General features: G+C 69.6%; 45 protein-coding genes and 1 pseudogene (2 of these 46 cut by a window edge). 24 read left to right on the plus strand and 22 right to left on the minus strand.

All coding sequences use genetic code 11. The annotated features are described in order from the left end of the window. The 4 genes from sigM to ABNF93_RS23735 all read right to left on the minus strand — a co-directional run. Positions 1-244, minus strand: partial view of an RNA polymerase sigma factor SigM gene (sigM, locus tag ABNF93_RS23720; protein ID WP_349330357.1) — the beginning only. Its footprint begins 509 nt before the window's first position; only the first 244 of its 753 coding nucleotides appear in the window; it begins with the start codon at positions 242-244; its stop codon lies off the left edge, out of view. Further along, entirely contained in the window at positions 241-1989 is a 1749-nt protein-coding gene (locus ABNF93_RS23725; RefSeq protein ID WP_349330358.1) for a protein kinase family protein, read from the minus strand. The genes sigM and ABNF93_RS23725 overlap by 4 nt, the downstream gene beginning before the upstream one ends. Before the next feature lie 232 nt (positions 1990-2221). Continuing rightward, positions 2222-3907 carry a murein biosynthesis integral membrane protein MurJ gene (gene murJ, locus ABNF93_RS23730; protein WP_349330359.1) on the minus strand — a complete coding sequence of 562 codons (1686 nt, stop codon included), beginning with the start codon at positions 3905-3907 and terminating at the stop codon, positions 2222-2224. Next, positions 3904-6480: a DUF6049 family protein gene (locus ABNF93_RS23735; protein WP_349330360.1), complete on the minus strand. Its 2577-nt coding sequence runs from the start codon at positions 6478-6480 to the stop codon at positions 3904-3906. The genes murJ and ABNF93_RS23735 overlap by 4 nt, the downstream gene beginning before the upstream one ends. A gap of 106 nt (positions 6481-6586) precedes the next feature. Between ABNF93_RS23735 and ABNF93_RS23740 the strand changes: the two genes are divergently transcribed. Beyond that, positions 6587-8050, plus strand: a complete 1464-nt coding sequence (locus ABNF93_RS23740) for a CCA tRNA nucleotidyltransferase (RefSeq protein WP_349330361.1) — start codon at positions 6587-6589, stop codon at positions 8048-8050. 280 nt (positions 8051-8330) lie between these two features. Here the strand turns inward: ABNF93_RS23740 and ABNF93_RS23745 are convergent, their stop codons facing one another. The 3 genes from ABNF93_RS23745 to ABNF93_RS23755 form a co-directional block, all read right to left on the minus strand. Continuing rightward, positions 8331-9656: an MFS transporter gene (locus ABNF93_RS23745; protein WP_349330362.1), complete on the minus strand. Its 1326-nt coding sequence runs from the start codon at positions 9654-9656 to the stop codon at positions 8331-8333. A gap of 109 nt (positions 9657-9765) precedes the next feature. Further along, the gene (locus tag ABNF93_RS23750) at positions 9766-10854 is read right to left on the minus strand and encodes an inositol-3-phosphate synthase (protein ID WP_349330363.1); all 1089 of its coding nucleotides are present in this window, start codon (positions 10852-10854) and stop codon (positions 9766-9768) included. A gap of 125 nt (positions 10855-10979) precedes the next feature. After that, positions 10980-11540 (minus strand): PadR family transcriptional regulator, encoded by a 561-nt coding sequence (locus ABNF93_RS23755; RefSeq protein WP_349330364.1) that lies wholly within the window; start codon positions 11538-11540, stop codon positions 10980-10982. Between the two features lie 300 nt (positions 11541-11840). On the opposite strand from ABNF93_RS23755, the gene ABNF93_RS23760 reads away from it, so the two are divergent. From ABNF93_RS23760 to ABNF93_RS23775, 4 genes are all read left to right on the plus strand, one after another. Continuing rightward, positions 11841-12257 (plus strand): DUF5318 family protein, encoded by a 417-nt coding sequence (locus tag ABNF93_RS23760; protein ID WP_349330365.1) that lies wholly within the window; start codon positions 11841-11843, stop codon positions 12255-12257. Between the two features lie 67 nt (positions 12258-12324). Then, positions 12325-14880 carry a transglycosylase domain-containing protein gene (locus ABNF93_RS23765; protein WP_349330366.1) on the plus strand — a complete coding sequence of 852 codons (2556 nt, stop codon included), beginning with the start codon at positions 12325-12327 and terminating at the stop codon, positions 14878-14880. A 205-nt stretch (positions 14881-15085) separates the two neighbouring features. Further along, positions 15086-16501, plus strand: coding sequence for a glycosyltransferase family 87 protein (locus ABNF93_RS23770; RefSeq protein ID WP_349330367.1), 1416 nt, complete (start codon positions 15086-15088; stop codon positions 16499-16501). A gap of 365 nt (positions 16502-16866) precedes the next feature. Further along, positions 16867-18978: a mannosyltransferase family protein gene (locus tag ABNF93_RS23775; protein WP_349330368.1), complete on the plus strand. Its 2112-nt coding sequence runs from the start codon at positions 16867-16869 to the stop codon at positions 18976-18978. A 46-nt stretch (positions 18979-19024) separates the two neighbouring features. Here ABNF93_RS23775 and ABNF93_RS23780 read toward each other — a convergent pair whose 3' ends face one another. The 3 genes from ABNF93_RS23780 to ABNF93_RS23790 all read right to left on the minus strand — a co-directional run bounded on the left by ABNF93_RS23780 (position 19025) and on the right by ABNF93_RS23790 (position 22421). Further along, a complete protein-coding gene (locus tag ABNF93_RS23780; RefSeq protein WP_349330369.1) occupies positions 19025-20152 on the minus strand; it encodes an alanine racemase in 1128 nt (375 codons plus the stop codon). 37 nt (positions 20153-20189) lie between these two features. Beyond that, a complete protein-coding gene (locus tag ABNF93_RS23785) occupies positions 20190-21320 on the minus strand; it encodes a lipid II:glycine glycyltransferase FemX (protein ID WP_349330370.1) in 1131 nt (376 codons plus the stop codon). A 294-nt stretch (positions 21321-21614) separates the two neighbouring features. Further along, positions 21615-22421: a deoxyribonuclease IV gene (locus ABNF93_RS23790; protein ID WP_349330371.1), complete on the minus strand. Its 807-nt coding sequence runs from the start codon at positions 22419-22421 to the stop codon at positions 21615-21617. A 273-nt stretch (positions 22422-22694) separates the two neighbouring features. On the opposite strand from ABNF93_RS23790, the gene ABNF93_RS23795 reads away from it, so the two are divergent. The 5 genes from ABNF93_RS23795 (at position 22695) to rplI (ending at position 25639) form a co-directional block, all read left to right on the plus strand. Further along, the gene (locus tag ABNF93_RS23795; protein ID WP_349330372.1) at positions 22695-23693 is read left to right on the plus strand and encodes a hypothetical protein; all 999 of its coding nucleotides are present in this window, start codon (positions 22695-22697) and stop codon (positions 23691-23693) included. Positions 23694-23950: 257 nt separating this feature from the next. Beyond that, positions 23951-24241 (plus strand): 30S ribosomal protein S6, encoded by a 291-nt coding sequence (rpsF, locus tag ABNF93_RS23800; protein WP_349330373.1) that lies wholly within the window; start codon positions 23951-23953, stop codon positions 24239-24241. 12 nt (positions 24242-24253) lie between these two features. Then, positions 24254-24796, plus strand: coding sequence for a single-stranded DNA-binding protein (locus ABNF93_RS23805; RefSeq protein ID WP_349330374.1), 543 nt, complete (start codon positions 24254-24256; stop codon positions 24794-24796). Positions 24797-24938: 142 nt separating this feature from the next. Continuing rightward, positions 24939-25175 (plus strand): 30S ribosomal protein S18, encoded by a 237-nt coding sequence (gene rpsR / locus ABNF93_RS23810; RefSeq protein WP_349330375.1) that lies wholly within the window; start codon positions 24939-24941, stop codon positions 25173-25175. Between the two features lie 14 nt (positions 25176-25189). After that, the gene (gene rplI / locus ABNF93_RS23815) at positions 25190-25639 is read left to right on the plus strand and encodes a 50S ribosomal protein L9 (RefSeq protein WP_349330376.1); all 450 of its coding nucleotides are present in this window, start codon (positions 25190-25192) and stop codon (positions 25637-25639) included. Positions 25640-25666: 27 nt separating this feature from the next. On the opposite strand, the gene ABNF93_RS23820 is transcribed toward rplI, so the two are convergent. Both ABNF93_RS23820 and ABNF93_RS23825 read right to left on the minus strand, forming a co-directional pair. Next, on the minus strand, positions 25667-26266 hold the full coding sequence (locus ABNF93_RS23820) for a sulfotransferase family protein (protein WP_349330377.1): 600 nt from the start codon (positions 26264-26266) through the stop codon (positions 25667-25669). 121 nt (positions 26267-26387) lie between these two features. Continuing rightward, complete coding sequence (locus tag ABNF93_RS23825; RefSeq protein ID WP_349330378.1) at positions 26388-27230, minus strand: ion transporter; 843 nt, start codon at positions 27228-27230, stop codon at positions 26388-26390. A gap of 298 nt (positions 27231-27528) precedes the next feature. Between ABNF93_RS23825 and ABNF93_RS23830 the strand changes: the two genes are divergently transcribed. The 3 genes from ABNF93_RS23830 to ABNF93_RS23840 all read left to right on the plus strand — a co-directional run bounded on the left by ABNF93_RS23830 (position 27529) and on the right by ABNF93_RS23840 (position 32505). Further along, complete coding sequence (locus ABNF93_RS23830) at positions 27529-29013, plus strand: serine hydrolase (RefSeq protein WP_349330379.1); 1485 nt, start codon at positions 27529-27531, stop codon at positions 29011-29013. Between the two features lie 432 nt (positions 29014-29445). Continuing rightward, positions 29446-31029, plus strand: coding sequence for a M1 family metallopeptidase (locus ABNF93_RS23835; protein WP_349330380.1), 1584 nt, complete (start codon positions 29446-29448; stop codon positions 31027-31029). 63 nt (positions 31030-31092) lie between these two features. Further along, positions 31093-32505: a serine hydrolase gene (locus ABNF93_RS23840; protein WP_349330381.1), complete on the plus strand. Its 1413-nt coding sequence runs from the start codon at positions 31093-31095 to the stop codon at positions 32503-32505. 155 nt (positions 32506-32660) lie between these two features. On the opposite strand, the gene ABNF93_RS23845 is transcribed toward ABNF93_RS23840, so the two are convergent. Beyond that, positions 32661-34028, minus strand: coding sequence for an MATE family efflux transporter (locus ABNF93_RS23845; protein ID WP_349330382.1), 1368 nt, complete (start codon positions 34026-34028; stop codon positions 32661-32663). A gap of 568 nt (positions 34029-34596) precedes the next feature. On the opposite strand from ABNF93_RS23845, the gene ABNF93_RS23850 reads away from it, so the two are divergent. Continuing rightward, positions 34597-37194, plus strand: a complete 2598-nt coding sequence (locus ABNF93_RS23850) for a replicative DNA helicase (protein WP_502877622.1) — start codon at positions 34597-34599, stop codon at positions 37192-37194. A gap of 21 nt (positions 37195-37215) precedes the next feature. Here the strand turns inward: ABNF93_RS23850 and ABNF93_RS23855 are convergent, their stop codons facing one another. Continuing rightward, positions 37216-37587: a VOC family protein gene (locus ABNF93_RS23855; RefSeq protein WP_349330384.1), complete on the minus strand. Its 372-nt coding sequence runs from the start codon at positions 37585-37587 to the stop codon at positions 37216-37218. Between the two features lie 150 nt (positions 37588-37737). Continuing rightward, entirely contained in the window at positions 37738-38352 is a 615-nt protein-coding gene (locus tag ABNF93_RS23860) for a DUF6886 family protein (protein ID WP_349330385.1), read from the minus strand. Between the two features lie 73 nt (positions 38353-38425). Here ABNF93_RS23860 and ABNF93_RS23865 point away from each other — a divergent pair, with 73 nt between their 5' ends. Continuing rightward, positions 38426-39310, plus strand: coding sequence for a GNAT family N-acetyltransferase (locus tag ABNF93_RS23865; protein WP_349330386.1), 885 nt, complete (start codon positions 38426-38428; stop codon positions 39308-39310). A gap of 443 nt (positions 39311-39753) precedes the next feature. On the opposite strand, the gene ABNF93_RS23870 is transcribed toward ABNF93_RS23865, so the two are convergent. After that, the gene (locus tag ABNF93_RS23870) at positions 39754-40152 is read right to left on the minus strand and encodes a YccF domain-containing protein (protein WP_349330387.1); all 399 of its coding nucleotides are present in this window, start codon (positions 40150-40152) and stop codon (positions 39754-39756) included. 148 nt (positions 40153-40300) lie between these two features. Here ABNF93_RS23870 and ABNF93_RS23875 point away from each other — a divergent pair, with 148 nt between their 5' ends. From ABNF93_RS23875 to ABNF93_RS23895, 5 genes are all read left to right on the plus strand, one after another. After that, the gene (locus tag ABNF93_RS23875; RefSeq protein WP_349330388.1) at positions 40301-41119 is read left to right on the plus strand and encodes a 6-phosphogluconolactonase; all 819 of its coding nucleotides are present in this window, start codon (positions 40301-40303) and stop codon (positions 41117-41119) included. Positions 41120-41255: 136 nt separating this feature from the next. After that, complete coding sequence (locus tag ABNF93_RS23880) at positions 41256-42557, plus strand: family 4 glycosyl hydrolase (protein ID WP_349330389.1); 1302 nt, start codon at positions 41256-41258, stop codon at positions 42555-42557. 68 nt (positions 42558-42625) lie between these two features. Further along, complete coding sequence (locus ABNF93_RS23885) at positions 42626-43639, plus strand: N-acetylglucosamine kinase (protein ID WP_349330390.1); 1014 nt, start codon at positions 42626-42628, stop codon at positions 43637-43639. 53 nt (positions 43640-43692) lie between these two features. Beyond that, the gene (locus ABNF93_RS23890; RefSeq protein ID WP_349330391.1) at positions 43693-44511 is read left to right on the plus strand and encodes a GntR family transcriptional regulator; all 819 of its coding nucleotides are present in this window, start codon (positions 43693-43695) and stop codon (positions 44509-44511) included. 48 nt (positions 44512-44559) lie between these two features. After that, the gene (locus tag ABNF93_RS23895; protein WP_349330392.1) at positions 44560-45675 is read left to right on the plus strand and encodes a dienelactone hydrolase family protein; all 1116 of its coding nucleotides are present in this window, start codon (positions 44560-44562) and stop codon (positions 45673-45675) included. Positions 45676-45768: 93 nt separating this feature from the next. Here the strand turns inward: ABNF93_RS23895 and add are convergent, their stop codons facing one another. Then, on the minus strand, positions 45769-46746 hold the full coding sequence (gene add, locus ABNF93_RS23900; RefSeq protein ID WP_349330393.1) for an adenosine deaminase: 978 nt from the start codon (positions 46744-46746) through the stop codon (positions 45769-45771). 245 nt (positions 46747-46991) lie between these two features. Here add and ABNF93_RS23905 point away from each other — a divergent pair, with 245 nt between their 5' ends. Continuing rightward, entirely contained in the window at positions 46992-47798 is an 807-nt protein-coding gene (locus ABNF93_RS23905) for a class I SAM-dependent methyltransferase (RefSeq protein ID WP_349330394.1), read from the plus strand. Positions 47799-47820: 22 nt separating this feature from the next. Here the strand turns inward: ABNF93_RS23905 and ABNF93_RS23910 are convergent, their stop codons facing one another. From ABNF93_RS23910 to ABNF93_RS23920, 3 genes are read right to left on the minus strand one after another with little or no spacing between them, the layout of a single operon-like run. Then, positions 47821-49905, minus strand: a complete 2085-nt coding sequence (locus tag ABNF93_RS23910; RefSeq protein ID WP_349330395.1) for a molybdopterin cofactor-binding domain-containing protein — start codon at positions 49903-49905, stop codon at positions 47821-47823. 55 nt (positions 49906-49960) lie between these two features. Next, a complete protein-coding gene (locus ABNF93_RS23915; RefSeq protein ID WP_349330396.1) occupies positions 49961-50953 on the minus strand; it encodes an FAD binding domain-containing protein in 993 nt (330 codons plus the stop codon). Further along, on the minus strand, positions 50950-51471 hold the full coding sequence (locus tag ABNF93_RS23920) for a 2Fe-2S iron-sulfur cluster-binding protein (protein ID WP_349330397.1): 522 nt from the start codon (positions 51469-51471) through the stop codon (positions 50950-50952). The genes ABNF93_RS23915 and ABNF93_RS23920 overlap by 4 nt, the downstream gene beginning before the upstream one ends. Before the next feature lie 85 nt (positions 51472-51556). Here ABNF93_RS23920 and ABNF93_RS23925 point away from each other — a divergent pair, with 85 nt between their 5' ends. From ABNF93_RS23925 to ABNF93_RS23935, 3 genes are all read left to right on the plus strand, one after another. After that, positions 51557-54967 (plus strand): S41 family peptidase, encoded by a 3411-nt coding sequence (locus ABNF93_RS23925; RefSeq protein WP_349330398.1) that lies wholly within the window; start codon positions 51557-51559, stop codon positions 54965-54967. Positions 54968-55113: 146 nt separating this feature from the next. Further along, positions 55114-55320, plus strand: coding sequence for a type II toxin-antitoxin system VapB family antitoxin (locus ABNF93_RS23930; RefSeq protein WP_349330399.1), 207 nt, complete (start codon positions 55114-55116; stop codon positions 55318-55320). Positions 55321-55513: 193 nt separating this feature from the next. Further along, entirely contained in the window at positions 55514-55729 is a 216-nt protein-coding gene (locus ABNF93_RS23935) for a PIN domain-containing protein (protein WP_349330472.1), read from the plus strand. Between the two features lie 105 nt (positions 55730-55834). Here ABNF93_RS23935 and ABNF93_RS23940 read toward each other — a convergent pair. Together ABNF93_RS23940 and ABNF93_RS23945 are read right to left on the minus strand one after the other, a co-directional pair. Next, positions 55835-56548 (minus strand): annotated as a pseudogene (locus ABNF93_RS23940) (carbon-nitrogen hydrolase family protein); the annotation flags it as partial. Continuing rightward, positions 56529-57671 carry the end of an FAD-binding and (Fe-S)-binding domain-containing protein gene (locus tag ABNF93_RS23945; protein WP_349330400.1) on the minus strand. It continues 1878 nt past the right edge of the window, so only the last 1143 of its 3021 coding nucleotides appear in the window; its start codon lies off the right edge, out of view; the stop codon is at positions 56529-56531. The pseudogene ABNF93_RS23940 and the gene ABNF93_RS23945, both read right to left, overlap by 20 nt.

The following is a 57671-nucleotide window of genomic DNA, read 5'->3' on the forward strand; positions in this document are numbered from 1 at the left end:
CGGCAGACTCACCCCGGAACTGACCGGCGTTGCGGAATGCCGACACCAGGGCGTCCTGGAGGGCGTCGGCGGCCTCCTCCGGATCGCCGAGGGTTCGCAGCGCCACCGCCCAGAGCCGATCGCGATGCCGGCGGAACAGGTCGGCGAAAGCATCGGGGTCACCGGCAACGTGGCGGGCGATCAGTTCCTTGTCCGTGGGCACGTCGTTGCCCTCGAGGAGACGGCTCGGGGTGCTCGAGGTCATCGGCGGACGACGATCTCCGCAATGCCGCCGCGATATTCCCCGCCGTCGGGCGGGAGCCGTGTCATCCAGACGAGTACGTACCGCGTGCTGACCTCGTTCTTGGGCTTCAACGTGACCTGGCGGTCGGCACCTTTGGTCGACGCCACGGGGTCCCATCCGTCCACGGTCGCGGGCGGGCCGCTGGCGTCCTTGGGCGCAGCCAGGAGTTGGAGGTCGGTGCCGCCGGGAACGAGGGTGAGGCGTACGGAGGTGAGATCCTGGGCCTTGCCGAGGTCGAACCAGATGCCGACGCCGGGCTTGTACGTGGTGAGAGGGTCGTCGAAGTAGGACATCGTGGTCCACGAGGTTCCCGGGTCGCCGTCATAGGCGTTGGAGATCTCCTCGGGATGCTCCTCGCCGTTGCCGCCAGGCGGCGGGTCGAAGTCCTTCGCGGCAACGACCTGAATCTTGACGTTGGCGGGCGACTTGGCATCGGACGGCGTCGAACCAGGCGTCGACGTCGGGCCTGGGTCGCTGGGACCGAACGCCTGGCTCATCAGCTGCCAGCCGAGCAGCCCCGTGCCGGCGAGCAGGACGATCCCGACGAAGACGCCGGCGAGGCGCCGCCAGCGCGGGTTGACCGGGCGTGGGGCGGGTGCGTAACCGTGATGTTGGCGGATGGGCGCGTAGGCGCCCGAAGGCCGGTACGCGGTGTGGGCGTCGTCGTCTCGACGACCGCCGTATCCAGCGGGACCGCCGTAGCCCGCTGGGCCGCCGCGGTCGGCAGGCAAAGCGCCTGTGCTCTCGCCGCCCTCCATCGCCACGGCACCGTTGGGGACGCCTGGATCGAGGTCGACCGGTCGCCCACCCACCTGGGTCGGCTCGTCGGCGTAGCGGGACCGCCGCGGCTCCATCGCTCCACCGAGTGCATCGGCACCCGACGCCCCGGCAGGAGGTAGCAGTCCTTCGATCGGAGTCACGCCGACGACCTCGGTCAGGGCGGTGGCGATCTCCCGCGCCGTCTGCAACGGCGAGCCACTGCGTGGATGCTCGACGAGGATGCGTTCGGTGATCTCATCCAGTGGACGGGGGACGCCGGCCCGGCACTGCCGTGGCGACAGGAGCGAGCCGTCGGCCGCCCTCGGCGCCGCACTGAGCCCGGACCGTGGACCGGTCGGCCAGCGGGCGGTGAGGCCGGCGTAGAGAAGCCGACCGAGGCCGAGGGAGTCGAGCCGGCCCGGCTCATCCTCTCCGCCGCCGCCGCCACCGTTGGAGGTGAGGGCCGCCTGTGTCGCAAGACCCACGATCTTGAGCGAACCGGAGTCGGTGACGACGATGCTGTCCGGGTCGAGGCGTTCGTGAGTCAGGCCCTGGTCATGGGCCCGCGCCATCGCCTCCGCGACCTCGCGGACCAGCAGCCCGGCCTGGTGGGGCGGCAGTGGGCCGTCCGCCAGGACGGTGCCGAGACTGCGACCGGCCACCCACTCGCGGACGACGTAGGCGACGCCATCGTCACGGAGCGCGTCGAGGACTCGGAGGAACCGGACGTCCGAAGCCGTGGCGGCCTTGCGGGACGCGTCGAGCAGCTGGTCGGCACGGGGGTCGTCGGCAGCCAGCACATGCAGCACTACCGAACGTGAGAGGACTTCGTCGACCGCGCGCCAGGTCTGGGCCACGCCGCCATCACCCGGGGTCTCCGCGAGAAGCTCGGCGACCCGGTAGCGGCCAGCGAGCGTCACGCCCGGGTCGACATCAGTGGGATGCACGGCCCTCCTGCCCGCCGGGGGACGACGCTGCGCCCCAGTTTGGTTGGCTTGCGCCTACATGCTAATGCCAGCGCCGTCCTTGTGCTGGAACGGCAACTTCCACCTCTCCGGCACCTTCGCGGCGGTCGGACCCCGCCTACGAAAGACGTGTCGGAGCAGATTCTGACAGGGCCCCGGCTGGTGACCGCTGCGCCCGCCGGGACCGCTGCGCCCGCCGGGGACGGCCGCCGGCTCAGGCAGAGCCACGGCCGAGGCGACCACGGACCAGCGCGACGAGTTCGGCGATCTCACGGACCCGGAACACCTGTGCCAGCAGAAGATAGCCCCCTGCCAGGACGGTGCCACCGGCCAGCACCGCAGTCGCCGCCCCGATCGCGCCACCGTCCAGGGCGCCTGACACCAGCCGGCCCACACCGTACGCCCCCAGCCCCGAGAGCAGTGCCGCGGCACCCGCCCGGGCGTACGTACTCAGCAGGCGACGGCCGTCAGCCCCGCCGATCCGCCGCCGGAGAACCGCGATACTGGCGAAGAAGCCGAGCCAGTAGCCGACGCCGTACGACACGGCGATGCCGACCGTCTTCCACTGCACTGGAAGGACGGCGTACGCGGTGATCGCACACGCCGCGCTCGCCGCCACCACGAGGATCTGGATGAAGACCGGCGTCCGGGTGTCCTCGTACGCATAGAAGCCACGCAGCATGATGTGCTGGCTGGAGAAGCCGATCAGGCCGAGCGCGAAGCCCATGAGGACGTACCCCATGAACCGTGCACTCGCCTCGTCGACCTGGCCGTGCATGAACAGGGCCACCGTCATGTCAGGACCGAGCGCGAGGAACGCGACCGCCGCCGGGATGATGGCGACGGCCGTGAGCCGCAGCCCGTGGGAGAGGTCCGAACGCACCTGCGCCGGATCGTTCTCGGCGGCCGCCAGGCTCATCCGGGGAAGCAGGGCCGCCACGATCGACACGGTGATCACGGCGTGCGGCAGCATCAGGATGAGGTACGCGTTGAGGTACGGCGTCAGGCCGTAGCCCTGCTCGGCGCCGTAAACGGTCAGCGCTTCGGCACCGACGCCGGTCGTGAGTCGCGTCGCGGTGACGAACCACAGCTGGTTGATGAGGACGTACCCGATCGTCCAGGCGGCGAGCTTGCCCGACCTGCCGACGCCGCCGCCACGGAAGTCGAAGCGAGGACGGAGCCGGAACCCGGCCTTCCTGAGGACGGGAACGAGACACAGCGCCTGCAGCGCGATCCCCAGTGTCGAACCGAGGCCGAGCAACGCGATGTCGCCGCCGTCGATCGACTGCGGCGAGTCGGCGTCGGAGACGACGATGAATGTGCCGAAGACCGCGATCGCGATCAGGTTGTTGAGGATCGGCGACCACATCATCGGGCCGAATCGTCGACGGGCGTTGAGGATCTGGCCGAAAATGATGTAGAGGCCGTAGAAGAAGATCTGCGGCAGGCAGTACCACGCGAAGGTGACGGCGAGGGTGAAGTACGGCCGGTTGGCCTGCTCCAGCAGGTCGTCGCTCGCGTAGACGCTGACAAGTGCGGGCGCGAAGAGCACCGCCACCACGCTCATGCCGGCGAGCACGATCGCGGTGAGAGTGAGCAGCCGCTGACCGAACGCCTGGCCGCCGTCCGGGTCGTTCTTCATCGCGCGGACCAACTGGGGTACGAAGACCGCGTTGAGCGCGCCGCCCGCGACCAGGATGTAGAGCGAGTTGGGCAGGGCGTTCGCGAGGTTGAACGTGTCGGCGAACAGCGCGGTGCCGAGCGCCCAGACCAGGACCAGGCTGCGGACGAAACCGGTCAGCCGGGAGACGATGGTGCCGAGTGCCATGACGGCGCTGGCGCGAAGCAGACTCGACTGGCGGGCCGGCGCGTCCGCCGGGGCCACAGTTTCCTCGCTCACCGCGGCGCTCTCGTCCTGTCGTGGTCGGGGTCGGTGCCGTTGGACTCCGAGCCCGCGCGCACGCCGTGGTGGGCGGCCGGGTCACGGTCGTCGTCGGCACCACGGCTCGCGTCGAGGCCAGTGCCAGTGCCTGTGCCGATGCCGTTGTCGGCGCCAGTGCCGGCGTCGGCGAGGTGCTCCGCTCCGGTGCTGTGCTCCGCTCCGGTGGTGTGGTTCCGGTCCTGGTGTGCCGCGTTCAGCCTGATCTGGCCGTTCGACGCGCCGTCGGGAAGCTCGAGGTCCGGCAATGACGCAACGCCCTGCGGGGCGGGGGGCGGCTGCTCCGTCCCTTCCTCGTCCCCGTTCTCGCCGACCTCGCCTCGACCCTCGCCTGGACCCTCGTCGGCATCGTGTCGGCGGGTGACCACCGCGCGGACCCGGCGGAAGATCCGGGTACTCGCGCCGAGCAGCAGCAGTCCGAGGCCCGCGCAGATGATCACCCAGCCGACCTGGCCGTAACCCCGGATGTTGACCGGGAACGATTCGGTGGCCCCGAACTCCGTTCCTGCCGTCGTGGTCAGACCCACCTGCATCAGGACCGACCGCGCGCCGCCGGAGGTCTCGGCGTCGACGCGGACGGTGACTTTGCGGTTCGGGTCGACGCGTACCGGCTCGATCGGGGCGACCTTGAGCCGGTCAGGGCTGGTGGACCGGACGTCGAGCTGGACCTGGACCGGGCTGTCGCCCTTGTTCTCGATGGTGACCGGGAACCGGCCGGTACGACTGGACAAGGTCACCAGAGGTGGTGGGATCACCGACACGTCGGTGATCGTTTCCCGTAGGTCGGCGTCGATCGCGTCGATCAGCTCGGCGGCCTGCTCTGGCTCCTGCCGCCAGGCCATCGAGGTGCCGCGCAGGAACGCGAGGTCGACGCGCGCGCGGGACTCCTTGGGATCGGCGAGCAGGTCGAGGACGGTGTCGGTGGTCGCGTCGAGCTCCCGGAGCTGGCTGAGGACGGAAGGACTCAGCTCGGCACGTTCGTCGGCACCAGACCTGGCGAGCGGACCGCCGTACGCCGTCGGCGGCTGGGACAGCAAGGCCGCCGCCGATACCGGGCGGAGCCAGGACGTGGAGTCGACGGTCGAGAACAGGTGGGAACCGGCCGCGCCGGGGTTCCACCCGCGGGGGAACACCGCGACGACGCGGCGCTGCGGGTCCTGAGGACTCCCGGGAGCCGCGGGGGCGGCGCCGGTGCCGGGCGGCCCGGCGGGTCCCGAGGAGGCGGCACTCCCCGCGGCCACGGCGTCAGGGTCGACCTCCTGCATGGCAAGGAGCGCGGTCTCGCTGAGGAACCGTTGCTGGACGTTGACCACCGAGGACTTGACCGCCGGACCACCACCGGCTGTGAGGGCCGGGTCGACCACCAGTGCGGTGAGTGCGCCCTCCGGGGTCGCGAGGGACGCCACCGGGCTCGATCCGTCGCGCGGCAGGTCCGGCATCGCGTGCTTCGACAGGAGCACGGTCTTGGCCCCACTCGCGGCGATCATCTCCAGTGTGCCGGCATCGGCGTAACCGTCGCCCGGCCAGGCGAGGGTGCCGCTCGCGCGATAGTCCTTGACCGTCTGCTTGGCCGCGTTGACCGCCTGGCCGGAACGTTCGGTGAACCGGTGACGCTCGAGTGCGGGCAGGTCGGGATCCGCGTACGGCAGCATCAGGGTGTGACCGGCGTCCAGCACTCCACGGGCGCGGTTGAGCCACCGGCGGATGTCGGCGGTCTCACTGGCTTTGACCTCCCTGCCGTTGGAGGTCGTGTAACCGTCGGCCATGCGTTCGGCCTCGGCCAGGAGCGCCGGGTCGACGACGAAGGTCAGGTCATGGGCCGAACCGAGCTCGAGAAGGCGGCTCAACCGGCCGTTCGGTCCGAACTCCTTGAGGTTCGGCAGGCCGTCCGGTGTGGTGGTGCTCCGTGAAGGACTCGTCCGGGGTGGCGTGCTGATCTCCTCACCGGCGACCAGGCCGGGGCGGCCGTTGATCGGCAGCAGGAACGACACCTCCACCGGCGTCATCGTGGTGCCCTTCTCGATGAACGGAAGGAACGACCGGGCCCGCCAGGTCTCCCGCTCGGAGGTGTCCGGTGGGAGCGCCCGGATGTCGACGCCGACGACATAAACGCCGGACTCGTCGAGCTGCAGCTCGTCAGTGGGGACGGCGACCTCGAACTTTCTCGTCGCCCGCGGTGGCAGCGTCGTAGCCACCTCGTCGACGAGCTCCCACGGCTCGTCCAGGCGTACGCCGAGGCGTTCGCCGGGACGTTCGGCCGCCGCCGTCGCGAGCTGATCACGGGTAGTGAGAGGGGTCTCATCGAGCCACAGCATCGCGTTGACGGTCGACAGCGGGACGTCACCGGTGTTGGTGACCCGCCCGGAGACCCGGATCTCCTTGGTGGCGGACGTGGCATAGGGGGTCTGTGAGTCGACGGTTACGCGGAGTCGGGGCTCCCCGTCGGCCGTGGCCGGGGTCGCGGCCGCGAGCACGCTGACGAGGCTGGCCAGCACGGTCAGCAGCGCGCACAGCAACCTCCGACGCGGCAACACCCCTCGATGCTAATGGTCGCCGCTGAGAGGCATCGGCGGTCCCGGGGATGGCGGGAGGGCGGGTGACGGCCGGACGGGCTGGGGCCACGCCGTACGCTTGCCTCCCGTGTCGAGCGACCGGCTGAGCGAGGCCCAGCGCCGAGGCGTACGCGAACTGTTGCGGATCGCACCCGTGATCGACGAGCTGGGCGCGCGGTTCCAGTCCGCGGGCATGCCGCTCGCCCTGGTCGGCGGGTCGGTGCGTGACGCCCTGCTCGGGCGGCTCGGCCACGATCTCGACTTCACCACCCGGGCACGACCCGACGAGATCGAACGCCTGCTGACCGGGTGGGCCGACGCCACATGGGACATCGGCCGCGACTTCGGCACGATCGGCGCGCGCAAGGGCGAGTGGACGATCGAGATCACGACGTTCCGTGCCGAGTCCTACGACCCGGAGAGCCGTAAGCCGACGGTGACCTACGGCGACACGCTCGACGGTGACCTCGGCCGGCGCGACTTCACGGTCAACGCCCTGGCCGTCACGCTGCCCGTCACCCGGCCGGAGCGGGTCTTCGTCGATCCGTACGGCGGTGTGACCGATCTCGTGGCAGGTGTCCTGCGTACTCCCGGTACGCCGGAGGCGTCGTTCACCGACGACCCGTTGCGGATGCTGCGGGCGGCGCGCTTCGCCAGCCAGCTCGGCTTCGCCGTGGCGCCGGAGGTGGTCGAGGCGATTCGGGCGATGGCCGAGAGGATCTCGATCGTGTCGGCCGAACGCGTCCGCGACGAGCTGGTCAAGCTGGTCTGCGGTGCGCATCCGCGGGCGGGCCTGGAGCTGCTGGTGAGCACGGGTCTGGCCGATCAGGTGCTGCCAGAGCTGCCGGCGCTGCGGCTCGAGGTCGACGAACACCACCGACACAAGGACGTCTACGAGCACAGCCTCACCGTCCTGGAACAGGCGATCGCGCAGGAGCAGCGGGTGCGCACGGACGGCGCCGCGGACTTCGTGACCCGCTTCGCCGCGCTGATGCACGACATCGGCAAACCGGCGACGCGGCGGTTCGAGGGCGGCGGTCGGGTGACATTCCACCACCACGAGGTGGTCGGGGCGAAGATGACCGCGAAGCGGATGCGGGCGCTTCGGTTCTCCGGCGAGCAGATCCACGACGTGGCGCGGCTGGTGGAGTTGCACCTGCGTTTCCACGGTTACGGCGGTGGAGAGTGGACCGACTCGGCCGTACGACGCTACGTCCGCGACGCCGGCCCGCTCCTCGACCGGCTGCACGTGCTCACCCGGGCCGACTGCACCACCCGGAACAAGCGCAAGGCGGCCGCACTCCAGCGCACCTACGACCAGTTGGAGGACCGCATCTCCCGGCTGGCCGAGGAGGAGGAGATCAACCGGATCCGGCCGGACCTCGACGGGAACGCGATCATGGAGCTGCTGGGCGTCGGGCCGGGGCCGATCGTGGGGCGGGCGTGGCGGCACCTGCTGGAGGTCCGCCTCGACCAGGGACCGCAGGACCCCGAGGCCGTCCGGGCGGAGCTCCTGCGCTGGTGGAAGGACCAACCCGAGTCCTCCGGCTAGATGGGGTGACCCAGGACTGCCGGCGGACCACCGGCTGAGCTGCGTGCGAATGACAGCTCGGCACAGGACCGGCGCAAGGCGGGACGGCCCGGCGGCCGTCGGACGGCGGTCGGACGGCGAATGACCACGCTGAGCATGCCTGTGGCACCTGGAACAGGCATGGACGCCTCGGAAATGTCCACAGACCTGCTCAGCGTGGTCATTCCCCGCTGGCGCGGCTGGTCCAGGTTGTCCGCCCCGGTCGACTCGCCCGGCTTGCCGCGTCGGTCGGCCCGCCGGGTCAGGGGAGGGAACGCCGGGTCTCCGCGTACGCGTCGTCCCGTGGGCGGGCCCAGACTCCGGTCACACGGGCGTAACCCACGGCGGCCGCCGCGTAGACCGCCGCCGAGCCGATGAGGATCGCGTACGACTTGCCGGTCGGGGGCAGCGTGACGGCCGCGAACGCCGCCGCCGCGACGAAGACCACGTTGAACAGCACGTCGTAGAGCGCGAAGACGCGCCCCCGGTAGACGTCGTCGATCGTCTCCTGTACGAGCGTGTCGACGCAGATCTTGATGCCCTGCGCCGCGACCCCGAGGACGTAGGCCGTCGCCAGCATGCTGACCCGGGTGTAGAACGCGCCCGGCAGGACGATGCTCACCGCCGCCGCACCGAAGAGCGCGACCATCCAAGTCTCCTTCCTTATCCGGCGTACGACGATCGGCGTCAGCAGCGCGGCCGTGCCGTAACCCAGCCCGCTGGCGAGAACGGCGGTGGCGACGCCAGCGAGTCCAGCTGAGGCGTTCGCGGGCGAGAAGTAGTTGCGGTAGAGCAGCAGCATCGCCACCGCGGAGACGCTGTAGACGAACCGCTGGACGCCGATCGCCGCCAACCCGTAGACGGCCGACCTCCTCGACCACACGTGCCGGGTGCCGTCGACGAAGCCCTGCAGGACGTGCCCGACCGCCTCTCGTACCGCCCGCCGCGCCGTGTCGAGGTCCGGCCCGAGCAGCCGTCGAGACATGCGCAGCGCCAGCAGCCCGGCGGCCAGAAAACCGATCGAGGCGGCGCTGAGCACCACCGTCTCAGGGCCCGCTGAGACCATGTCCCCGCTGAGCGTCGCGACGCCTGAGCCGACCCCGATCCCCACGAGGTAGGCAAGGGTGCCGCAGGTCGGGGAGACGGCGTTGGCCATGACGAGACGATCGAGCGGTACGACATGCGGAAGTGCCGCCGACAGGGCCGTCAGCAGGAACCGGTTGACCGACAGGCAGGCAAGGACCAGCAGGTAGAAACCGGGACCGTCACCGTTGCCGGACACAAGCACTGCGATCCCGGCCGCCAGGACCGCCCGGATGAGGTTGGACGCCAAGAGCACCTGCCGCCTCGACCAGCGGTCGAGAAGCACCCCGCAGAACGGCCCCAGTAAGGAGAACGGCAGCAGCAGCGCCGCGAACCCGGCCGCGATGGCGGTCGCCGTCGGTTGCCTTTCCGGAGAAAAGAGAACATACGACGCGAGTGCGACCTGAAATATCCCGTCGGAGAACTGCGAGGCAAGACGGACCGCGAAGAGCCGGCGGAAATCCCGGTACCCCAGAAGCACCCTGAGGTCGGTCACGAACTGCACTTCCCAAGGCTAGTTCGCAAAGCCTCCACCCCGGGGCCAGACGAACCGGCTGCCCGGGGTGGAGGAGAAGAAGCTCAGCGCTTCTGTAGTGGGGGTGAGGGTGGAAGGTTCAGCGCTCGACCTCGCCGCGGATGAACTTCTCCACCAGATTCCGCGCCTCGTCGTCGGAATACTGCACGGGCGGGCTCTTCATGAAGTACGCCGACGCCGAGAGGATCGGGCCGCCGATGCCGCGGTCCTTCGCGATCTTCGCGGCCCGGATCGCGTCGATGATGATGCCGGCGGAGTTGGGCGAGTCCCAGACCTCCAGCTTGTATTCCAGGCTGAGCGGCACATCACCGAACGCACGCCCTTCCAGTCGTACGTACGCCCACTTGCGGTCGTCGAGCCACGGCACGTGATCACTCGGACCCACGTGCACGTTGCGCTTTTCCAACTCGCGCGGGATCTGCGACGTCACCGACTGGGTCTTCGAGATCTTCTTCGACTCGAGCCGATCGCGTTCGAGCATGTTCATGAAGTCCATGTTGCCGCCGAAGTTGAGCTGGTACGTCCGGTCGACGACGACGCCACGGTCCTCGAAAAGCTTCGACAGCACGCGATGCGTGATGGTGGCGCCGACCTGACTCTTGATGTCGTCGCCCACGATCGGCAGCCCCGCGTCGGTGAACTTCTTCGCCCATGCGGGATCCGTCGCGATGAAGACCGGCAGGGCGTTGACGAAAGCGACACCCGCGTCAAGCGCACATTGCGCATAGAACCGGTCGGCCTGCTCAGAGCCCACCGGAAGGTACGAAACGAGCACATCGGTCCCGGTGTCCTTCAACGTCTGCACGACATCGACGGGATCCTGGTCCGATTCGGTGATGGTCTCGCGGTAGTACTTCCCGAGTCCGTCGAATGTCGGCCCGCGCTGAACCGTCACTCCGGTCGGGGGGACGTCACAGATCTTGATCGTGTTGTTCTCGCTCGCACCTATGGCGTCGGCGATGTCCTGGCCGACCTTCTTGGCGTCGACGTCGAAAGCGGCGACGAACTGGACATCCCGGACGTGATACGGGCCGAACTCCACGTGCATGAGGCCCGGCACCTGCTGGCCCGGGTCGGCGTCCCGGTAGTACTGGACGCCTTGGATCAGTGAGGTCGCGCAGTTGCCGACACCTACGAGGGCAACCCGGATCGACTGCGAATCCCTCAAGGTCATCTCCCTTGTCTTAAGCACCGCAGTGTCGATGCACCCCTGAAGGTGAAGCGCACCGTTGTCATTTGTGCACCGCTAGGGCGTGTCTCCCAAGTCATCTCGCGCGCGAACGTCGACGCGGTTCAGTTCGCCGGCTGTCCGCGTTCCCGCTGCTCCGACGCGATCATGCTGCTGAGCCAGCTCACTTCCCGTTCGACGGACTCCAGGTCGTGGCGGTGGAGTTCGACGGCATAGAAGTCGACCCGTTCCTGGGTGCGTTCGAGCTGGGTGCGGACCCGGTCCAGCCGTTCCTCCAGGCGGCGCCGCCGCCCTTCGAGGATCCGCAGGCGCACGCTGATGTCCGTACGGGCGAAGAAGGCGAAGTGGACGCCGAAGTTGTCGTCCTCCCAGGTCGAAGGGCCACCCTCTGCCAGGAGTTCGGCGAACCGGTCCTCACCGCTGTCGGTGAGCTGGTAGACGATCTTCGCGCGGCGCCGTCCAGTTGTGGTCGTGTCCGACGTGTCCTCGGAGATCCAGCCCTGCCGGAGCATCGCCTTGAGGCACGGGTAGAGCGAGCCGTAGGAGAGCGCCCTGCCCCACCCGAACTGGGCGTTGAGCCGCTTCCTGATCTCGTACCCGTGCATCGGGGTTTCGTTCAGCAGCCCGAGCACAGCCATCTCGAGTACGCCGCTTCGTCGTGCCACGCCTTCTCATCCGTTCCGGGGGTTCGTTCCGGGGGCCCGGCGACACCGGAGTCGCGCGGGGTCCGTGCCATGCCGGCGTCGACCGCGGTGCGGCCTCAGACAGGCGACGCCGCCCAGCACCGGACGAGCCTCGTCGCTCGTGGTCGGATACCAGCTCCGATATATCGCATCGATACATCGACGCGATAGGCGTGCACGATAGGTCAGCGAGCCGGTCCGGCGCAACACCCCCATCGGCGTACGAACCGCGCATCGGGCGCGACCTTCAACCCGCTGGCATGAGGCCGTACCCTCGATGCCATGTGGTCCCAACGGTCGGTCGTCGATTACAGCCTGCAGCGCAAAGCCACGCTGCTCGCGCTGTTCGGTGGCCGCGCGACCGTGATGGAGGACGTCTGCGACGCCGACCCGTATCTCCTACGGGCGGCGAAGTTTCACGGGGAACCAACAGACCGGACCTGTCCGGTCTGCCGCAAGGAGAAGCTCACGAACGTCACCTATGTGTTCGGTGACGAGCTCGGGCAGTACTCCGGCCGAATTCGCCAGACCGCCGAACTCGAGGCGATGGCGCGCGAGCACGGGGAGTTTCGCGTGTACGTCGTCGAGGTGTGCCAGGGCTGCGGGTGGAATCACCTCACCACCTCCTACGTCCTCGGCGATGGTGTGCCGCGGCGACCCCCCCGTCGACAGCGCACGGTGGAGGACGAATACTCGTAGACCGGACACTTTGCCGTACCCGTCGGTAGCGCCAGTCGCTGCCGGCCAACCCTAGAGGGACGACACTGTGACGCGGATCCGTTCCCGTGGCGGCCGTGACGACTATCGCGGAGCCACACCTGCCGCCGGTCGGCGTACCGGCGGCAGTTCGTATGACGACGCTCGGCGCGACGGCCGTGCGTACACCGGCGGCGGTGCGAACTCCGGAAACGGTGTGTACACCGGTAACGGTGGCCGGCACACCGACGGCTACGGAAGTCGTCGTGGCCACACCTCCATCGCCGCGCGCGAGGACGGCTACGTCGGACAGCGTGCCGACCGCTTCAGCGGGATGCCCGACGACCGCCCGACCGAGCGGCGATCCCTCGGTCTGGTCGACGTGTTGGACGACGGCTACTCCGGCCGTGCGGGCGACGGTCGCCGCGGAGGACGCGCGAACGGTGGTCGTGCGGGTGGTGGCCGACCTGGTGCACCGCAGGGGCACCGTCGAGGAGGCGCAGGTGGTGGCCGGTCGCACGGCCGGGTGCGGCGTCGCCGGCGTGGTCGCCAGATCCTGATCGGGCTGCTGCTGACGTCCGGTCTCGGCCTGCTCGCGGCGGTCGTGGCGTTCGTCATCATCTACGCGCGCACCGAGCCACCCAACCCCAACGAGTTGGCGACGGCCAATACCACCACGCTGTACTACAAGGACGGCAAGAGCGTGATGGGGTCGTTCCAGTTGGAGGATCAGGACCGGATCTCGGTTCCGCTCGACCAGGTGCCGCAGCACGTCCAGGACGCCATCATCGCCGCCGAGAACCGGACCTTCTGGACCGACAGCGGGATCTCCCCGACCGGCATCGCCCGTGCCGTGTGGAACCAGGCCCGCGGCCAGTCGACGCAGGGCGGGTCGACGATCAGTCAGCAGTACGTCAAGAACTACTACCTCACCCAGGAACAGACCTGGAAGCGGAAGTTCAAAGAGCTCTTCATCACGCTGAAGATCGAACGCACGCAGTCGAAGCAGCAGATCCTGCAGAACTACCTCAACACCAGCTTCTTCGGCCGAGGAGCCTGGGGCATCGAAGTCGCCTCCGACGCCTACTTCGGCAAGCACGTGCAGGACCTCACCCCGCAGGAGGCGGCGGTGCTGGCCGCGATGTTGCGGGCGCCGAACAACTACGATCCGTCGGTCGACCCGACGAACAAGCCTCGGCTCGAGGGCCGCTACCGGTACGTCCTCTCCGGGATGGCGCAGCTCGGCTCCAAGGTCACTTCCCAGCAGGCGAACACGTGGCCGCTACCCAAGATCAACCCGTCCAGCAACAGCAAGACCTATGACGGGCCCAACGGCTTCCTCCTCGTGCAGGTCCGCAAGGAGCTGTCCAAGCTCGGCTACAGCGAACGTGACATCGACTCCGGGGGCCTGAAGGTCACGACCACGTTCGACCCCAAGGCACAACGGGCGATGGAGCAGGCGTTCACGAAGAACTTCCCGAAGAAGAGCGCCAAGGGTGTCCACGCCGGAGCGGCGGCGGTGCGCCCCGGCACGGGCGAGGTCGTGGCGATGTACGGCGGGCCGGACTATCTCAAGCGGCAGTTCAACGACGCGACGCAGGCGAAGCTGCAGCCTGGTTCGACGTTCAAGGCGTTCGCCCTGGCCGCAGCGCTCGAGAACAACATCTCACTCGAGAGCAGGTTCTCCGGAAACTCGCCGTTCGAGCTCGAGAACGGCGACGAGGTCAACAACGAGTTCGACGAGGACTACGGCGAGTACGTCGACCTGACGACGGCGACCCGCGAGTCCATCAACACCGCCTTTGCCGATCTGACCGTCAACGGGCTGAAGCCGGGTGGTGCCGGCAAGGTCGTCGACGCGGCCATCCGGGCGGGCGTTCCCGAAGACACCAAAGGTCTGGACAAGCACGCCAAGGTCGCTCTCGGGTTCGCCTCGGTGTCGCCGACGGACATGGCCAACGCCTATGCCACGTTCGCCGCCGGTGGGCAGCACACGAAATGGCACGTCGTCCAGCAGGTCGCCAAACGCAGCGGCGAGGTCGAATACGAAGCGCCGATCGGACTGGACCGTGCGTTCGACAGTGACGTGGTAAGCGACATCAACTACGCACTGCAGGACGTCATCCAGAACGGTACCGGTGAGAACGAGGCCAAGGCGATCGGCCGGCCGGCCGCCGGCAAGACCGGTACACACGAGGACGAGACCGCCTGGTTCGTCGGCTACACCCCACAGCTGTCGACCGCCGTCGCGTTCTACAAGGACGCCGACGGCGACGGCAAGAAGGAGTCCCTGGACAACGTAGGCGGCCAGGGCACGTTCTTCGGCGGCGGCTATCCGGCGCGGATCTGGACGTCGTTCATGAAGGCGGCGTTGAAGGGTCAGCCCAGGGCCCCGTTCCCGCCGCCGGCCGAGGTCGGCAAGGACGTCAACCCGAAGCCGACCTGGACGCCGACGCCGACCGCGGAGCCAGAGCCGACCGCGACGCTCCCGCCGGGGCCTGGCGAGGATCCGGGCCCGGATCCCAAGCCGACCTTCACCGGGCCAGGTGAGCCCGAGCCGACCCAGTCACCGGAGCCCACACCGACCGAGGACGATGGCTGGCCGCCATGGGGTCGAAACGACTGATCTGCCTGCGTGATCTTCGTACGGTCGCCTACCGAGAGGTAATAGTTCCGGGTCAGACGGGTAAATGAGTCCTCTCCAGGTACCGACAACCGGGGCCCGATAGGGCACGATGGGGCGGAACCGGGACCGACTCGTTCATGCCCCTTCGAGCTGGTGGTCCCGCACCCCAGACAGCCGGTGCGAGGTAAGGACTCACGGAGGCGTGGTGAGCAGGAGCCCGTCGCGGGAAGATCCGCTGGCCCGCTTGGCGACCACGTGGCTCGGGGGTCCGATCGGTCGTCATGCGCGGATCGGTGTCTCCCGGTGGACACCGCTCGCCGTCGCGTTCCTGGTCACGACCGCGCTGTTCGTCATCGGCATCGTCGAGAAGGCCCCGTGCCACGGGCAGGGCTGGCCGCGTGACAACTACGCGTTCAGCCACCTCTGCTACACCGACGTCCCGTACCTCTACCGCGAACGCGGATTCGCCCAGGGCGGGATCGCCTACCTCGACCGCGGGGACTACCCACCGCTTGAGTACCCCGTCCTCACCGGGGCGGTCATGCAGGTCACGGCGTGGGTCACGCAGACGTTCGAGAGCGCTGACGCCGTAGCCGCCAGCGTGTTGTTCAACGACCTGACCGTCGTCGTGCTGTTCGGCTTCGCCCTGCTCACCGCATGGGCGCTGAGCCGGACCACCCCGCATCGTCCGTACGACGCGATGTTCTTCGCCGCCGCGCCGACACTCGCGTTGGCCGGCACCATCAACTGGGACCTGGTGGCGGTGGCGCTGACGACGTGTGCGCTGCTCACCTGGTCGAAGTCCCGGCCGTTCGCGACGGGGGTCCTGCTCGGCCTGGGGGCGGCCGCGAAGTTCTATCCGCTGTTCCTGCTCGGTCCATTACTGGTGCTGGCGCTGCGGTCGGGGAAGCTGCGCCTGTGGGGCGTGACGCTGCTGTCCGCAGTCGCCGCCTGGATGGTGGTCAACCTGCCGCTGCTGCTGTTGGCGCAGGACAGCTGGGCGGCCTTCTGGTCGTTCAACGCCGACCGGGCCGGCGACTTCGGCTCGATCTGGTATGTCCTCGGCCTTGCCGGACACCCCGTGTCGATGGTCAACGCGGCCTCACTCGGGCTCTTCGCACTCGCCTGTGTCGGCATCGCGTGGCTGGGACTGTTCGCTCCCCGGCGACCCCGGCTGGCGCAACTGGTCTTCCTGACCGTCGCGGCGTTCGTCCTGGTCAACAAGGTCTACTCGCCGCAGTACGTCCTCTGGTTACTCCCCCTCGTCGCCCTGGCTCGGCCGCGGTGGCGGGACTGGTCGGTGTGGCAGGCCGGTGAGCTCATCTACTGGGTGGCGATCTGGTTGCACCTGGCAGGGGCGCTGGTTCCGGCCGCCGACGGGACTCCGGACCGGTTCTACTGGCTCGCGGTCGGTGTCCGGATCGCGGCGACGGTCTACCTGTGCGTGATGGTGATACGCGACATCCTCGCCCCCGCGACCGACGTCGTACGTGAGGGCGGGCTCATCGACGACCCGGCCGGCGGTCCGTTCGATCACGCGGCTGACGCGGGCAGGCTCCGGCGCTGGTTCGGTGCCGAGCGGCCAGGACGCGCCCCGGTCGGGGAGGGCGCCACGCCGTGAGCGGGAGAAGGAGGGCGAGCGACGGGCCACCGCCGGACGAGCACGGCGGAAACGGTGACGGTCACGGGCGCTCCAGCGCACCTCCACCTCCTTCCAGCCAGCACGCCCGGCGGCGGCGGAGCGATATCCCTGGCTGGGGCGCGGGCGCCGGGCCCGGCACCTACCAGCCACGGCGCGCCGCCTCGCGTCGAGTCGAGCCGCCCGAGCGTCCGGCGCCCGGCGTTTGGCCCCCACCCGCCGACCCGCCACCGGGTGGCTGGCCTGGCGAATGGCCACCGCGTGTCAACCCCAACGGTCTGTCGGACGGTCCGAACGGCAACGTCAACGGTCCGCCGAGCGGGACGCTGAGCGGTCCGTTGGGGGCGATGTCCGCGCCGCCGTCGGCCGCCCCCGAGCTGCCGCCGACTTTCGGCGTACCTCCGTGGGAGCAGCACACGCCGGCACCGCCATCGCGGGAGCAGTCGTCCCGGGGAGAGCAGCAGTTCGCCTCGGGGTGGGAGCAACCACCTCTGCGCGGCTACGCCACGCCAGTCGAGGAGGAGCCGCCGCGGTGGACCGATCCGCTCGGCCCACCGCAGGGCTGGGGAATGACAAATCCGGCTGTGCCCGACACGAGGAACGGCAACACTGGTCGACATGCGGACATTGCCGCCTGGAACTCCGACCAGTCATGGGGGGCCGAGCCTCGGACCGGCATCGAGGAGGTCAGTGAGCCGGTCACCGATCCCGGCTTGTGGTACGCCGACGCCGGGTCCGGTCTGGCCGGTGGGGGCCACTCGGAAGTCCCGTCGGCGCGGCCACGTATGCACGACGCACTCGACGATCCCACGACAACCAGCCATGCTGAGTGGGTCGACGAGCAGCCGCGGCGTACGCGGAGTGAGGGGTGGACGATCGACAGGCACGAGCATGCACGCGCGCCTGGGCTTGATGACAGCAATCGGTGGGGGGACGACCGTAGCTGGAACGGACGATGGGGCGGCCCGGACGCGGAAACCACGGGCCACCATCTCATCGACCCACCGCCGGGCCAGATGATGGAACAGTCACCGCACCGACGCGCTGACGGCTTGCGGGCCGAAGGCCACCGGTCTGAGGGACCTCGTGGCGAAGGTCTGCGAGGTGAGGGGTTGCCCGGCAAGGGTCTCCGTGGTGAGGCGCCGACCCGCACCGATCCCGTACCCGGTCGGTGGGCCGACGCCCCGCAGGACCGGTCCGGTGAGCGTCGCCGGCACGGCGGCGATCCGCCGCCAGGTTCCCGCCGCGTGGGCGCGGCTCCCGCCGGTGCCTCTGCGGTCGGGTCCAGAGCCGAGTCCGACGGGTACGCCGAGACGCGTTCGCGGATCATGGCCTGGACTCGGCTCACGCCGATCGACCTCGAGGTCCTGCAGTGGTGGTTGCTGACCAGGCTCGGCATTCTGATCGTCGTTCTCAGTGGGCCATTGCTCTTCCTCACCGAAGGCGAGGTCCCCGGCTTTCTCGACCGGTGGAAGCAGTGGGACTTCTGGCACTTCGACCGGATCGCTATCCACGGCTACTTCGCACCAGGGTGGGATGTGCCGGTGGAGGCGTTCTTCCCTGGACTACCGACCGTGCTGCGGCTCGGGCACGCCGTCGGACTGCCTACGGTCATGGTCGGCCTGCTGGTGTCGTTCGTCGCCGGCGGAGTGGCGGCGGTGGCGCTGGCGAGGCTCGCCGAGGCCGAATGGGGTGAAGGTGCCGGCCGGAGAGCCGCCGTCATGTGGATGGTCGCGCCCCCCGCGATCTTCCTCGCCGCGCCCTACACGGAGGCGTTGTTCCTCGGACTCGCGATTCCGGCCTGGCTGGCAGCGCGGCGGGGCCACTGGTGGCTCGCCGCGGTGCTCGCGGCAGGTGCGTCGACGGTCCGGGTCTCCGGACTCTTCCTCGCCATCGCGCTCGCCGTCGAGTTCCTGACCTCCCCCAAACGGCGGGAATGGGTGCAGGGGCTGTGGCTGGCCCTGCCGCTCGCCCCGTTGCTCGGCTACATGGCCTATCTCAAGGTCGAGACGGGCGACTGGCTGCGGTGGTACAACGCCCAGGCCGACGAGTGGTACCGCGGCTTCACCCCACCGAACGAGGCGCTCATGAACACCATGGATGCCGCCGGCGGGAAGGACGTGTTTGGCGACGTCAGCGAGGCGGTCCGGGCCAACTTCGAGTGGATGTTCCGGGCCGAGATCGTCGCGATACTGGTCGGCGTCGTCCTGACCGTCGTCCTGCTGGCCATCCGCCGATGGGGCGAAGCTACCTGGGTCGGCATCCAGGTACTCGCGTTCATGACGTCGTACTGGTTCTTCTCCGTGCCACGGGCATCCCTGCTGTGGTTCCCCCTGTGGATGGGGCTCGCGGCGATCTCGCTCCGTAAGCAGTGGGTGTGGCTGACGTACCTCCTGGTGGCCGTCCCCCTGCTGGGCATGTGGACGTGTGTGTACGTCACCGGCAAGTGGGCCGGCTGAACGTCGACGTCACGTGGGGTCGGTGGCCTCCGACGAGGCGCTCGGGTCACGGGGTGCCGGGCACGGCCTCGTCCATGACGATGCGGTCGAACGTCGTGAAGGTCATCCCGACGTTGACGGGGAGTTCCGCGCCGACCTCGGGAGGGCGTACGGACGACGGGAGGAACAGCACGCTCACCTGCATGTGCGGCGGCTCCGCGAACCATCGCCGGTGGTCCTCGATCGTGAAGGGTGACAGCGCCCGGCCGGCGGCTTCGAGGCCACTCAGCGCGAGCGTCTTGGCCCGTGTGCGCAGGTCGCCCACATGGCTCGGCGCCTCGACGGCGATGCCGTGGGCCGTGCCGCCACTCACGACGACGAGGTGACCGTTGCCGGGCACCTTCCGCTGGCGGTACCCGAACCGCTCGCCGCGGCGTACCGGATGGACGTCGAGGACGTGCGCCTTGGCGTGGAAGGCGTCCCGGTCGGCCAGCCACAGCTTCGTACCGACCCTGGGGCGGAACTCCGTCGCCGGATGCGCGGCGGTGAGCTCCGCCAACTCCTGCGGAGTGAGGTGGGAGACCCACAGCCGGTCGAGCGGCAGGTCGGCCTCGCGGAAGCGTTCGATCCAGCTCTCGACCTCCCGTCGGTGCGCACCGGCGACCGGGAGGGGCAGGTGCAGCGCCCAACCTTCACATCGCACGCCATCGAGGAGCTTGGCGACCATCGGAAGATCATCAGCGGGTATGCCGTGGCGCTTCATCGACGTGAGCAACTCGACGACGACCCTCGGCTCGCCGGGGCCGTCCACCAGCACCTGCAGGTCGGCGAGCCGCGAGACCGTCTGGATGATCCGTGCCTCCGGCACGCCGTCGGTGTCGGTTGCGCTCTGGGACGGCTCCGGCCCCGACGTACGGGCTGCTCCCTGCGGTCCATCGCCCACCCCGTGGAACGCACGCACCGGCGTCAGCACGAGTAGGTCGCCCGGAAACTCGTCCGCCACGCTGGCCAGCTCGTGGTAGGTGCCCACCGCGAGCGTGTCGGCGCCCAGGCGGGCCGCCTCGCGGGCAAGCCGGGCCAGACCGAACCCGTAGCCGTTTCCCTTGGCGACCGGCACGATCCGGGGGTACGCCACCAGCGAGGCGGCATGATGCGCCCGCCAGCGTTCGGTGTCGACGTACAACGTCAGAGCCATGGCAGTGTCCTCACCGTGTGCGGCCTCGTACCCGCGTCTACCCGCGTCGGCTCATGTAGAGGTCGAACGCGCTGTAGAGCAGTCGAGAGATCGGGAGATCCCACTCGCCGAGGTATTCCACCGCCTCGCCTCCGGTGCCGACCTTGAACTGCAGCAGCCCGAAGTGCGGGTCGTCCTCGTCGAGGGTGTCGGTGATGCCGCGCAGGTCATAGACCGTCGCGCCGGCGTCGAGGGCGTCCCGCATCATCTGCCACTGGATGGCGTTGGAGCCGCGGACGTCCCGCTTGTGCGTGGACGAGGCACCGTTGGAGTACCACACGTGGCTGCCCATGCGTACCCACGTCGTGGCCGCCACCAGGTCGCCCTCGTGGTGGGCGAGGTAGAGCCGGATCCGGTCGGGATCCTCGGCATTGAGGGCGCGGAACATCGTCGAGAAGTACGTCAACGGGCGGGGATTGAAGTGGTCGCGCCGCGCCGTCTCGACGTACAGCTCGTGGAAGGCGGGCAGGTCGTCCGCGCTGCCACGGGTGACGACGACGCCGGACTTGGCGGCCTTCTTGATGTTGCGGCGCCAGAGCTGGTTCATGCCCTTGAGCAGGCCGTCCTCGTCACGCCCGTCGAGCGGAACCCAGAAGACGTGGCGCGGCTGGCCCGCCGCGAACCCGGTCGCGTTCTCGGCCGGTGGGCGCCAGCCGAGCGCGCGGAGCTGGTCGGCGACCGCCGTCGCCGCGTGGTCGGTGTGATCGGCGGGGACATCGCCAAGCGCCTGCGTGGCCCCCTCGGCGAGGGCGGTCTTCACCGTGGCCGCGGTCCAGCGTCTGGTGACCACCGGCGGTCCCATCCGGATCCCGAACGCCCCCTGCGTGGTGACGTGCTCGGTGAGCGGCGTCAGCCACCGACCGAGGTCAGGGTCCGACCAGTCGATGATCGGCCCCTCGGGGAGGTACGCCAGTGAGCGGCGCATCTTGGGCAGCCGCCGGTAGAGGACAAGTCCGGCACCGATCACCTTCTCGCCACCGTCGGCGTCATCGACCCAGCCCACCGACTCGGCCCGCCACTCCCGCTTCACCTCCCCCCAGGCAGGGGTCTGCAGGAAGCTGGCCGACTCCAGGGTGGCCAGGAAGGCCAGATGTTCCTCCGGCGCCAGGGTGCGTACGCGCAATGCCACGCACGCGAGGCTACCGGTCATGGGAGAGGTTCGCGGCCGAGTGGCCAGGCTGTCCTGCGCCGAGGCGGTTGGGGTAGGGCCAGGCGGCCGGGTGCCCGGCTGCTGCAAATGACCACGCTGCCCATGCCTGACCTCGGTGAATGACCACGCTGCCCATGCCTATGGGCGCCGAATAGGCGTCGATGCCGGTGCCTGCTGCTAGAGGCATGCTCAGCGTGGTCACTCGCGCGCGCCACGCATTGGCGGAGGCCTGTCCGTCAACCGGAACAGGCGGGACTGGCGCCTACGCTTGGATCAGCCGGCGTCGAGGTGCTCGCGCAGCCAGGCGATGTCGGCACCCTGCCCCTCGGCGCCGCCGGGTGTCTCCACCACGACGGGCGCCCCGGCGGAACGGATCACCGCCAGCAGGTCCTCGGCGGCGATCTTGCCCGTGCCGAGGTTGGCGTGCCGGTCGCGCCCGGAGTCGAACCCGTCCTGGGAGTCGTTGGCGTGCACCAGGTCGACCCGGCCGGTGATCGCCTTCACCCGCTCGACGACGGTGGCGAGCTCCTCGCCACCGGCGTGGAAATGGCAGGTGTCGAGACAGAACCCGATGGTGTCGCCGCCCTTGGCGGACCCGATCGCCTCCCAGAGTCGGGCGATCCGGTCGAGCCGGCGGGCCATCGCGTTGTCGCCGCCGGCGGTGTTCTCGATCAGCACCTGGCAGCGCATCTCGAGCCGGTCGATGGCCTTGCGCCAGTTGTCGAACCCGATCTCGGGATCGTCGTCGGAGAGCACGTGACCCGCGTGCACGATCAGGGCCTGGGCTCCCACGCCGGCCGCGGCGTCGACGAACTGCTGCAGCAGCTTGCGGGACGGGATCCGGATCCGGTTGTTGGTGGTCGCGACGTTGATGAGGTAAGGCGCGTGGATATAGAGCCCGACGCCGGCCTCGGTGGCTGCCGCGGCCAGCCCTTCGGCACCTCCTGCGTACGCGACCTTCGGCGCCTTGTAGCTCTGCGGGTCGCCGAGGAAGAACTGCACGATGTCGGCGGAGCGGACGCGCGCTTCAGCGATCGGGTCTTCCTGATCGACGTGGGCGCCGATGGGCACGCTGGTCATGTTCCGAACCCTACGAGGTGCCGCCGACACCTGTGCGCAGCGGTGCGTACTGGCGCGCGTTGCTGGTGCGGGGTGCTGCCGCCGCCCGCACGTGCGTGGCGCGCGCGCCCCTATATCCCGAGCCGTGTGGCGAGAGACCTCCTGCAGCTCCGACGCCCCGCCTGTGATCCCTGGCCGCGAACCTCCGACCATCGTGCGGCGTACCGGCACCGGAGGGCCTGCGGACGAAGGTGAATTGCCATCGCGGGCCCACGTTCGATCGGAGGAGATCAGATGACCACCAGACGCGGGTCGTGGGCCGTGGGCGGGTTCGTCCGCTCGAGATCGGCTGGCAGACAGGTCGCGTCCCGGGTGGCGCTCGTGGTGGCCGCCGCAGCCGCGGCCCTGCTGGCGGGCGTGGGGGTCGCGGGGCCGGTGCAGAGTCCGGCGAGTGCCGCCTCGGCGACGAAGGTGGACGGACTGAGCTGGATGTTCGAGGAGTCGGCGGAGAACTCGGAGGCGGTCAAGCGGGCCCGTGCCGAGTGTCCGCAGGGCAAACGGGTGCTGGGTGGCGGCGCCCGGATCAACGGCCCCGGCCGGATGGTCCTCACCCGCCTAAGGCCCTACTACGAGAAGACCTACGGCAAGTCCGGCTACGTGGTGACGGCGGCGGAGACCTATGCGGGCAATTCCAAGAACTGGAAGGTCGATGTGTACGCGATCTGCGCCGACCCGCTGCCCGGCTACCACATCGTGACCACGCAGACGGCGAGGTCGTCGTCGGCGAGGCAGGCGACCGCCGCGCCGTGCCCGGGCGGCCAACGTGCCGTCGGATCGGGTGCGACCGTGGGGCTGGACCACGGGCTCGAGGTCGGGGTCGGCCTGCAGGTCGCACGGGCGTCCGGCAGTGGTGACAGCACTCGGGCACAGGCCCACGAGGCGCCGCAGGGCTATCCGTACGACTGGAACCTGTTCACCCACGCCGTCTGCGCCGACACGCCCGCGGGGTACCAGGTCGTTTACGACGCTTCGGAGCAGCGGGGGACCGAGTCGTACAAGGTCGCTTACGCGAAGTGCCCGGAGTACTGGGACTACTCGATACCAGGACTCCCACGCAAGTTCCGCAAGCCGACCATCAGCATGGGCGGGGCGGTGAGCGATGTCGCACCAGCGGACGCCACGCTCCGAACGATCGAACCGTGGTACTTCGACCGGATCATGACCGGTGCCGTCGGTCCGACGGACAGGAGTTGGGACTCGATCGTCTCCCAGGCCATCTGCGTCTTCCGGTAGGTCGCGGGGACTCCGGCGGTCGTGGGTTGCCGTCGGCGCGGAGATCCCCGCGTCGAGACGTTGATCAACGATCACCGGAGAGCAGTACTGGGGCCCGGCGCGCGAGGGTGCACGAGCCGGGGCTGGTAGCCTTTCCGTTCGGTCTGGCGTACGACGCTCGCTCCCATGGCGCGCCCTCAGCCGTCGCCGGCCTGACGCAAGCCCTCCTGCCACGGAGAGACCGTGGCCGCCCGAGTCCAGAGGAGGTGGGGTTCCACATGCGTCGCTACGAAGTCATCGTGATCCTCGACGCCGATCTCGAGGAACGCACCGTCGGACCGTCCCTTGACCAGTACCTCACCCTCGTCCGTCAGGGCGGCGGTTCGGTCGAGAAGGTCGACGTGTGGGGTCGGCGCCGCCTGGCGTACGCCATCAACAAGAAGTCCGAAGGCATCTACGCGGTCCTCGACCTGTCGTGTGAGCCTGCGGTCGTACAGGAGCTCGACCGTCAGCTTGGCCTGAACGAGTCGGTGCTGCGGACTAAAGTCATCCGCCCCGACGCCCGCTGATAGGAGACGTTCATGGCAGGCGACACGATCATCACCCTCGTCGGCAACCTGGTCGACGACCCCGAGCTGCGGTTCACCCCGTCCGGCGCCGCGGTCTCCAACTTCCGGCTCGCCTCCACTCCGCGCACCTATGACCGGCAGAGCGGTGAGTGGAAGGACGGCGAGACGCTGTTCCTCACCTGCAACGTGTGGCGGCAGGCGGCGGAGAACGTCGCCGAGTCGCTGCAGCGCGGCATGCGCGTGGTGGTGCAGGGCCGGCTGAAGCAACGGTCGTACGAAACCCGCGAGGGCGAACGCCGTACGGTCTATGAGATCGAGGTCGACGAGGTGGGCCCGAGCCTGCGCAACGCGACCGCCAAGGTCACCAAGACGACCCGCTCGCAGGGCGGCTTCGGTGGCGACGACCCGTGGCAGACGCCGCAAGGCGGCGGTGGCGGCCGGGGCGGCCAGTCCGGCGGTGGTCAGTCGGGAGGCGGCGACCCGTGGGGCGGCGGCCAGGGCGGTCCAGCCCAGGGCGGCCAGCAGGGCGGGTCCTTCGACGAACCGCCGTTCTGACCGGACCTCCCGGCACCATGACCACCGAGACTCCGTATGTGTCCATCACTGACCATTCCCGCACTGTGCTGTGCCGGTCCCGACGAGTTCGGCTCGCCGGTCGGTCCCACCACCAGCGGGGCTTCTGAGGAGGAGCACCACGATGGCCAAACCACCTATTCGCAAGCCCAAGAAGAAGGTCTGTGTCTTCTGCAAGGAGAAGATCTCCTACGTCGACTACAAGGACACGACCCTGCTGCGCAAGTTCATCTCCGACCGCGGCAAGATCCGCGCCCGGCGGGTGACCGGCAACTGCACGCAGCACCAGCGTGACGTCGCGGTGGCGATCAAGAACTCCCGCGAGGTCGCCCTGCTGCCCTACACCAGCACCGCGCGCTGAGGGAGGCCGCTGACATGAAGCTCATCCTCACCCAGGAAGTGTCGGGTCTCGGCGCTCCCGGCGACATCGTCGAGGTCAAGGACGGCTACGGCCGCAACTACCTCATGCCGCGCGGGCTCGCCCTCAGGTGGACCCGGGGCGGCGAGAAGCAGGTCGCATCGATCCGCAAGGCACGCGAGGTACGCGAGATCCGCGATCTCGGCCAGGCCAAGACGGTCAAGGGCCAGATCGAGAGTCTCGACGTCAAGCTCACCGCGCGATCGGGCGGCAGTGGCCGGCTCTTCGGTTCCGTGACCGTCAGCGACATCGTGGCGGCGGTCAAGGACGCTGGTGGGCCCAACATCGACAAGCGGCGGATCGAGATCACGACGCCGATCAAGACACTCGGCAGCCACCAGGTGTCCGTACGCCTGCACGCGGAGCTCAGCGCGACCCTGTCGCTGGAGGTCGTCTCCGCCGCCTGACATAGGACAGCGGAGCCCAGCGCGCGGTCACTCCCAGGTGCCCCGCGTGTTCAGGTGGGGGAACGGTTGGTCGGGAACCGGCTGTCCGAGGAACTCACACAGCGGTCCCCAGCCCTGGTCGACGCGGTGGACGAGGAGCCGTTCGGGCGCGATGGTCGCTCGGACGGCGTCGTTGTGGCGCCGGAACGCGTCGATCACCTGCCTGCGGTCGTGTGGTTCGCCGCCGAGGCTGCGTTCGACGATGACCCGCCGCGCCATGTCGTTCCACGACCCGGTGGGATCGTCGGTCCACCCGAGCGCGACCGGGCGGTAGATCGTGCTGCTGTAGCTGTCGAACCACTGCGCCGGGTCCCGCACGGTCAGGAGGACCTTCGCCTCTGGGTAGGCGTCGGCGAGCTCGCGCCAGAAGGCGCAGCCGGGCCAGTCGAGTGTCGCGGTGTAGTCGGCGTAGATCCGCTGCCAGTCGAAGGCGGGATCGTCGGCCGCCTGGACGAAGAGTTCGGCCTGCTCCGGGTGCGCGAACACCTCACTCATGTGATGCGGGGTGTAGCCGAGGATGGCGAGTGCGGAGCGCAGGGACACGGTCCCGGTTCGCCCCCACCCTGCCCCGATGAGCTGAAGTGACATCACCGCAAGCATAGGCCGATCTTGCCGGGACGAGATCGCGAACACGGTGCCGCGCGCAGAGCGGCGCCTCCCTCGGTGCCGAAGACCGACTACGGGCAGGATGGGTTCGAGTGCTCGTGGGTCAAGGCGTGCTGACCGGGTCCGCCGCCTCATGGCTGGGTGCCGCCACACCGGAACGCCGGAGTTCGGCGATCTCGGAGCGAAGCGCGCGGACCTCCTCGAGAAGCACCCGGTCGCGTTCCTGTGCCGCGGCCTCCTGCTCGGCCTCCTCGACGGCCCGTTCGGCGGCGATCTCGGCCTCCATCGCGCTCACCACGACCGCGATGAAGAGATTGAGCACGGCGAAGCTCGAGATCAGGATGAAGACGACGAAGAAGATCCACGCCAGCGGTACCTCGGCCATCAGCTCGCGGGCGATGTCGGGCCACGCCTCGCCGGTCATCACCTGGAAGAGGGTGAAGAGCGTGGTGCCGAAGTCGCCGAAGTACGCAGGAACCACCTCGCCGAACAGCTTGGTCGCGATGACGGCCGCGACGTAGAGGATGAGGGCCAGCAGGGCGCCCGTGGACGCCATGCCCGGCATCGCCGCGAGGAGGCCGGACACCACCCGGCGCATCGAACTAACCTGGGAGATCAGCCGGAGCACGCGCAGGACCCGCAGAGCCCGGACGACGGCGAACGGCCCCGACGCCGGGATCAGGGCGATCGCGACCACGGTGATGTCGAAGATGCTCCACGGGTCGCGGAAGAACCGTCGGCCGTGTGCGTAGATCCGCAGCAGGATCTCCACCACGAAGAAGATCAACGCCGCGCGGTCGATCCAGTGCAGTGCGTCCCCGAGTTCGCGGAGCAGGCCGGGTGAGGTCTCGAGGCCGAGTGTCACGGCGTTGAGCACGATCACGGCAGTCACGCACTGCTGGAACCAGCGGTGTTCGACAAGGTTACGGACCTGTTCGCGTGCCACGTACGTACTCCCTCTTCGGTGTAGCCGGCGCAGGTGGGAGGGTAACGAACGGTCGCTACCATGTACGCAGTGTCATCAGGTCGATGCGTACCGTCTGCTGTGGTCACCTCGTCCACGTCCGGACGTGGGCCACCCCGGCTCGCGTAGTTTCCCGCGTGGCCGCGCCGCATCCTCGGTCGCCCACCCCTCTCAGGGGTTCCGCCCGTCCGCGATCCGTGCGTACGGTGGGCCGAGGCGTCGCGAAGCTGCGACCACCTTCACGGGCGGATCCGACCGACCCGCTGAAGGGAGCGTCGACGTGAGGCGACAGGGCACCGGACCGCGCCGCGTCATCGCTGCCGCCCTGGCCGTGATTCTCCTCCCTGGCATGACGGCCTGTGAGGCGACGGGGACGCAGCGGGACGCAGGTGGGTCGGCGCGCGAGAAGGCGGCACCGCGGACAAAGACCGTCTCGGCCACACCGACCCCTACCGACGCGCCTCGTCGCGATGAACGCGGTGGACGCGCTGGACGCGACCGCGGTATGCCGGTCCCGGACTCCGGATCCGCCGTCGACACGACCAGGCTCGCGGCCCAGCTTCAGCAGGCGCTCGACGAGCAGCGCTTCGGTGAGGGCATCGTCGACCTGACCCTGGACCGGCGGACGGCCATGCCCAATGTGGACGTGGCGGTCATCGAGCTCGACGCGTCCGGTCGGCCGAGCGCGGTGGCGAACGCGGTGATGAGCGCGGACCATCCGCACGGAGCGGTGGTGCCGATCGGCGAGAACCTCGGCACCACGAAGGTGCGCTGGCGGCGGTGGGACATCAACGCGTGGGAGGCCGGCAGGGCCGGGACGGAGGACGTCGTTCGCGGGCGCGAGGACGCCCCGCTGGAGTTCATGTCGCCGTATCCCGCGTCTGTCGTGAAACTGATGGTCGGCTTCGGCGTGCTGCGCGCGGTGGACCGCGGCCAGCTCTCGCTCGACGACCGGCTGTCCTACACGGGAACTCCGGAGAACTGCGCCGCGCGGGGGGAGAAGCTCACCCGCGACGTCCGCGACTGGTTCGACCGGATGATCACGGTGTCGGACAACGCCGCTACCTGCGTCCTGCTGGCAAGGCTGCACGACCTGGAGACGGTGGAGCCGCTCAACGCGACGTTCCGCCGGGTCGGCCTCACGACCCTTCAGGTCAGGGGCACCGATCCGGAGACCGGCGGCTGGTGGCTGGACATGAACATGTCCGCCCTCGACACCGCCCGCCTCCTGCTGGTGCTCTCCGGTGCTCCCGGCACGCTTTGGCGTACGCGCGAGGGCGCGGCCGTGACCGCAGACCTGCTGAGCCCGTCCTCCCGGGCGTTCTTCACCAGGACGCTCGGGCAGCAGGGCCTGAACCATGCGCTGTCGACCAGCAACTGGTGCGGACGGGAGTACCCGGCCAGCGGGATACCGCAGCGGGTGCCTGAGCGGTGGATCCGGCGTACGGACGGCACCGTCACGGTGGACGGCCGTGCCTATCGGCAGGACGTACGCCCGTGCAACCGGCGGGCGGAGGTGACCTTCGCGCACAAGACCGGCCTGTCGATGGAGGCGGCTGCCGACGTGGGGATCGTGCGGTCGCTGCCGGGAGCGCCTGAGCGGCACTACATCGTGGCCGTGTTCACGAACCTCGGCCAGCGCTTCACCGACGCGGACAAGCCGGCGGATCCGCCGGGCACCTATCCGGTCGCCTACACCGAGAAGATCGCCAAACTGGGCCACCGCATCGACACGATCATGATCGAGCGGCACGCGAGCCACTAGCGTCCGCAGGACGCCGATGTCGCGGCGGCGTCCGGGAGTGCCGCGCTCTCCGGCTGTGGGGACGCCGGCCGCGCTCTCCGGCTCTGGGGACGCCGGCCGCGCTGATCGGCGGTGACGGGTAGCGGGAGCGCACTGCGCGGACACAGGAGTGCACTGTCGGCGTACCAAGATCACATCCGGGTTGCGAATGCCCGGCCAGGTGTGGAAATTTCCTTCAGCCGTGTGTCACCTTTGGACAGCCGTAGCCGTAAGAGGTCTGTCCAGTGGCCTGAACATGCGCGTCGAACCAGTCGCACCAGTCACTCAAGTCCCACCAGTCGGGTGAAGGTTCGCCACAGCGCGGATTCAGGTCGTTCGGACAGGCTTCGTGCTGCTGGACCCCGCTCCGCCTCGAGCAACTCGATCCGGATCCTGTGAAGGAGATTCCTCACGATGCGTGTGCACTCCCGCGCGAGCAGGCTGCTGCTGCCGGCGGCCGCCGCCATGGCCGTGACGGCGGCTCCGCTACTGCCAGCGGCCGCGGTCGAACCCGACGCCTCGTCGCCGGCCGCTCGTGCGCTGGCCGCTCGTGCCCTGGCCGCGGGCGCGCCGGCACCCGGCGCACCAGGTGTCGGCGACAAGGTGTACCCGAACCTCGGCAACGGCGGTTACGACGTCTCGAAGTACCTCGTGGACTTCGACTACTCCGAGCAGGACCAGACCGTCGATGCCCAGGTCGTCCTCACGGCCCGGGCGACCCAGGAGCTGTCGAGGTTCAACCTCGACGCCGTGGGCCTCACCATCAACGCCGTCGAGGTCAACGGCAGGCCGGCGACCTTCGCGCAGGACGGCGAGGAACTGGTCATCACCCCCGCCTCGGCACTCGGCAAGGGCAAGACATTCGTCGTCAAGGTGAGCTACGGCGCCGACCCGCGCACGCCGGTTCCCAACCAGGGCTGGGTTCCGACCGAGCGCGGCTTCGCCTTGGCGCCCCAGCCGGCGGGCGCGCACGCGGTGCTGCCGAGTAACGACCACCCGTCGGACAAGGCCCACTTCGCGTTCCGGATCACGGTGCCGGAGGGGACGACGGCGGTGGCGAACGGCACCAAGGTCGCCGAGTCGACCAAGGACGGCCGGACGACCGTGGCGTACGTCTCCCGCGATCCGATCGCGACCGAACTCCTCCAGATCGCCGTCGGTGGCTACGAGATCGTCGACCGTGGCGCCGACACCGGCGTCCACCTGCGAGACGTCGTGCCGGTCGAGAAGGTGTCGACGCTCGAGCCCGCACTCTCCTTGACGCCGGGACACCTCAACTGGATTCGGCCCTACCTCGGCGACTTCCCGCTGGAGGCGTACGGCCTGCTGCCGGCCGACACCGACGACCCCGAGGCGTTCGACTTCACCGGTCTGGAGACGCAGACCCTCACGCTCTACAAGCCGGCGTTCCTCACCCAGGAGGAGAAGAACATCGGCTCGCACATGATGCACGAGATGGTGCACAACTGGTGGGGCAACAGCGTGTCACCGGCGTCGTGGTCGGACCTGTGGATCAACGAGGGGCACGCCGACTACTACGGCCTGCTCTACCGGTACGAACGCGGTTGGCCGGACGCGCGCGGCTTCACGACGATGGAGCAGCGGATGAAGTACACCTACAGCCAGGGCGACATCTGGCGGGTCGAGTCAGGTCCGGTGGCAGACCCGAACGCCGCGAACCTGTTCGACAACCAGCGCTACACCGGCGGTGTCCTCGTTCTCTACGCCCTGCGGGAGAAGGTGGGTCCGGAGCCGTTCGCGCAGATCGAGGACGCGATCCTCGCGAAGTACCGCAATGGCAACGTGAGCACCGCGCAGTTCGTCGCCATGGCAGCCGACGTGTCCGGTGACCCGTCGGTCAAGCCGTTCCTCGAGGAGTGGCTCTACGGCACGAAGACGCCGCCGATGCCGAAGCACCCCGACTGGCCCGTCGACCCGGTCCCGACCGGGCCGGTGGCAAAGAGCACGCTCCAGACCGACCGCCTCGGGATCAAGTAGGAACGAATGGAGCAGTCGACCATGCGGGACCAGCGAAGAGCCCGGCATCTCAGGATCACACTCATGGCACCTCTGCTGGTAGGGGCGATGGCAGTCCCCGCATGGGCCGGCGGTCCGACACCGGCCGATGCCGGTGGCCCGGCGGGGGGTCTCGCGTCGCCAGAAGCGAGACGACCGGTTGAGTCCGCTCGGCTCTCCGCCGAACTCAGGAAGGCCGTCGACGACCAGCGGTTCGCCGACGGTCTCGTCGACCTCTTGCCACCGGCGACCTCACCGGCCGATCTGCTCCGCGAGGACATCGGTGGCGGGCCGTGGCCGATGCGGCCGAACGACGCGAGCGTCCCCAACACCCGCACGCCGAACGTCGACGCGGCGGTGATCGAGCTCGACGGCTCCGGTCGGCCGAGCGCGGTGGCGAACGTCCTGCTGAGCAAGGACTACCCGCACGGCGTGGTCGTGCCGGTCGACGAGGATCTCGGGACCACCCAGGTCCGCTGGCGGCGCTGGAACACCGAGGAGTGGGACGCCGGTTCGGCCGGATCGGAGGACGTCGTTCCCGGCCGGGAGCACGCCCCGCTGGAGATGATGTCGCCCTACCCGGCGTCGGTGCTGAAGCTGATGGTGGGCTTCGGAATCCTCCAGCAGGTCGACGAGGGTGTGCTCGGGCTCGACGACGATCTGGCGTACGCACCGGCCAACACCAGCTGTGGCGAGCCGGGCACGATGACGATCGCCGAGTGGTTCGAGCTGATGATCACGGTGTCGGACAACCGCGCGACCTGTGCGTTGCTCAAGAAGCTGCACGACCTGGGCGAGGTGGACCCGCTCAACGCGACGTTCGCCGACCTGGGGCTCGGGACCCTGCAGGTGCGGGGCTCCAACCCCGCGACCGGCGGTACCTGGCTCGGCATGAACATGTCCGCGCTCGACACCGCCCGCCTCCTGCTGGTCGTCTCCGGGGCATCGGGCGAACTCTGGCGTACGCCTGCCGGCGATCCGGTGACCGCCGACCTGTTGAGCGCGTCCTCGCGCGAGTTCTTCACGGGACACCTGGCTGACCAGGGCCTCAACCAGGCACTCTCCACGACCAACTGGTGCGGTCGGGACTACCCGGCCGCGGGCATCCCGCAGCGGGTGCCGGACCGTTGGATCGATCCGGACGACGGCACGGTGACCGTCGCCGGGCGGGTCTTCGGCCAGGACGTACGACCGTGCAACGAGACCGCCGAGGTGGAGTTCGCCCACAAGACCGGCCTGACCAACCAGGCGGGCGGTGACGCGGGCATCGTCCGCTCCCTGCCGGGCGCGGGTGCGCGGCAGCGGTCGTACATCGTCGTGGTCTACACCAACCTCGGGCTGCGGTTCGCCGACGCTCACAAGCCGGCCGACCCGCCGGGCATCCACCCGGTCTCCTACACCGAGAAGATCGCCACGCTCGGTCGCGACATCGACCTCATCATGGCGCGCCGAGGGTAAATGACCACGCTGAGCAGGTGCGGGGAACCCGGGCCAGGCGTGGATGGCTTGCGGGACAGCACCCGCCTGCTCAGCGTGGTCATTCGCCGGCCGAAGCTCTCGGTCTCCGACCCCGCCGACCGGCCGGTGATCAGGAAACGGTGCGCCGACTCGGCTCAGTCCTCATGCTTACCGTGCCGCGTGCTCACCGCGCCGGCGGCGGCGCCGGTGACGAGCCAGGCGCCGCTGCGCTCGCGGAGCATGAGCGTCACCAGGCGCGCCACCATGAACCCGCCGAACGCCCACCAGAGCGCGACCAGCCCGCCGTCGAGACCGAGCACCAGTCCGGCAAGTGGCAGGAACGCGACGAGCGTCCAGAGTCCCGCGTACGCCAGATAGCGCCCGTCGCCCGCACCGATCAGCACACCGTCGAGCACGAAGACGATGCCGGCGAGTGGTTCGAACACCGCGAACACGAGGATCACGTCGGCCAGCAGGGCCTGCACCTGCGGGTCGGCGGTGAAGAGGGGGATGTAGAGCGGCCGGGCCAGCACCAGGACGAGCCCGAAGACCAGGCCGGCGGCGACGCCCCATTCGATCATCCGCCGGGTCGCCGCCCGGGTACCGGCGACGTCGGAGCCGCCGAGATAGCGCCCCACGATGGCCTGGCCGGCGATGGCCAGCGCGTCCAGGGCTAGCGCGAGAGTTGTCCACAGGGTGAAGGCGACCTGGTGGGCGGCGAGCGCGGTGTCCCCGACTTCGGTGGCGACGTAGGTCGTCACGAGAATCGCGGCGCGCAGGGTGAGGGTGCGTACGAGCAGCGGGACCCCGCCGTGAGCGGACTCGCGGATTCCGCCCAGGTGGGGACGCAGCGAGACGCCGTGCCGGCGGGCGCCCCGGACGACGACCACCACGAGCGCCACGGCGCCACCGGTCTGCGCGACCACGGTGCCCCACGCCGAGCCACCGATCCCCCAGCCGAAGCCGTAGACGAAGAGCACGTTGAGGACGACGTTGGCGCCGTACGCCGCGCCCGCTATCCACAGGGGCGTCCGGGTGTCCTGGAGGCCACGGAGTACGCCGGTGCCGGCGAAGGTCAGGAGCAGCGCCGGCATGCCGAGGACACCGATCCGCAGGTAGGTGACGGCGTACTCCTGCACCGCCGCCGACGGGTCGAACGCCCCCACCGCGGCGGGTGCGGCGGCCACGCCCACCAGGGCGAGGGCAACACCGAGTCCGAGCGCGAGCCAGAGCCCGTCGATGCCGCCGGCGATCGCGGCTCGCCGGTCGCCCGCCCCCAGCCGCCGCGCGACCGTCGCGGTGGTGGCGTACGCAAGGAAGATGAAGAGCGTCGCCAACGTCTGGAGGGCGGTGCCGGCCAGGCCCAGCGCCGCGAGCTGCGGGGTGCCGAGGTGGCCGACGATGGCTGAGTCGGCGAGAAGGTAGAGGGGTTCGGCGACGAGGGCGCCGAAGGCCGGGACGGCGAGCCGGAGGATCTCGGGGTCGTGCGGGTTCCGCAGCGCGCGCCGGAGGCGTGATGACACAGGCGGTGACTCCTCGGACAGCAGAGTGGGACTTCTCAGGAACCAGGGCGTCCACAGCGACCCCCGATGGACGGGCATCCGAGCGGCGACGGCGGCGCGCGGAAATTGCCCACCACATAGTTTCTATCCACAGCGTGGGGACGTCGAATGCGCAGGCGATCCGGCTGATCGACACCGCAACCGGCCGCCATCCACAGGGAAGTCCCCAGGCTGTGCACAGCGAATCCCCAGGTTCTGCACCATTCCACGGGAGTCGTCCACAGCTGCTGTGGACGACGAGCTTCGTGGTGGGCGGTGTTCCCGCGTACTGTCGTGCTCCACGTCGCACAGCGGCGTTCGCCCTGCTCACACCCCCGATTCGAGCTCCGCCGGCAGTTGTCGGTGCCTTGCGATAGGACAGATCTCGCATGCCGGTGGAAGCTGGTCGCCCACCACCTCGGGGGCGTGACAGGGTCGCGACGTCCGCTTCGTGTGGAGTTCGTCGGTGCACACCGAGCCTGGGGGAAGGACTACACCTGCTGTGAGCGTGAGTGAGCTACCTGGACCGCGATCGGCCGCGCCTGGTGGCATGCCGGACCGCATCCCGCCGCAGGATGTCACCGCGGAGCAGTGCGTTCTCGGCAGCATGCTCCTGTCGAAGGACGCGATCGCCGACGTGATCGAAGCGGTCCGGGGCACGGACTTCTACAAGCCGGCGCACGAGACGGTCTACGAAGCGATCCTCGATCTGTACGGCCGGGGTGAGCCGGCCGACGCGGTGACGGTGTCGGCGGAGCTTCAGCGCAGCGGCGAGCTCGGCCGGATCGGCGGAGCGCCCTACCTCCACACCCTGATCGCCTCCGTACCCTCCGCCGCCAACGCCGGCTACTACGCCGCGATCGTGCGGGAGAAGGCGATCCTGCGGAGGCTGGTGGAGGCCGGCACCAAGGTCACCCAGCTCGGCTATGCCGGCGACGGTGACGTCGACGACGTGGTCGACCGCGCCCAGGCCGAGGTCTACGGCGTCACCGACAAGCGCGGCAGCGAGGACTACCGCCCGCTCAGCGAGATCATGGAGGCGACCCTCGACGAGATCGAGGCGATCGGCTCCCGCGGCGGGCAGATGATCGGGGTGCCGACCGGCTTCGCCGACATGGACAGCCTCACCAACGGCCTCCACCCCGGTCAGCTGATAGTGGTGGCTGCAAGACCTGGCGTGGGCAAAAGTATCCTCGCTCTCAACCTTGCGCGGTCGGCGTCGATCCAGAACGATCTCGCGTCGGTGATCTTCTCGCTGGAGATGAGCCGGACAGAGATCACCATGCGTCTGTTGTCGGCCGAGGCACGGGTTCCCCTGCAGCACATGCGGCAGGGCTCGATGAGCGACGACGACTGGGCACGTCTCGCCCGCAAGATGGGCGAAGTGTCCGGCGCACCGTTGTTCATCGACGACTCGCCCAACATGACGCTCATGGAGATCCGCGCCAAGTGCCGACGCCTACGGCAGCGACACGATCTAAAGCTCGTCATCATCGACTACCTGCAGCTCATGACGTCGGGCAAACGGGTGGAGAGCCGGCAGGTCGAGGTGTCGGAGTTCTCGCGTAACCTCAAGCTACTCGCGAAGGAGCTCGAGGTCCCGGTCGTCGCCGTCGCCCAGCTCAACCGTGGTCCAGAGCAGCGCACCGACAAGCGCCCCATGCTCTCCGACCTTCGCGAGTCCGGATGCCTGACCGCCGACACACGGCTGTTGCGCGCCGACACCGGTGCGGAGGTCTCACTCGGTGAGCTACTGGCCTCGGGTGCGCGGGACGTGCCGGTGTGGTCCCTCGACGACCGCCTCAAGTTGGTGCCGCGCACCATGACGCACGTCTTCCCCAGCGGCGTCAAGGAGGTGTTCCGGCTGCGTCTGGCGTCCGGAAGGGAGATCACCGCCACCGCCAACCATCCGTTCCTCACCTACGACGGATGGCGACCGCTCGGGGAGCTTTCGGAGGGCACTCGGATCGGGGTCGCCCGCCATGTTCCACCACCATTGGGCATCGAGTCGTGGGATCCCGACGAGGTGGTGATGCTGGCGCACCTGCTGGGGGACGGTTCGTTCGTACGCCGGCAACCGATCCGCTACGCGAGCATCGACGAGGCCAACCTCACGGCCGTCACGGAGGCGGCAGCGCGCCGCTTCGGGATTACGGCCGTCCGGGACGACTACCCGGCCGCGCGGGTGACGACGCTCCGGCTTCCGGCGCCGTACCGGCTCACGCACGGGCGCCGCAATCCGATTGCCGCCTGGTTGGACGAGTTGGGGCTCTTCGGGCTGCGGTCGCACGAGAAGTTCATCCCTGCCGGCGTGTTCTCCCTCCCGAAGACGCAGGTCGCGCTCTTCCTCCGGCACCTCTGGGCCACCGACGGCTGCGTCCACCGGGACCGCCGAGGGAACGTACGTGTCTACTACGCCTCGACGAGTCGGCGCCTGGCCGACGACGTTGCCCGTCTCCTGCTGCGGTTCAACGTGTTCACTCGGGTGAAGGCGGTGAAGAAGTCGGGATATCGGGACTCGTACCATGTGCACGTCGTCGGAGCGGAGAACCAGGTCCGGTTCCTCGAGGACGTGAGAGTGCATGGGGCCCGAGGTCTCGTGGCGGAGGAGATACTTCCAGGCCTCCGGGCGGTGACAGGCAATCCCAATCTCGACACCGTGCCTCGCGAGGTATGGGAACGCGTTCGGGCAGTTCTCACCGAGAAGCAACTGACTCACCGGCAGTTCGCCGCAGCCATGGGAACACAGTTCTGCGGATCAACGCTCTGGAAGCATGCACCGAGTCGAAGCCGGCTGGGCCGGATCGCTAGCGTCCTCGACAGTGCTGACCTGGAGACATTGGCGACCAATGACGTCTATTGGGATTCGGTGACCTCCGTCGAATCGCTGGGCGAGCAGGATGTCTATGACGCGACGGTGTTGGGCACGCACAACTTCGTCGCCGAAGGAATTGCCGTCCATAACAGCATCGAGCAGGATGCCGACATGGTGATTCTCCTGCATCGCGAGGATGCGTACGAAAGGGAGTCGTCGCGGCCGGGTGAGGCGGACTTCATCGTCGCCAAACACCGTAACGGGCCGACAGCCAACCTCACCGTCGCATTTCAGGGTCACTACCAACGTTTTGTCGACATGGCCCAGGGATAAAACTCGCGGATTGCGTCGGCGTCACTTCTCCTGGAGAACGGACAGGACGTTGCCGGCCGGGTCCTTGAACCATGCGATATCCGGCCCGTGGCCGCGCATGACGCCCTTCTCGTCGGTCTTGATTCGCTCGTACCGTTCGAACTCGACGCCACGCCGCCTGAGTTCGTCGACGGCGACGTCGATGTCGTCGACCGGGAAGTTGAGGATTGTGAACGTCGCCGGCGTGTGGTCGCGTTTCGGATAGACGAAGATCTCGGCTCCACCCGCGATGTGCAATGTGAGCATCCCGTGCTCCTCGGACACGTCCAGCCCGAGCGTGTCGCCGTAGAACTTCTTGGCGGCCGGGATGTCGTTGACCGCAAACCCGCTGAATGCCCTGGCGTCCTTGAACATCTGGCGTCCCCCCTTTTGCAGTGACGGCGGCAATCGCGCGACGACGTGGACGAGTGGTCGCCACAGTGATCCCGCTGTCCACGCTACCGCCGGGACAGGACCATGCACTTCACAGCCGACCCAAAGCTCGGCAAGTCGGGCAGTTGGCGCCTACGTGGGGAAGGCCTCGGAGGTGGCGGAGGCGTCGGCGGCAGGAGGGGTCTCGGCGGCGGGGGAGGTCTCGGCTGATCCGCGCCGTGGTTTGGCGTTGCGCAGCCGGATGCCGCTGAAGCTCAGGGTGCTGGCGATCACCTCGTCCCAGAACTCCCAGAGGTTGTCGAGCAGCCGGAGCTGGATCCCGGCCGCCTGGTGGAGGGACAGGAGATCCCGCACCGGCTCCGGCGGGCCCAGCGGCTCGACCGGCTCCGTGGCGACGACCGCGTGTGGCTCCGCCCCGCCAATGGGGGCGAACGGTGCGGCGGGCAGGCGGTAGGCGTACAACGCGACGCTCTGAATTCGCTCGAGCCAGCCGTACTCGATCGCGTGCACCCGGGCCCCGCATCCCGCCCCGATGATCCGGTCACGGTCCGCCGCCGTCGTGTTCGGACCGACCCATGCCATCGCCCGCGGGCAGTCGCGAGGGAACCAGTAGTCCTGTGCGCGCCCGGCGTCGACCGCCCATACGTACGCCTCCTCCTGGCTGGAGGTGGGCGCGACGTGGGGGACGAACCTCGTGATCGCGGGATCCTCGGAAAAGTGCAGCACTTCTCCGTACTTCGGTCGCATCCTGATGTTCTATCGTCGAACGACCCTGGCCGGCCAGGCCAATTCCGCGCGCACGAGAGGTGAGGTGTCGAGGGTGACGACGTGGGATGCGGACCGGATTCTCGCCGAGTCGGCGAAGTGGCACTGGATACCGCCGGGCGCGACGGAGGTGGAGACGGACCAGATCCACCTGTATGTCAATGCAGGAGCCGCGACCCTCATCCGCGCCGACCCCGACCCCGACCCTGCCGCTGACCCTGCCGCTGACCCCGACCCTGCCGCCAGCCAGGGCGCGGGCACCGGAACGGCTGCGGAACTCGCTCCCGAAGGTGCCGGCGCCGACAGTACGCCGGACACCGAGGACGCCACTCGCCGGCTGATCATGAAGGTCGCCGACCTGGCCCGCCGCCACGGCGCCGACCGGGTGATGTGGGGGGTCGGCCCCGACCCGCGGCCCGCGAACCTGCTCGACGTCCTTCAGGCACTGGGCGGTGAGGTGACCGTGACGCTGGACGTCTGTGCGTACGACCTCACCACCGGCCTGCCGACCATTCCGGTGCCGGAGGGCGTGACCGCGGGGCCGGTCGCCACCCGCGAGGACACGGGCGCCGCCATGCGGGTGGGCGCGATGGTCTGGGGCGGTGACGAGCCGACGGACGCCGAGATCGACAAGCAGTACGACAATCTCGGCGACGAGCCCGGACTCTTCCTCGCCCGACATGCCGATGAGCCTGCCGGAAGTGGCGGCTACACCCTCGCCGGTCCCGTGGCCCGGCTGTGGGGTGCCGGCGTCCTACCGGCGTTGCGGGGCAACGGTGCCTATCGCGCGCTGGTTGCCGCGCGGCTGCGCGACGCCGTGGCGCGCGGCGTGACCCTGGCGCTCGTCCACGCCAACGTGGGTACGTCGGCGCCGATCCTGCGGCGACTGGGGTTCACGGTCTACGGCCAGCGTCAGATCGTCACCTTGCTCATCCGGTAGGTCGCCCGGGGCCGCGAATGACCACGCTGAGCATGCCTGTGTTACCTGGACCAGGCATGGACGCCTCGGCAAAGTCCACAGGCCTAGCTAGCGTGGGCTTTTGCGCTCGGCTTCCTCGGGCGGTCTGTCTGGTTGGGCGGCATGTTTGGTTGGTCGGTCGATCGGCCCGGTCGGTCTGCCAGGTTGCCCAGGGTCGGTCTGCCTGGTTGCCCCGGGTCGGTCCCGGTCGATCTGGCTCATCACCCTGGTCGTCGAACAGGCTCCCGCTCACAACCCTGGCCGTGCAGGTTACTTGCCTGGCCGGCCAGGCAAGTGCTCCTCGCCGAGGCGTCGATGCCCTGCCCGGGGTGTTGGGGCATGCTCAGCGTGGTCATTTGCAAGGAGCTGGCGGGCGGCGTCGCACCTTCAGAGCAGTCGGCTTCGAAGTCACCGGAGTCGGGAGCTCAGCGGGCGACGAAGGCGAGCGGGTCGTCGGCGTCGACGATCTCCTTGCCCAGCGGGAACAGCGAGACCGGCACCAGTTTGAAGTTGGCCAGTCCGAGCGGGATCCCGATGATCGTGAGGCACTGTGCGATGCCGGTAACGATGTGGGCGAGCGCGAGCCACCACCCGGCGAGAACGACCCAGATCACGTTGCCCAGCAGGGACGGCGCGCCCGCGTCGCGTCGGTCGACCAGGCGCCGCCCGAACGGCCAGAACGCGAAGTTGGCCATCCGGAACGACGCGACACCGAAGGGGATCGTGATGATCAGCAGGCACAGGACCACCCCGGCCACGGCGTAGCCGAGGGCGAGCCACAAGCCGCCGAAGATCAACCAGATCACGTTCAGAAGGAGCCGCACTCCTTCATTGTCGCGCACGCATCGAGCCTCGGTGGGCGGTCCGGATGTCGAAAACTCCTCTTGAGGCGTACCAGTTAGACCAGATAACGTCTACAAGGTCCAGGTGGTCCAGCCGGCGACGGTGAACACGACGAAGGAGCCCACCCGCGTGCGCGTACATCCCACCGTGTTCGCCGACCCGTCCGCACTCGGCGAGACGCTGGCGGTCAGGATCGCCGACGGGCTCGAGGCGGCGACGAGGGCCGGTCGGCGTTACGTCCTCGGCTGCCCCGGCGGGAGGAGCCCGATGACGACCTACACCGCACTCGCCGGCCTGGTCCGCCAGCGCCAGCTTGACGTGTCCGGGCTCGTGATCGCGATGATGGACGACTACGTCGAGCCCGCATCGACGCAGCGCGCCGGCTTCGCCCACGTCCCGGACGACCTGCCGCACAGCTGTCGCCGGTTCGGCCGCGAGGTCATCGCCGAACCGCTCTCGACCGCCGCCGGTCCCGGCCGGGCCATCCCCGCCGACCAGCTGTGGATGCCCGATCCCGCCGACCCGGAGGACTACGACCAGAAGCTCGCGGCCGTCGGCGGGATCGACCTCTTCATCCTCGCCACCGGTGCGACGGACGGGCACGTGGCGTTCAACCCGCCGGGTACGCCAGCCGGCTCGGTCAGCCGGGTCGTCACCCTCGCGGACAGCACGCGCCGGGACAACCTCGTGACGTTCCCGCACCTCCGCTCGCTCGACCGGGTCCCCGAACACGGCGTCACGGTGGGCATCGACACGATCCGGCGCCATTCGAAGAGTGCCGTCATGCTCGTCCACGGCACCGACAAGTCCGAGGCCGCCGCGAGGCTCACCACCGCCGATCGGTACGACCCCGACTGGCCGGCCACCGTGATCACCGAGTGCCAGAAGCCTGCGCTGTACGTCGACAAGGCCGCCCAGTCCGGTCCACCACACGCCACGAGGTTCTGACCAGCCTCTGGCCGCAGAATCCGCCCCCAGTCCACCGCTTTCGAAGACAGTCCACCGCTTTCGAAGACAGTCCACCGCTTTCGAAGACAGTCCACCGCTTTCGAAGATCGTTCCGTACGCAGGCGAAGGAGAAGTCATGGCCCGGATCAAGCTCGCCTACCTCGGCGGAGGTTCGACGCGTGCGGCCGGCACGATGGCGTCGTTCGTCCATCACGGCGCGGAGTTCGACGGATCCGAGGTCGTGCTCATCGACCTCGATGCCGAACGCCTCGCCCTGATCAAGGAACTGGCCGTACGCATGGCGAAGCATGCCGGCCTCGACCTCACGATCACCGCGACGACGAACCGCAGGGAAGGGTTGCGCGACGTCGACGCCGTGTTGTCCAGCTTCCGGCCCGGTGGCTTCGAGGCCCGCGCCCTCGACGAACGCATCCCGCTCAAGCACGGCGTGATCGGCCAGGAGACGCAGGGTCCGGGCGGGTTCTTCATGGCCCTGCGTTCGATCGCGGTCATGCAGGCGGTGGCGGACGATCTCGCGGCGGTCGCGCCGAACGCCCGGATCTTCAACTACACCAACCCGGTCAACATCGTGGCGCAGGCGATGACGAGCTACACCGACATCCCGATCGTCTCGCTGTGCGAGGGGCCGATCATCTTCCCGCGCGGGGTCGCGGAGGCCGGCGGTCTCGATCCCGACAAGCTGCAGGCGACGATGGTCGGCATCAACCACAACTGTTGGAGCACCACCCACACCTACGACGGGCAGGACTTCATCGCCGTCCTGCGCGAGGCGTACGACGGGCGCCGCGACGACCCGAGCATGTCGGAGGGGTCCCACCAGCTGATCCGGCTCGCGCTGGCGATGGAGTCGGTTCCGTCGTACTACTTCCTCAACTACTACTTCCGTGACGAGGTTCTGCGGCACCTGCGCGGCAAGGCGACCACCCGGGCGGAGGACATCATGGCCGAGGTCCCGGGCTACTGGGCGCACTACACCGAGCAGGCGAAGTCCGACGCGCCGGTGCTCGACCCGCGGCGGTCACGCGGTGGTATTCACGAGTTGGAGCTCGCGATCGACGCGATGAACGCCTTCTACAACGACACCGGCGAGGTGCTGCCGGTCAACCTGCCGAACACCGGTTGGGCGCTGCCCGGATTCGACGACGACGTGGTGGTCGAGGTGTCGACGAAGGTGGACGCGAGCGGGTTCACGCCGCTGCCGCAGAAGCCGCTGCCGCATGCCGTGCGCGGGCTCGTGCAGGCGCTGGCCGAGCACCAGGTGCTCGCGGCGAAGGCCGGTTGGGAGGGGTCCGCGGCAGACGGGGTCCGTGCGCTGGCCGCCCATCCGTTGGTGCCGACGCTGCCCGTCGCCGAGGAGCTGTACGCCGAGATGGCCGCCGCCCACGCCGCCCACCTGCCGGCCCGGCTGCAGGCCTAGGGAGAGCGCGGTTGCCCCACCGTGATCCCACCAGACACCCCCCGCCGTTCGTCTAAGGTGCTGGCCTGATGACCCCCCTCTACCTCGGCGTCGACGCCGGCAACAGCAAGACCGTGGCCCTGCTCTGCACCGCGGCCGGGGAGGTCGTGGGCAACGGGCGGTCCGGCAACGGCGACATCTACGGCGCGTCCTCCGAGCGCGCCGCGGTCGAGGCCGTGATCGCCGCCGTCAAGGAGGCCTTGGCAGGCGCGCAACCGGACGGCATCGGTGGCGCGGCATTCCGGTTGGCCGGCGTCGACTGGCCGGAGGACCATGCGTTCTGGGTCGACGCGCTCGCGGCGGAGTTGCCGGACGTCGCGGCGTTGCGGGCGTACGACCGGTGTTCGATCTCGAACGACGGGTTCGCGGCGATCCGCTGCGGCGAACCGAGCGGGAACGGCGTGGCGGTGATCGGCGGCACCGGCTCGGCGGTGGCGGGACGTGGGCCGGCCGGTGCCGAGTGGAGCATGAGCTTCTGGATCCAGGACGCCCACGGTGCGTCGGGACTGGTGGCCGGCGCGCTGCGGGCGGTCTACCGGGCTGAGCTGGGTCTCGGGCCGAAGACGGCGCTGACGAAGCGGCTGTTGGCCCATTTCGGGTACGCCGACGCCGAGGAGATGCTGCACCAGTTCACCCGCCGGGGCGGCCGGCCGTCGCGGCCGTGGCACACCGCCGCCCGGGAGATGGCGGGGGCGGCGGCGGACGGCGACGCTGAGGCCCTGCGGATCCTGCGCGAACACGGGGAGCACCTGGCCGACTATGCACGGGTGACGGCGGCGAGAGTCGGTTTCGACGTCGCGAGCGAGGAGGTGCCGGTCGTCCTCGCCGGCTCGGTGATCGATGCCGACGGGTCACCGGTGCGGGCCGCCGTGTTGGCCGCCCTGCCCGAACGCTTCGCCAGTGCCCGACCACGGCTCGCGACCCTGCCGCCCGTCGCGGGCGCCGCCCTCGACGCGCTGGCCGAGGCCGGCGTGGAGGTGACCGCGGAGGTCATCGCCCGGCTGCGGGCGTCCATGCCGCCGCCGGCGTTCATCCAGACCTGAGCACGGATGCTGACGTGGACGTGAGCGGGCGCCGGCTTGGTACCGTCCACGCTGTGAGTACCCAGGTGGGGACCGGGACCGGCGCGGGGCGCGCCGCGATGCCCGACCCGGCCCTCGACCCGCCTGCCCCGCTGGACTCCGACATGGCACAGGTGCCGGGGCCAGCCGCGCAGCTCGCCTACACCGAACTGGCCGACGGCCTCCGCCGCGGCATCTATCCGGAGGGCTCCCGCCTCCCAGGCGAGCGGGACCTCGCCGCGCGGCTCGGTGTCAGTCGTACGACATTGCGCCAGGCACTCGGCCGCCTCGCCGCCGAAGGCCAGCTGACGCGGGCGTCCCAGCGCGGGTGGTTCGTGGCGCGCCGGGTCGTCGGCGAGCCACCCAGCATCCTGCAGAGCTTCAGCGAGATGGCGCGCGCCCGGGGACTCGAGCCAAGCTCGCACATCCTCGCCCAGGAGGTACGCCCGGCGACGTTCGAGGAGGCGGAACGTCTCCGGATCACCCCGTCGTCCCGGGTCCTCGAGGTGCGGCGGGTCCGCGGCATGGACGCCGTACCCGTCTGCCTCGACACCACGGTCCTGGTCGCCACCCGCGCCGAAGCGCTGGTCGACGCAGACCTGGAGGACCGTTCGCTCTACGACGCGCTCGCCGACCTGTGCGGTGTGGTCGTGGCGCGCAGCTCCTACGCCGTGCAGGCCGCTGCGGCGGATCGCGAGGCCGCCCACCTGCTCGACATCGACGAAGGCAGTCCGGTGCTCGTCGGGCAGGAGACCACCTACGACGCGGCCGAGGTGCCGGTGCTGACCAGCCGGACGACCTACCGCGGCGATGCGTACCGCTTCCAGGCCGACCTCTACCGCCCGCTGTCCTGACCGGCCGCTCAGAACTGTCCTGACCGGTCGTACGGAAGGAGTCTTCGCGTGGAGCACCTTGGCGCGTACACCGATCTCGTCCACGCGGCCGCCCGGCACCAGGGGGAGCGCCCGCCCGTCAAGCCTGGCCCGGATCTCCGGAACGCGATCGGCGACGTCCTCGGCTTCGGTGCGCTGCCGGCGGTCCCGACCGACGTACGCACCGATCGCACCTGGTCCCGCGACGGAGTTGCCGTCGAGGAGGTCTCGTGGTCGGTGGGCTACGGCCCGCGGACGCAGGCATGGGTGCTCAGACCGGCCGGCGCCACCGGGCCGCTGCCCGGCGTTGTCGCGCTGCACAGTCACGATGGCGTCAAGGCGTACGGCAAGGAGAAGATCGCCGACGGTCCCGACGAGTCCGTCGCGGAGACGGTCGCGCGGATGCGGGACCAGGCCTACGGTGGGCGCGCGTACGCGAACGCACTGGCGCGCGGGGGTTTCGTCGTCGTCGTGCCCGATGCCTTCTGTTGGAGTAGCCGGCGGTTTCCGTTGGAGACGATGCCCGAACGCATCCGCCTGTTGGGCGCGCAGTCGGCGGCCGCGGCGGGTGACGGTCCGGACGAGGCGTACGAACGCAGTGCCCGGCTGCACGAGGACCTGGTGGCGAAGTACTGCAGCGTCCTGGGGACCACGCTGGCCGGTGTCGTGGCGTACGAAGACCGGGTGGCGGTCGCCTATCTGCGGTCCCGGCCAGACGTCGCCGGGGAGGGCGTCGGGTGTGTCGGCCTGTCCGGCGGCGGATGCCGCTCGGCGCTGCTCCAGGCGACCTGCGACGACATCGGCGCCGCCGTGGTCGTCGGCATGATGAGTACGCACGCCGCCTTGCTGGACCGGCTGGTCGACAACCACACGTGGATGTTCTTCCCGCCCGGCCTGGCCCGACTGTGCGACTGGCCGGACCTCGCGGCGAGCCGGGCGCCCGCTCCGCTGCTGGTTCAGTACGACCGGGACGACCAGCTCTTCACCCTCGACGGGATGAAGGCCGCCGACGCGGCGATCGCGGAGCACTACCGGCAGGCTTGCGCGCCCGAGGCGTACGTCGGCGAGTTCTACGACGGGCCGCACAAGTTCGACGTGGCGATGCAGGAGTCGGCCTTCGCCTGGCTCCGCGCGCAGCTTGCGTAGCCCGCGGGGACGCGCCCAGCTGGCGTAGCGCGGAGACGCGCGTCCGCTGACGTGGCCCGCAAGGCCGTCAGCTGGCGAACTCCACGGAGCCGGTCAGCTGGCGAGCCAGGCGTCGATACCCGCGGACGCCTGTTCCTTGACCTGCGCGGGCGCGGCGGAGGCGAGGACGGAGGTCCGCGCGACGGCGGCGAGCTGGTCGTCGGTGAGCTTCAGCCCGTCGCGGCACCGTTCGTACTCTCTGAGCAGGTCGGTGTCGAACAGCAACGGGTCGTCGGCGTTCACGCTGCACGCCACCCCCGCGTCGAGCAGGCGGGGCAGCGGATGGTCGGACAGGGATAGTACGACGGAGAGCATGACGTTGCTCGTCGGGCACACGTCGAGGCTGGTCGGCCCCTCGGCGAGCCGGGACACGAGCGCGGGATCCTCCACGGCGCGCACGCCGTGCATCAGTCGGTCCGCTCCGAGCAGGTCGAGGGCGTCGCGGATGCTCGACGGCCCGCTCAGCTCACCGGCGTGCGGCACCGCGAGCAGCCCGGCCGCCCGGGCGATGCCGAACGCGTCCACGAAGTCGGCCGGCGGCGCGGCGGTCTCGTCGCCGTCCAGGCCGAAGCCCACGACGCCACCGCCCGCGCGAGTGGCCGCCAACCGGGCCACCTCGACCGCTTCCGCGGGCCCCCGGTCCCGATTGGCGGCGACGACCAGCCCGAATCCGGTGCCTGCCGCCGCCGCGGCCGCCCGGCCCGCCTCGACGACCACCGCGATCGCCTCGTCGTGCGTACCGATCCGGCCGCCGAACAGCCCCGGCCACATCGACACCTCGACCCAGCGGGCGCCGGCCGCTGCGGCGTCCTCGACGATCTCCCGGACGACCCGACCCACCTCGTCCCGGGTGCGCATCGACCGGGCCGCGGCCATGATCGTCTCGCCGAAATCGGCGAAGCTGCCGTACGACGTCGGCAGTGGAGCAGGAAGCCCGGCCGCTGCCGCGAGCTCGCGGTAGGTCGACGGGCGCAGGGCGCCGTCGAGGTGAAGGTGCAGGTGGGCCTTGGGCAGCGCGCTCAGGTCTCGCATCGGTCGATGATCGCATCCGGAGCAGAACTTTCGTGATCACGCTCAGGATCGCGGGACCAAGCCGAGCACCGCTTCGATACGAGGGCCGTCAGTAGGGCCGACTGTGAACCACAGTGCGGCCGACAGTGAACGACAGTGAGGGGGAGCCCATCGCCACATTGACACTCTCTGGGGCGGAGCCTACGGTGCCGTGTTCGACGTCGTGACGACGTGCCTGCCACGGGACTCGGCTCCGTTGGAGAACCATGCTCTGGAACAAGTGGGACAAGTCGGCCAATCTGGGTGGCGCGCCGATGGACAAGGAAAGCAGGTCCGGCAAGAACAACCCCCGGCGGTGGTATCCGAAGCTCCGCTCGCCGGCGTCCCGGGTCAGGTCGTTCAACAACTACGCGAAGCAGCTGAGCGACGACGAGATCGAGGCCGGCCTGCATCGCAAGCGCGTCGGCGCCTACTGGCAGGAGGTCGGGAAGCTCCAGTTCGACTTCCTTGTCTCCCAGGGGTTGCGGCCCGATCACCGGTTGCTGGACGTCGGTTGCGGCGCGCTGCGGGGCGGTCTCCATTTCATCCGCTACCTCGAACCCGGGCACTACTACGGCATCGACCTCAACCAGAGTTTGCTCAAGGCAGGCATCGAACACGAGGTCCCCAGGGCGGGACTGACCGACCGGATGCCGGCGACCAATCTGCGGCAGACCGACATGTTCGCCTGCGACGACTTCGGCGTCACCTTCGACTTCATGCTGTCGGTGTCGGTGTGGAGCCACCTGCCGCTGAACCACCTTCGGCTGTGTCTTCACCAGCTGGCGAAGGTGACCAAGCCGGGCGCGAGCTACTTCACGACGTTCTTCGAGGCCGCTGACGCCTTACCGCTCGACGAGCGGCAGCGCCGGCCGGACCGGAAGGGCTGGACCTATTCCCATCGTGACCCGTTCCACTACACCCAGGCGGACTTGGAATGGGTAGCCGGCGTAGGCCCCTGGACGTTCGTCTACGTCGGCGACTGGAGTCACCGGCGAGGCCAGAAGATGGCCCAGTTCATCCGTACGGACTGAACGCCGAGTGGCGCACGCCGCGTCACCTGAGCAGCTTGTCGAGCGTGATCGGCAGGTCGCGGATCCGGGTTCCGGTGGCGTGGTGGGTGGCGTTGGCGATGGCGGCGGCCGCTCCGACGATGCCGATCTCGCCGATGCCCTTGGAGCCCAGGACGTTGACGTAGGGGTCCTCTTCGTCGATCCAGGTGGCGTCGATGTCGGCGATGTCGGCGTGGGCGGCGATGTGGTAGCTGGCGAAGTCGTGGTTGACGATGTGGCCGAAGCGGGGGTCTACGACGGCTTCTTCGAACAGGGCCATGGACAGGCCCATGGTCATGCCGCCGATGAACTGCGACCTCGCGGTGGTGGGGTTGATGATCCGGCCGGCGGCGAAGACTCCGAGCATGCGTGGCACCCGGACTTCGCCGGTGTCGGCGTTGACGCGGACCTCCGCGAACTGCGCCCCGAACGCATGCATCGCGAAGTTCTCCTCATGCGGATTGTCCGGCATGCCGGCGGTGACCTCCGCCCCGGCGGGCGCGTCCACCCCGTGCCGTTCCCGGAACGCCCGCGCCGCCGCGACGACCGTCGAACCCCAGCTCGCCATCCCGGTGGATCCGCCCGCGACCGAGGCGGCTGGCAGGGCCGTGTCACCGATGCGCAGGTCGATCGCGGAGAGGGGTACGTCGAGAGCGTCCGCGGCGATCTGCGCCAGGGTCGTCCAGGTCCCGGTACCGATGTCCGCGGCCCCGATCGACACCTCGTACCGCCCGTCGCCGCCGGAACGGATCGAGGCGGCCGAGCCGGGCAGGCGCCCGGCAGGGTAGGTGGAGCTGGCGACGCCGGTGCCGACCAGCCAGCCGTCGCGCAGGCGTACGCCCGGTGTGGGGTCGCGCGACTCCCACCCGAAGCGTCGGGCGCCCTCGCGCAGGCAGGCGACCAGACCACGGCTGGACCAGGGCAGCCCGGACTCCGGGTCGCGCTCGGGCTCGTTGCGGACCCGCAGCTCGATCGGGTCGAGGCCGCAGGCGACCGCGAGCTCGTCCATCGCCACCTCGAGCGCGAACATGCCGGGCGTCTCGCCGGGTGCCCGCATCCAGGTCGGCACCGGAACGTCGAGGCGCGCCAGCCGGTGCGTGGTCCGCCGGTTCGGCGCCGCGTACATCAGCCGGGTCGCGACGGCCGTCTGCTCCGCGAACTCCTTGAACCTTGCCGTCTGCTCGACCGCCTCGTGGGCGATCGCGGTGAGGCGGCCGTCGGCGCCGGCACCGAGCCGGATGTGCTGGATGGTCGGCGTACGGTGCCCGGCCGGACCGAACATCTGCTGCCGGGTCAGCGTGAACTTCACCGGTCGGCCGGCGGCCATGCGGGCGGCCAGCCCGGCGAGCACGTTGTGGGCGTGCGGCATGCCCTTGGACCCGAAGCCGCCGCCGACGTACGGCGAGACGACCCGCAGGGTGTCGGCGTCGAGGCCGAACACCGGCACCATCGTCGCCTTGACCCAGTGCACACCCTGGGACGAGTCGTACATCGTCAACCCGTCGTCGTCCCACACCGCGACGGTCGTGTGCGGCTCCATCGGGTTGTGGTGCTCGGTGGGCGTGGTGTAGGTCTGGTCGACCGTGACGGCCGCGTCCGCGAACGCCTCCTCGACATCACCCTGGGCGCTGTCGGTGGGGTACCACGGGTTCACATGATCGGGCGCGTAGAGGTCGTCGCGGTCCGCGCGGAGGACGACGTCGTGCGGCTCGGCGGCGTAGTCCACGCGGACCAGGGTCGCCGCGTGTCGTGCGGTCTCGAAACTCTCCGCCACGACCGCGCCGATGAACTGGCCGCGGTAGGCGACGTCCCCCGACTGGAGCACCCAGTACTCCAGGTCGTCGTTCGAGGCGAGCCGTGCCGCGTTCTCGTGGGTGAGGACGAAGGCCACCCCGTCGCAGGCCTCGGCGGCCGCCGTGTCGATCCCGGTGATCCGGCCGCGGGCGATCGTCGCCTGGACGGGATAGAGGTAGAGCGGGTTGTCGACCTTCTGTTCGTACGCATAGGGCGCGGTGCCCGTCACCTTGGCGACGCCGTCGGCCCGGGTGTGCGGCTGGCCCATCTCGCGCGGCCGGAGCAGGTCGGTCACGGTGTCTCCTTCGCCGGTCCGTCGGGCAACGACCGCCACGGGACGCGGGGCCGGCTCATGCCCAGTCCTCACGCGCGAGGTCCCGCAGCACCGCGACCATGGTGTTCCGCGCCAGCGGGACCTTGAACGCGTTGCCGGGGAGCGGCCGCGCGGCGGCGAGTTCGGCGTCGGCCGCCTGCCGGAAGCTGTCCTCGGTAGCGGGTGCGCCCCGCAGCGCCTGTTCCGCACGGGTCGCACGCCACGGCTTGTGCGCCACCCCTCCCAGCGCGATCCGGGCGTCGGAGACCGTGCCGTCGGTGACTTCGAGAGCAGCCGCGACGGACACCAGGGCGAAGGCGTACGACGCCCGGTCGCGTACCTTGCGGTAGGTCGAACGGACCGCCATCGGGAGGTCCGGCAGGTCGATGGCCGTGATCAGATCGCCGTGCGCGAGCACCGTGTCCCGCTCCGGCTCGTCACCCGGCAGCCGGTGGAAGTCGGTCATCGGGATGCTGCGTTCGCCGTCCACACCGAGGACGACCACGGACGCGTCCAGTGCCGCCAGAGCGACGGCCATGTCCGACGGATGCGTCGCCACGCAATGCTCGGACGCGCCGAGGATGGCGAGGTCGCGGTGGAACCCGTCGATCGCCGAACAGCCCGTACCGGGCTCGCGCTTGTTGCACGCAGTGGTGACGTCCTGGAAGTAGACACACCGGGTGCGTTGCAACAGGTTCCCGCCGGTGGTCGCCACGTTGCGCAGCTGCGCAGATGCGCCGGCGAGCAGCGCCCGCGACAGCATCGGATAGCCGGCCCGGACGATCGGGTCCACGGCCAGGTCAGTGTTGGACACCGCCGCGCCCACCCGGACACCGCCGTCCGCCCGCGGCACGATCCGGTCGAAGGGGAGCCCGCTCACATCGACGAGCAGATTCGGGGTGGCGACGCCGAGTTTCAGATGGTCGACGAGGTTCGTACCGGCGCCCAGGTACGCCGCCCCAGGGCGTTCCGACACAAGCGCGACGGCGGTGGGAGCGTCGAGCGCTCGCGTGTAGTCGAACGGCTTCACTGCGCGGCCACCTCCCGGATCGCGGCGACGATGTTGACGTACGCACCGCACCGGCACAGGTTGCCGCTCATCCTTTCCCGGATCTCCTCGTCGCCCAGCTCCATGTGCCCGCCGTTGAGGTATTTCGTGACGTGACTCGGATGACCTGCCTTCACCTCGTCCAGCATCCCGATCGCCGAACAGATCTGGCCCGGTGTGCAGTACCCGCACTGGAACCCGTCGTGGTCGACGAACGCCTGCTGCATCTCGTGCAGCTCGCCACCGTCCGCGAGGCCCGCCGCGGTGGTGATCTCCGCGCCGTCGTGGGCGACCGCCAGCGCGAGACAGGTGAGGGCCCTGCGTCCGTCCAGCAGGACCGTGCACGCGCCACACTGGCCGTGGTCACAGCCCTTCTTCGGCGACGTCACCGCCAGCCGTTCGCGGAGGGCGTCCAACAACGTCGTCCTGGTGTCCACGGTCAGCGACCGGGCCTCGCCATCGACTCGGAGGGTGATCTGGGCATCCACGCTGATGTTCACCTGGCTCTCACGGCACGCGCCACACGCTCATTCCGACGTACCCAGCGGCTCAACCGGCGACACTTCCGGAGTGTGGGATGCGCCGGTGATCGCGGATAGGCTCGAGGTCCACGCGCCTGGGGAGGGAACGAACGGCATGGTCGACGACGCGGGCTACCTGCGGTTTCCGAGCATCAACGGCGACGTCGTGGTGTTCGTCAGCGACGATGATCTGTGGAGCGTGCCGGCCGAGGGTGGCCGGGCGTGGCGGCTGACCGCCGGAGTCGCGGAGGCGTCCCGCCCGAGCCTGTCACCCGACGGGTCGCAGCTCGCGTTCATCGGCCAGGAGGAAGGACCCGGCGAGGTCTACGTCATGCCTGCCGCCGGCGGCACCGCGCGGCGGCTGACGTTCGAGGCCGCGCCGCGATGCGCGGTGGCGGACTGGCTCGACGACGACACGATCGCCTACGCGAGCACCGCGACCCGCCCGGTCAACGAGGCCCGCCTGCGCGCGGTGAGCCGGCACGGCGGCCCGTCGGAGGAACTGCCGTACGGATGGGCCCAGTCCATGTCGTCCGCCCCGACCGGTGGGGTCGTGCTCGGGCGCAACACCGCCGACCCGGCCCGCTGGAAGCGCTACCGCGGCGGCACGGCCGGCGAGTTGTGGGTCGACGCCGACGGCCGCGGGGAGTTCCGCCGGCTGGTCACCCTGGACGGCAACCTGGCCAGCCCGTGCTGGGTGGGCGAGCGGATCTACTTCCTGTCCGACCACGAAGGCATCGGCAACGTCTACTCCTGCACTCCGGCCGGCGAGGACGTGCGTCGGCACTCCGATCACGACGACTACTACGCGCGGAACCTCAGCTGCGATGGCGCGCGGCTGGTCTATCACCGGGCGGGTGACCTCTACCTGCTCGACCCGGCCGACGACGAGCCGCGGCAGATCCCGGTGCGGCTGGCGACGTCCCGCACACAGCGCAACCGGCAGTTCGTGCCGGCCGGGACCTATCTCGACTCCGCCTCCCTCGGTCCGGACGGCAGCGACCTGGCGGTCACCACCCGCGGCAAGGCGTTCTCGTTCGCCCACTGGGAGGGTGCGGTCCGCCAGCACGGGGAGCCCGACGGCGTGCGGTACCGCCTGCTGACCTGGCTCGGCGACCACAAGCGGCTGGTCGCGGCGGGAAGTGATGACCGCGAGGAGGAACGCCTGGTCGTCCTCACCGCCGACGGCAGCGCCCCGCCGCGGTGGCTCGACACGGTCGACATCGGCCGGGTCGTCGAAGTGACCGTCTCGCCGCACGCCGACCTGGTGGCGGTCGCCAACCACCGCTGCGAACTGCTCGTCGTCGACCTCGCGGCTGACGATCCGAGCACGCGGCGGCTCGACGCGAGCCGGTCCGGCCGGATCGGTGACCTGGCGTGGGCTCCTGACGGCCGGTGGCTCGCCTACGCCAAGCCGGAGAGTCCGCAGACGCAGGCGATCACCCTGTGCCGGGTGGAGACCGGGGAGACCTGGCCGGCGACGCGGCCCGTGCTGCGCGACCGCTCACCGAGCTTCGACCCCGACGGCAAGTACCTCTACTTCCTGGGGCAGCGCGACTTCAACCCGGTCTACGACGCCCTGCAGTTCGAGCTCGGGTTCCCGCTCGGGACCCGGCCCTACGCGGTGGCGCTGCGGCGCGATGTCGGCTCGCCGTTCGTACCCGAGCCGAAGCCGCTGGTGAGCGAGGCCGCCGCCAAGCAGAAGAAGGCAGAGGAGGAACGCAAGGAGGACGAGGAGGCCGAGGCCGACCGGCCGACGCCGGTCGAGATCGACGTCGACGGCCTGCCCGACCGGGTGGTGACCTTTCCGGTTCCGGAGGGGCACTACACCAAGATCGCGGGCATCCACGGCAAGGCCCTCTTCGCCAGCCTGCCGGTCGAGGGCAGCCAGGAGGCGCCGTGGTACAACCTCGCCCCGGCGGCCAGGGCGGTGCTGGACTCCTACGACTTCGAGACCCAGAAGAAGGAACGCCTGGTCGACGGCATCAGCGACTTCTGGCTCGACCGGGGCGCGCGCACCCTCCTCTACCGCGCCGGCGAGCGGCTGCGGGTGCTGAAGGCCGGCGAGAAACCGGGCGAGGACGCCGACGAGGCCCGGCGTACCACCGGCTGGATCGACCTCGAACGGGTCAAGGTGTCGGTGCGCCCGGGCGCCGAGTGGCGACAGATGTTCCGGGAGACCTGGCGCCTGCAGCGCGACCAGTTCTGGGTCGAGGACATGTCGGGTGTGGCGTGGGACCAGGTCTACGCGCGCTATCTGCCGCTCGTCGATCGGGTCGCCACGCGGGCCGAGCTGTCCGACCTGATCTGGGAGCTGCAGGGGGAGCTCGGCACCTCCCATGCGTACGAGCTGGGTGGTGCGTACCGGCCGGGACCCCATTACCAGCAAGGATTCCTCGGGGTCGACTGGCTGTTCGACCCCGAGACGGGGCACTACCAGGTCGACCGGATCGTCGGCGGTGACCGGTGGAACACCGGTGCGACGTCGCCGCTGAACCGGCCCGGTGTGTCCATCGCGGCGGGTGACGTCGTGCTCGCCGTCAACGGCCAACCGATCGGTCGTACGCCGGACGGGGCCCACGTCGTGCCCGGCGAGCCGCTGGTCAACCAGGCCGACGAAGAGGTGCAGCTGACGGTCCTCGGTGCGGCTTCGGAGTCAGGGGCCGGCTCGGCCGCGACGGCCGATGCGGCGACGGCTGACTCGGCTGCTACTCCTGACTCGGCTGGTGCGGGTGGTGCGTTGGACCCGCGGACCGTGAGCGTGCGGGCGGTCCAGTCCGAACAGGCCGGCCGCTACCGCGACTGGGTGGAGGCCAACCGTTCCTATGTCCGTGAACGCACCGACGGTCGCGTCGGCTACCTCCACATTCCCGACATGGGGCCGCGCGGGTTCGCGGAGTTCCACCGTGCGTTCCTGCGGGAGTACGACCGGGACGCGTTGGTGATCGACGTCCGGTTCAATGGCGGCGGCCACGTCTCGCCGTTGCTGCTGGAGAAGCTGGCCCGCCGCCGGATCGGCTACGACTTCCCGCGCTGGGGCGAGCCGGAACCGTATCCGCCCGAGTCACCGCGCGGGCCGCTGGTCACCCTCACGAACGAAGCGGCCGGCTCGGACGGCGACATCTTCTGCCATGCGTTCAAGCTGCGGAAGCTCGGCCCGCTGATCGGGCGGCGTACCTGGGGTGGCGTGATCGGCATCTCGCCCCAGCACCGGCTCGCCGACGGCACGATCACGACCCAGCCGGAGTTCTCGTTCTCGTTCGACGACGTTGGCTGGCGGGTCGAGAACTACGGCACCGACCCCGACATCGAGGTCGACATCACGCCGCAGGACTTCGCCCGTGGCCAGGATCCGCAACTGGACAAGGCGATCGAGGTGGCGCTGGAGGAGTTGGCGGCCCACCCGCCGCACGTGCCGACGTCCGACGAACGCCCTCGTCTCGGCGTCCCGCCGCTCGCCCCCCGCCCGCGTTGAGCCGCGCTACGCCTGGCGACGTTCAGGCCGGACGTTATGCCCAGAATGTTGTGGGATGCGCCGCTGGTCGTCGTCTGATCCGGGCAGCGCTGCCACCGTCGCGTATCTACTGAACGCCAGAGACTGGATACACAAAGGTAGGTGAGATGACGAAGACTCTGATCGATGTCGACGATGATCTGCTCGCCCAGGCCGCCGAAGCGCTTGGTACGGGAACGAAGAAGGACACTGTCAACAAGGCACTTGCCGAGGCCCTCGCGAGCGTGCGGCGGCGTCGGCATCTGGAGCGTCTGATGGGGGGCGGGCTTCCCGACCTCTCCGATCCCGAGGTCATGGAGGGTGCGTGGGGTTAGCGCCCTTCCTGGCAGACAGGAGTGTCTGGGCCCGCCTGCGACATCCCGCTGTCGCCTCCGTCATGACACCACTGGTGGAACGAGGACTTGTGGGCACATGCGCGGTCGTCGATCTCGAGGTGGCCTACAGACGCGAAACGCCGCCGAGCACGGCGATGTGCGGGAGGAACGACTCGACCTGCCACGGTTCACGATGCCGGACGAGGTGTGGGATCGCGCCATAGAGGTCCGGGGCAGTCTCGCCGGCAGGGGCCAACACCGCGCAGCCTCCATCCCCGACCTGCTCCTGGCGTCGACGGCCGAGCGCCACGGTGCGACCGTTCTCCACTACGACGCGGACTTCGATCTCATCGCCGAAGTGACCAGACAGCCCACTCAATGGGTCGTCCCGCGGGGTACGGCTCCCTGACCGGCGAGCCTGTTCCTTACCCATCGGGGTCATCCGGGCCTCGCGGCTCCTCCGCTCGCCCCCGCCCCCGCTGACCGAGATCTGTCGGCTGCGCCGACGGTCCGAGGTGAGGGTGGCGCGGATGATCGCGCCGGGCTCGGGGCCGGCCTGCGCGACCGCCGTGCCGTCGGCGTTCCAGATTCCTGACCGCCCGACGGCGTGGGTGTAGCCCTCACCGGTCGAACCCGCGAAGCTCGCCACCGCCACCCAGACCCTGTGCTGACGGGCGATCCGGACGGCCCGCTCGGCCAGGATGCCCGCGCGGTCGGTCGACTCCAGGACGCCGGCGACGTACGCATCGATTCCGAGGGCGGCGGTGTCGGTCGCGTGCTGCGGTATCCCGGTGTCCCTGCAGATCGCGAGGCCGAGCCGCCATCCGTCGACGTCGAGCGCGGCGGGTTTGCTGCCTGGGGTGAACCGGCGCTGTTCTGCTGGCCCCAGCCACATCTTGCGGTACGCCACTGAGGCGCCGGTGCCGTCGACGGCCAGCATCGCGAGGTACGACCGCCCAGCCTCGCCCGTCACCGGGGCGCCGACCAGGGCGAGCGAACCGGTCTCGGCGCAGGCCTGGACGAGGGGGTCGAGGCGAGCATCTTCGGCCGTGATCGGCGGGGCGTTTAGCTGGTATCCGGTCAGGGAGAGTTCGGGAAAGACCACCACCCGGGCGCTTGCCGAGCGGATCGTCGCGGCGTGGCTCGCCGCGTTCGTCGCCACGTCGTACGACACCAACGGCGGCTGGGCGACCGCGATCCTCAACGGCTCACGCACGCCGACCCTCACCTCCGGACCCGGAGCCCACCCCGAGCGCGCGGGCCGCCAGCTGGGCCAGATGCACGGGCTCGCGTTCGCCGGCCTGGCGTACCTGCGTACGACAGCTGAACCCGTCCGCCAGCACGGCAACCTCGGTGTCGGCCGAGCGGACCGCCGGCAACAGGACACGTTCGGCACAGGCCATCGACACGTCGTAGTGGCCCTTCTCGAACCCGAAGTTGCCGGCCAGGCCACAGCAGCCCGAGTCGAGCACGTCCGCCTTCACCCGCAGGGCTTCGAGCACTGCGGTGTCGGCCGCGAACCCGAGTTCTGCATGCTGGTGGCAGTGCACCTGGACGAGCGCGCGTATATCTGGCGTACGGACGACCACATCGTCGGTGTGGCCGGCGAGCAGCTCGGCGAACGTCGTCGTCTGGTCCCGCAGCCGGGCGGCGCGCGGGTCGCCGGGCAGCAGGTCGGTCAGCTCACCCCGGAACAACGCCGTACAGCTCGGCTCCAACCCCACCACCGGAACGCCGTCGTCAAGCCAGGGTTGCAGGGTCGCCAACGTCTGTCGCAGGACCCGCTTCGCGATGCCGAGTTGGCCGGTCGACACCCAGGTGAGGCCGCAGCACACCCGCTTCGTCGGTACCTCGACGCGGTAGCCGAGCGATTCCAGCACCGCCACCGCGTCCATGCCGATCTGGGGGTCGAACGCGTTGGTGAACGTGTCTGGCCACAGCACCACTCGCGGCGCGTCGACCGGCTGGGCCTCGGCCGCCGCGCGACGCCGCCGGAACGTACGAACGAACGTCGTGTCCGCGAGGGGCGGGATCTCCCGCTCGGGTGTGATCCCGCCGAGCTTCTTGGCGACGGCCGCAAGGGCCCGCACCCGGGCGGCGGCGTTCGCGACCCGCGCGAACGGTGCGGCCATCCGCAGCCACAGCGGCAGAAACCCCATGGAGTAATGCGAAAGTGGACGCAAGCGTCGGGCGTAGTGCTGGGACAGGAACTCCGCCTTGTAGCTCGCCATGTCGACGCCGACCGGACAGTCGGTCTTGCATCCCTTGCAGGACAGGCACAGGTCCAGCGCGTCGTGCACCTCTTCGGACCGCCAACCGTCCTTGACGACGGAGCCGTTCGCCATCTCGAA

Source organism: Actinopolymorpha sp. B9G3 (assembly GCF_040120725.1).
GTDB lineage: Bacteria > Actinomycetota > Actinomycetes > Propionibacteriales > Actinopolymorphaceae > Thermasporomyces.

Bases quoted from the DNA above. Each gene is read 5' to 3' on its own strand.
- ABNF93_RS23760 (WP_349330365.1), top strand. From the start codon at position 11,841: ATGTGGTCCCAACGGTCGGTCGTCGATTACAGCCTGCAGCGCAAAGCC.
- ABNF93_RS23775 (WP_349330368.1), top strand. From the start codon at position 16,867: ATGTCCGCGCCGCCGTCGGCCGCCCCCGAGCTGCCGCCGACTTTCGGC.
- ABNF93_RS23780 (WP_349330369.1), bottom strand. From the start codon at position 20,152: ATGGCTCTGACGTTGTACGTCGACACCGAACGCTGGCGGGCGCATCAT.
- ABNF93_RS23790 (WP_349330371.1), bottom strand. From the start codon at position 22,421: ATGACCAGCGTGCCCATCGGCGCCCACGTCGATCAGGAAGACCCGATC.
- ABNF93_RS23795 (WP_349330372.1), top strand. From the start codon at position 22,695: ATGACCACCAGACGCGGGTCGTGGGCCGTGGGCGGGTTCGTCCGCTCG.
- rpsF (WP_349330373.1), top strand. From the start codon at position 23,951: ATGCGTCGCTACGAAGTCATCGTGATCCTCGACGCCGATCTCGAGGAA.
- ABNF93_RS23805 (WP_349330374.1), top strand. From the start codon at position 24,254: ATGGCAGGCGACACGATCATCACCCTCGTCGGCAACCTGGTCGACGAC.
- rpsR (WP_349330375.1), top strand. From the start codon at position 24,939: ATGGCCAAACCACCTATTCGCAAGCCCAAGAAGAAGGTCTGTGTCTTC.
- rplI (WP_349330376.1), top strand. From the start codon at position 25,190: ATGAAGCTCATCCTCACCCAGGAAGTGTCGGGTCTCGGCGCTCCCGGC.
- ABNF93_RS23820 (WP_349330377.1), bottom strand. From the start codon at position 26,266: ATGTCACTTCAGCTCATCGGGGCAGGGTGGGGGCGAACCGGGACCGTG.
- ABNF93_RS23835 (WP_349330380.1), top strand. From the start codon at position 29,446: ATGCGTGTGCACTCCCGCGCGAGCAGGCTGCTGCTGCCGGCGGCCGCC.
- ABNF93_RS23840 (WP_349330381.1), top strand. From the start codon at position 31,093: ATGGCACCTCTGCTGGTAGGGGCGATGGCAGTCCCCGCATGGGCCGGC.
- ABNF93_RS23850 (WP_502877622.1), top strand. From the start codon at position 34,597: ATGCCGGACCGCATCCCGCCGCAGGATGTCACCGCGGAGCAGTGCGTT.
- ABNF93_RS23855 (WP_349330384.1), bottom strand. From the start codon at position 37,587: ATGTTCAAGGACGCCAGGGCATTCAGCGGGTTTGCGGTCAACGACATC.
- ABNF93_RS23860 (WP_349330385.1), bottom strand. From the start codon at position 38,352: ATGCGACCGAAGTACGGAGAAGTGCTGCACTTTTCCGAGGATCCCGCG.
- ABNF93_RS23880 (WP_349330389.1), top strand. From the start codon at position 41,256: ATGGCCCGGATCAAGCTCGCCTACCTCGGCGGAGGTTCGACGCGTGCG.
- ABNF93_RS23885 (WP_349330390.1), top strand. From the start codon at position 42,626: ATGACCCCCCTCTACCTCGGCGTCGACGCCGGCAACAGCAAGACCGTG.
- add (WP_349330393.1), bottom strand. From the start codon at position 46,746: ATGCGAGACCTGAGCGCGCTGCCCAAGGCCCACCTGCACCTTCACCTC.
- ABNF93_RS23905 (WP_349330394.1), top strand. From the start codon at position 46,992: ATGCTCTGGAACAAGTGGGACAAGTCGGCCAATCTGGGTGGCGCGCCG.
- ABNF93_RS23930 (WP_349330399.1), top strand. From the start codon at position 55,114: ATGACGAAGACTCTGATCGATGTCGACGATGATCTGCTCGCCCAGGCC.
- ABNF93_RS23935 (WP_349330472.1), top strand. From the start codon at position 55,514: ATGCCGGACGAGGTGTGGGATCGCGCCATAGAGGTCCGGGGCAGTCTC.